Origin of the sequence: Mycobacterium sp. E2699, from assembly GCF_001666745.1 — a bacterium.
GTDB lineage: Bacteria > Actinomycetota > Actinomycetes > Mycobacteriales > Mycobacteriaceae > Mycobacterium.
This window is the reverse complement of record NZ_LZJH01000033.1, coordinates 111022-165855: the sequence shown is the minus strand read 5'-3', so window position 1 is coordinate 165855 and position 54834 is coordinate 111022. Positions and strand designations below refer to the sequence as shown.

General features: G+C 69.7%; 55 protein-coding genes (2 of these 55 cut by a window edge). 26 read left to right on the top strand and 29 right to left on the bottom strand.

Annotated elements, in window-relative coordinates; genetic code table 11:
* Positions 1 to 1446, bottom strand: the 5' portion of a protein-coding gene (locus A5696_RS04015) for a sensor histidine kinase (RefSeq protein ID WP_369803283.1). 1362 nt of this gene lie to the left of the window's left edge; only the first 1446 of its 2808 coding nucleotides appear in the window; its start codon is at positions 1444 to 1446; its stop codon lies beyond the left edge, outside the window.
* A 255-nt stretch (positions 1447 to 1701) separates the two neighbouring features.
* Between A5696_RS04015 and A5696_RS04010 the strand changes: the two genes are divergently transcribed.
* Together A5696_RS04010 and A5696_RS04005 are read left to right on the top strand one after the other, a co-directional pair.
* Positions 1702 to 2166, top strand: coding sequence for a tRNA (cytidine(34)-2'-O)-methyltransferase (locus A5696_RS04010; RefSeq protein WP_067873736.1), 465 nt, complete (start codon positions 1702 to 1704; stop codon positions 2164 to 2166).
* Between the two features lie 39 nt (positions 2167 to 2205).
* A complete protein-coding gene (locus tag A5696_RS04005) occupies positions 2206 to 2532 on the top strand; it encodes a YciI family protein (protein WP_067873733.1) in 327 nt (108 codons plus the stop codon).
* Position 2533: 1 nt separating this feature from the next.
* Here A5696_RS04005 and A5696_RS04000 read toward each other — a convergent pair whose 3' ends face one another.
* Positions 2534 to 3178 (bottom strand): nitroreductase family protein, encoded by a 645-nt coding sequence (locus A5696_RS04000; protein WP_067873730.1) that lies wholly within the window; start codon positions 3176 to 3178, stop codon positions 2534 to 2536.
* A gap of 23 nt (positions 3179 to 3201) precedes the next feature.
* Here A5696_RS04000 and A5696_RS03995 point away from each other — a divergent pair, with 23 nt between their 5' ends.
* On the top strand, positions 3202 to 3624 hold the full coding sequence (locus A5696_RS03995) for a TIGR03667 family PPOX class F420-dependent oxidoreductase (RefSeq protein ID WP_067873727.1): 423 nt from the start codon (positions 3202 to 3204) through the stop codon (positions 3622 to 3624).
* A 22-nt stretch (positions 3625 to 3646) separates the two neighbouring features.
* Here A5696_RS03995 and A5696_RS03990 read toward each other — a convergent pair whose 3' ends face one another.
* The gene (locus A5696_RS03990) at positions 3647 to 6937 is read right to left on the bottom strand and encodes an error-prone DNA polymerase (protein ID WP_067873723.1); all 3291 of its coding nucleotides are present in this window, start codon (positions 6935 to 6937) and stop codon (positions 3647 to 3649) included.
* A 142-nt stretch (positions 6938 to 7079) separates the two neighbouring features.
* Here A5696_RS03990 and A5696_RS03985 point away from each other — a divergent pair, with 142 nt between their 5' ends.
* Together A5696_RS03985 and otsB are read left to right on the top strand one after the other, a co-directional pair.
* A complete protein-coding gene (locus A5696_RS03985) occupies positions 7080 to 8405 on the top strand; it encodes a wax ester/triacylglycerol synthase domain-containing protein (RefSeq protein WP_082956434.1) in 1326 nt (441 codons plus the stop codon).
* 42 nt (positions 8406 to 8447) lie between these two features.
* Positions 8448 to 9548, top strand: coding sequence for a trehalose-phosphatase (gene otsB, locus A5696_RS03980; RefSeq protein WP_067873720.1), 1101 nt, complete (start codon positions 8448 to 8450; stop codon positions 9546 to 9548).
* 115 nt (positions 9549 to 9663) lie between these two features.
* Here otsB and A5696_RS03975 read toward each other — a convergent pair whose 3' ends face one another.
* The 3 genes from A5696_RS03975 to A5696_RS03965 all read right to left on the bottom strand — a co-directional run bounded on the left by A5696_RS03975 (position 9664) and on the right by A5696_RS03965 (position 11269).
* Positions 9664 to 10056, bottom strand: coding sequence for a type II toxin-antitoxin system VapC family toxin (locus A5696_RS03975; RefSeq protein WP_067873717.1), 393 nt, complete (start codon positions 10054 to 10056; stop codon positions 9664 to 9666).
* On the bottom strand, positions 10056 to 10331 hold the full coding sequence (locus tag A5696_RS03970) for a type II toxin-antitoxin system Phd/YefM family antitoxin (protein ID WP_067873713.1): 276 nt from the start codon (positions 10329 to 10331) through the stop codon (positions 10056 to 10058). Before A5696_RS03970 ends, A5696_RS03975 begins: the two co-directional genes overlap by 1 nt.
* Positions 10332 to 10399: 68 nt before the next feature.
* Positions 10400 to 11269, bottom strand: coding sequence for a MaoC family dehydratase (locus A5696_RS03965; protein ID WP_067873710.1), 870 nt, complete (start codon positions 11267 to 11269; stop codon positions 10400 to 10402).
* 91 nt (positions 11270 to 11360) lie between these two features.
* Here A5696_RS03965 and A5696_RS03960 point away from each other — a divergent pair, with 91 nt between their 5' ends.
* The 5 genes from A5696_RS03960 to A5696_RS03940 all read left to right on the top strand — a co-directional run bounded on the left by A5696_RS03960 (position 11361) and on the right by A5696_RS03940 (position 16340).
* On the top strand, positions 11361 to 12065 hold the full coding sequence (locus tag A5696_RS03960) for a histidine phosphatase family protein (protein ID WP_067873707.1): 705 nt from the start codon (positions 11361 to 11363) through the stop codon (positions 12063 to 12065).
* A gap of 16 nt (positions 12066 to 12081) precedes the next feature.
* Positions 12082 to 14082, top strand: coding sequence for an SDR family oxidoreductase (locus tag A5696_RS03955; RefSeq protein WP_067873704.1), 2001 nt, complete (start codon positions 12082 to 12084; stop codon positions 14080 to 14082).
* Between the two features lie 73 nt (positions 14083 to 14155).
* Positions 14156 to 14587 (top strand): VOC family protein, encoded by a 432-nt coding sequence (locus A5696_RS03950; RefSeq protein WP_067873701.1) that lies wholly within the window; start codon positions 14156 to 14158, stop codon positions 14585 to 14587.
* Between the two features lie 49 nt (positions 14588 to 14636).
* The gene (locus A5696_RS03945) at positions 14637 to 15374 is read left to right on the top strand and encodes a 2OG-Fe dioxygenase family protein (protein WP_067873828.1); all 738 of its coding nucleotides are present in this window, start codon (positions 14637 to 14639) and stop codon (positions 15372 to 15374) included.
* Positions 15375 to 15392: 18 nt separating this feature from the next.
* The gene (locus A5696_RS03940; RefSeq protein WP_067873698.1) at positions 15393 to 16340 is read left to right on the top strand and encodes a nucleoside hydrolase; all 948 of its coding nucleotides are present in this window, start codon (positions 15393 to 15395) and stop codon (positions 16338 to 16340) included.
* Between the two features lie 14 nt (positions 16341 to 16354).
* Here A5696_RS03940 and A5696_RS03935 read toward each other — a convergent pair whose 3' ends face one another.
* The 3 genes from A5696_RS03935 to A5696_RS03925 all read right to left on the bottom strand — a co-directional run bounded on the left by A5696_RS03935 (position 16355) and on the right by A5696_RS03925 (position 19016).
* A complete protein-coding gene (locus A5696_RS03935) occupies positions 16355 to 16663 on the bottom strand; it encodes a hypothetical protein (protein ID WP_067873694.1) in 309 nt (102 codons plus the stop codon).
* A 100-nt stretch (positions 16664 to 16763) separates the two neighbouring features.
* Positions 16764 to 18338 carry a DNA polymerase Y family protein gene (locus A5696_RS03930; RefSeq protein ID WP_197516879.1) on the bottom strand — a complete coding sequence of 525 codons (1575 nt, stop codon included), beginning with the start codon at positions 18336 to 18338 and terminating at the stop codon, positions 16764 to 16766.
* Between the two features lie 6 nt (positions 18339 to 18344).
* Complete coding sequence (locus A5696_RS03925) at positions 18345 to 19016, bottom strand: hypothetical protein (RefSeq protein WP_067873691.1); 672 nt, start codon at positions 19014 to 19016, stop codon at positions 18345 to 18347.
* Positions 19017 to 19105: 89 nt separating this feature from the next.
* On the opposite strand from A5696_RS03925, the gene A5696_RS03920 reads away from it, so the two are divergent.
* A complete protein-coding gene (locus A5696_RS03920; protein WP_156738235.1) occupies positions 19106 to 19693 on the top strand; it encodes a hypothetical protein in 588 nt (195 codons plus the stop codon).
* A 76-nt stretch (positions 19694 to 19769) separates the two neighbouring features.
* Here A5696_RS03920 and guaA read toward each other — a convergent pair whose 3' ends face one another.
* Both guaA and A5696_RS03910 read right to left on the bottom strand, forming a co-directional pair.
* A complete protein-coding gene (guaA, locus tag A5696_RS03915; protein ID WP_067873688.1) occupies positions 19770 to 21347 on the bottom strand; it encodes a glutamine-hydrolyzing GMP synthase in 1578 nt (525 codons plus the stop codon).
* 32 nt (positions 21348 to 21379) lie between these two features.
* On the bottom strand, positions 21380 to 21955 hold the full coding sequence (locus A5696_RS03910; protein ID WP_067873685.1) for a TetR/AcrR family transcriptional regulator: 576 nt from the start codon (positions 21953 to 21955) through the stop codon (positions 21380 to 21382).
* Between the two features lie 71 nt (positions 21956 to 22026).
* Here A5696_RS03910 and A5696_RS03905 point away from each other — a divergent pair, with 71 nt between their 5' ends.
* Positions 22027 to 23130, top strand: a complete 1104-nt coding sequence (locus A5696_RS03905) for a cytochrome P450 (RefSeq protein ID WP_067873682.1) — start codon at positions 22027 to 22029, stop codon at positions 23128 to 23130.
* Between the two features lie 13 nt (positions 23131 to 23143).
* Here the strand turns inward: A5696_RS03905 and A5696_RS03900 are convergent, their stop codons facing one another.
* The 3 genes from A5696_RS03900 to A5696_RS03890 are packed head-to-tail and all read right to left on the bottom strand — an operon-like array spanning position 23144 to position 26765.
* Entirely contained in the window at positions 23144 to 23512 is a 369-nt protein-coding gene (locus A5696_RS03900; RefSeq protein ID WP_067873679.1) for an SRPBCC family protein, read from the bottom strand.
* A complete protein-coding gene (locus A5696_RS03895; protein WP_067873675.1) occupies positions 23509 to 26340 on the bottom strand; it encodes an RND family transporter in 2832 nt (943 codons plus the stop codon). The genes A5696_RS03900 and A5696_RS03895 overlap by 4 nt, the downstream gene beginning before the upstream one ends.
* A complete protein-coding gene (locus A5696_RS03890; protein ID WP_231964220.1) occupies positions 26337 to 26765 on the bottom strand; it encodes an MmpS family transport accessory protein in 429 nt (142 codons plus the stop codon). Before A5696_RS03890 ends, A5696_RS03895 begins: the two co-directional genes overlap by 4 nt.
* A 217-nt stretch (positions 26766 to 26982) precedes the next feature.
* Between A5696_RS03890 and A5696_RS03885 the strand changes: the two genes are divergently transcribed.
* The 3 genes from A5696_RS03885 to A5696_RS03875 are packed head-to-tail and all read left to right on the top strand — an operon-like array spanning position 26983 to position 29205.
* Complete coding sequence (locus A5696_RS03885; RefSeq protein WP_067873669.1) at positions 26983 to 27786, top strand: SDR family oxidoreductase; 804 nt, start codon at positions 26983 to 26985, stop codon at positions 27784 to 27786.
* Positions 27787 to 27789: 3 nt separating this feature from the next.
* Positions 27790 to 28626 (top strand): SDR family oxidoreductase, encoded by an 837-nt coding sequence (locus A5696_RS03880; RefSeq protein WP_067873666.1) that lies wholly within the window; start codon positions 27790 to 27792, stop codon positions 28624 to 28626.
* Positions 28627 to 28638: 12 nt separating this feature from the next.
* Positions 28639 to 29205 carry a TetR/AcrR family transcriptional regulator gene (locus tag A5696_RS03875; protein ID WP_067873663.1) on the top strand — a complete coding sequence of 189 codons (567 nt, stop codon included), beginning with the start codon at positions 28639 to 28641 and terminating at the stop codon, positions 29203 to 29205.
* 4 nt (positions 29206 to 29209) lie between these two features.
* Here the strand turns inward: A5696_RS03875 and A5696_RS03870 are convergent, their stop codons facing one another.
* Positions 29210 to 29854, bottom strand: coding sequence for a helix-turn-helix domain-containing protein (locus A5696_RS03870; protein ID WP_067873660.1), 645 nt, complete (start codon positions 29852 to 29854; stop codon positions 29210 to 29212).
* A 77-nt stretch (positions 29855 to 29931) separates the two neighbouring features.
* Here A5696_RS03870 and A5696_RS03865 point away from each other — a divergent pair, with 77 nt between their 5' ends.
* The 4 genes from A5696_RS03865 to A5696_RS03850 are packed head-to-tail and all read left to right on the top strand — an operon-like array spanning position 29932 to position 34017.
* Positions 29932 to 31467 carry an MFS transporter gene (locus A5696_RS03865; protein WP_067873657.1) on the top strand — a complete coding sequence of 512 codons (1536 nt, stop codon included), beginning with the start codon at positions 29932 to 29934 and terminating at the stop codon, positions 31465 to 31467.
* A 30-nt stretch (positions 31468 to 31497) separates the two neighbouring features.
* A complete protein-coding gene (locus A5696_RS03860; protein WP_067873654.1) occupies positions 31498 to 32322 on the top strand; it encodes a class I SAM-dependent methyltransferase in 825 nt (274 codons plus the stop codon).
* Positions 32319 to 33119, top strand: coding sequence for a class I SAM-dependent methyltransferase (locus A5696_RS03855; protein ID WP_067873651.1), 801 nt, complete (start codon positions 32319 to 32321; stop codon positions 33117 to 33119). The genes A5696_RS03860 and A5696_RS03855 overlap by 4 nt, the downstream gene beginning before the upstream one ends.
* 4 nt (positions 33120 to 33123) lie before the next feature.
* Complete coding sequence (locus A5696_RS03850) at positions 33124 to 34017, top strand: alpha/beta fold hydrolase (RefSeq protein WP_067873648.1); 894 nt, start codon at positions 33124 to 33126, stop codon at positions 34015 to 34017.
* Between the two features lie 89 nt (positions 34018 to 34106).
* Here the strand turns inward: A5696_RS03850 and A5696_RS03845 are convergent, their stop codons facing one another.
* Positions 34107 to 35228, bottom strand: a complete 1122-nt coding sequence (locus A5696_RS03845) for an NmrA family NAD(P)-binding protein (protein ID WP_067873645.1) — start codon at positions 35226 to 35228, stop codon at positions 34107 to 34109.
* A 107-nt stretch (positions 35229 to 35335) separates the two neighbouring features.
* Between A5696_RS03845 and A5696_RS03840 the strand changes: the two genes are divergently transcribed.
* The 3 genes from A5696_RS03840 (at position 35336) to A5696_RS03830 (ending at position 39169) form a co-directional block, all read left to right on the top strand.
* Positions 35336 to 35953, top strand: coding sequence for a TetR/AcrR family transcriptional regulator (locus tag A5696_RS03840; RefSeq protein WP_067873643.1), 618 nt, complete (start codon positions 35336 to 35338; stop codon positions 35951 to 35953).
* 85 nt (positions 35954 to 36038) lie between these two features.
* Entirely contained in the window at positions 36039 to 36806 is a 768-nt protein-coding gene (locus A5696_RS03835; protein ID WP_156738234.1) for a beta-phosphoglucomutase family hydrolase, read from the top strand.
* Positions 36803 to 39169, top strand: coding sequence for a glycoside hydrolase family 65 protein (locus tag A5696_RS03830; RefSeq protein ID WP_067873637.1), 2367 nt, complete (start codon positions 36803 to 36805; stop codon positions 39167 to 39169). The genes A5696_RS03835 and A5696_RS03830 overlap by 4 nt, the downstream gene beginning before the upstream one ends.
* On the opposite strand, the gene A5696_RS03825 is transcribed toward A5696_RS03830, so the two are convergent.
* A complete protein-coding gene (locus A5696_RS03825) occupies positions 39163 to 39777 on the bottom strand; it encodes a TetR/AcrR family transcriptional regulator (protein WP_082968899.1) in 615 nt (204 codons plus the stop codon). The genes A5696_RS03830 and A5696_RS03825 overlap by 7 nt on opposite strands.
* A 61-nt stretch (positions 39778 to 39838) precedes the next feature.
* On the opposite strand from A5696_RS03825, the gene A5696_RS03820 reads away from it, so the two are divergent.
* Positions 39839 to 40732, top strand: a complete 894-nt coding sequence (locus tag A5696_RS03820; RefSeq protein ID WP_067873630.1) for a TauD/TfdA family dioxygenase — start codon at positions 39839 to 39841, stop codon at positions 40730 to 40732.
* Positions 40733 to 40818: 86 nt separating this feature from the next.
* Here A5696_RS03820 and A5696_RS03815 read toward each other — a convergent pair whose 3' ends face one another.
* The 3 genes from A5696_RS03815 to guaB all read right to left on the bottom strand — a co-directional run bounded on the left by A5696_RS03815 (position 40819) and on the right by guaB (position 45435).
* A complete protein-coding gene (locus A5696_RS03815) occupies positions 40819 to 42564 on the bottom strand; it encodes a GMC oxidoreductase (RefSeq protein ID WP_067873627.1) in 1746 nt (581 codons plus the stop codon).
* Between the two features lie 130 nt (positions 42565 to 42694).
* Positions 42695 to 43822, bottom strand: a complete 1128-nt coding sequence (locus tag A5696_RS03810) for a GuaB3 family IMP dehydrogenase-related protein (RefSeq protein WP_067873819.1) — start codon at positions 43820 to 43822, stop codon at positions 42695 to 42697.
* A gap of 14 nt (positions 43823 to 43836) precedes the next feature.
* Positions 43837 to 45435, bottom strand: a complete 1599-nt coding sequence (gene guaB / locus A5696_RS03805; protein ID WP_067873816.1) for an IMP dehydrogenase — start codon at positions 45433 to 45435, stop codon at positions 43837 to 43839.
* Positions 45436 to 45585: 150 nt separating this feature from the next.
* Here guaB and A5696_RS03800 point away from each other — a divergent pair, with 150 nt between their 5' ends.
* Positions 45586 to 45996 (top strand): DUF5319 domain-containing protein, encoded by a 411-nt coding sequence (locus A5696_RS03800; RefSeq protein WP_066933952.1) that lies wholly within the window; start codon positions 45586 to 45588, stop codon positions 45994 to 45996.
* Position 45997: 1 nt separating this feature from the next.
* On the opposite strand, the gene A5696_RS03795 is transcribed toward A5696_RS03800, so the two are convergent.
* From A5696_RS03795 to A5696_RS03785, 3 genes are all read right to left on the bottom strand, one after another.
* A complete protein-coding gene (locus tag A5696_RS03795; RefSeq protein ID WP_082968898.1) occupies positions 45998 to 46768 on the bottom strand; it encodes an anti-sigma-D factor RsdA in 771 nt (256 codons plus the stop codon).
* On the bottom strand, positions 46761 to 47336 hold the full coding sequence (locus tag A5696_RS03790; protein ID WP_067873813.1) for a sigma-70 family RNA polymerase sigma factor: 576 nt from the start codon (positions 47334 to 47336) through the stop codon (positions 46761 to 46763). The genes A5696_RS03795 and A5696_RS03790 overlap by 8 nt, the downstream gene beginning before the upstream one ends.
* A gap of 81 nt (positions 47337 to 47417) precedes the next feature.
* Positions 47418 to 48230, bottom strand: a complete 813-nt coding sequence (locus A5696_RS03785) for a hypothetical protein (protein ID WP_067873621.1) — start codon at positions 48228 to 48230, stop codon at positions 47418 to 47420.
* Between the two features lie 367 nt (positions 48231 to 48597).
* On the opposite strand from A5696_RS03785, the gene A5696_RS03780 reads away from it, so the two are divergent.
* Positions 48598 to 48906: a WhiB family transcriptional regulator gene (locus A5696_RS03780; RefSeq protein WP_067873618.1), complete on the top strand. Its 309-nt coding sequence runs from the start codon at positions 48598 to 48600 to the stop codon at positions 48904 to 48906.
* 28 nt (positions 48907 to 48934) lie between these two features.
* Here the strand turns inward: A5696_RS03780 and A5696_RS03775 are convergent, their stop codons facing one another.
* Positions 48935 to 49354 carry a nuclear transport factor 2 family protein gene (locus tag A5696_RS03775; protein WP_067873615.1) on the bottom strand — a complete coding sequence of 140 codons (420 nt, stop codon included), beginning with the start codon at positions 49352 to 49354 and terminating at the stop codon, positions 48935 to 48937.
* A gap of 110 nt (positions 49355 to 49464) precedes the next feature.
* On the opposite strand from A5696_RS03775, the gene A5696_RS03770 reads away from it, so the two are divergent.
* Positions 49465 to 50187: a superoxide dismutase family protein gene (locus A5696_RS03770; protein ID WP_067873612.1), complete on the top strand. Its 723-nt coding sequence runs from the start codon at positions 49465 to 49467 to the stop codon at positions 50185 to 50187.
* A gap of 34 nt (positions 50188 to 50221) precedes the next feature.
* On the opposite strand, the gene A5696_RS03765 is transcribed toward A5696_RS03770, so the two are convergent.
* The 5 genes from A5696_RS03765 to tsaD form a co-directional block, all read right to left on the bottom strand.
* Positions 50222 to 51322: a ferritin-like domain-containing protein gene (locus tag A5696_RS03765; RefSeq protein WP_067873609.1), complete on the bottom strand. Its 1101-nt coding sequence runs from the start codon at positions 51320 to 51322 to the stop codon at positions 50222 to 50224.
* Between the two features lie 167 nt (positions 51323 to 51489).
* A complete protein-coding gene (locus tag A5696_RS03760; protein ID WP_067873606.1) occupies positions 51490 to 51963 on the bottom strand; it encodes a hypothetical protein in 474 nt (157 codons plus the stop codon).
* A 198-nt stretch (positions 51964 to 52161) separates the two neighbouring features.
* Positions 52162 to 53787 carry a chaperonin GroEL gene (gene groL, locus A5696_RS03755; protein ID WP_067873603.1) on the bottom strand — a complete coding sequence of 542 codons (1626 nt, stop codon included), beginning with the start codon at positions 53785 to 53787 and terminating at the stop codon, positions 52162 to 52164.
* Positions 53788 to 53985: 198 nt separating this feature from the next.
* Complete coding sequence (groES, locus tag A5696_RS03750; protein ID WP_007167930.1) at positions 53986 to 54288, bottom strand: co-chaperone GroES; 303 nt, start codon at positions 54286 to 54288, stop codon at positions 53986 to 53988.
* A gap of 328 nt (positions 54289 to 54616) precedes the next feature.
* Positions 54617 to 54834: the 3' portion of a tRNA (adenosine(37)-N6)-threonylcarbamoyltransferase complex transferase subunit TsaD gene (gene tsaD / locus A5696_RS03745; protein ID WP_067873600.1), read on the bottom strand. 820 nt of this gene lie beyond the right edge of the window; the window shows 218 of its 1038 coding nt (coding positions 821-1038); its start codon lies off the right edge, out of view — the gene reads right to left on this strand; its stop codon occupies positions 54617 to 54619.

Here is a 54834-nt window from a genome sequence, read left to right as displayed (position 1 = left end):
GTCGCGGGCGAGCTGCGCGCCCGCCAGCACCAGCAGGTTGGCGCTGTTGCGGCGCAGGCGCGCCGCCAGGTGGTCCAGCCGGAACAGGCTGTCCAGGCGTTCGGGATCCTCCTCGTTGCGCTCCAGCCGGTCGATCAGCGTGAGCTGCTGGTCGACCAGCGAACGGTTGCGCCGCGACATGGTCTCGAACATGTCGTTGACCAGCAGGCGCAGTCGCGCCTCGTCGCCCGCCAGCAGTAGGGCCTGTGTGTGCAGCTCGTCGACGGCGTGGGCGACCTGGCCGATCTCCTCGGTGGTGTACACCGGCAGCGGCTGCGGGATGGGTTCGGCGCCGCCGGCCCTGACCCGGGCCACCTCGTCCTCGAGGTCCTGGTGGGCGACCTTGAGCGCGCCGTCGCGCAGCACGCGCAGCGGCCGCACCAGCGCGCGCGCCACCAGCAGCACCACCAGCAGTGCGATCACGATGGCGGCCAGCACCAGCACGGTGTCGCGGATCGCGGAGTTGCGCCGATCGGCGGCCTCGGCCTGCACCGACTTGGTGACCGACGCGGTGGCGTCGGTGACGACCTGTTCGGCGATCCCGTCGGTGGTCTGGATCGAGCGCAGCAGATCGGGGTTGTCGACGAGCGCGCTGGCCGGATCCGACATGATCGCCATCCGGGTCACCATCTGCTGCTGCAGCGTCTTCGCCTCCGGCGACCCGGCGCCCAGCACCTCGCTCATGCCGAACAGCGTCGACGGTTCGGTGCCGGCCAGGGTCATCATCGAGGTGCGCAGCTGGGGCTCGGGCAGGTCGGAGCCCCGGGTCACCAGGATCTCCTGCATCGTCATCTGCCCGCGGGCGCCGACGGCCCGGCTCAGGCCCTGCGCCTCGGCGCGGATCCGCTCGTTGCCGACGCGCACCGACGCGTTGACGACGTCCTCCGCCGTCAGCAGGATCGGGGCGTAGGTGGTCACCCGGTCCCGCAAACCGATGCTGTTGTCGGCCACCTTGTCCAGCAGCCCCTGCCCGCCGTTCAGCAGGGTGCTCACCCCGGAGCGGACGTCGGGGGTGACGTCGGTGTCCGCCAGTCGCTGCTGCAGCTCGTGCCTGCGCGCGTCGTAGTTCTTCTTGGCGCCGTCGACGTCGCGCCCGGTCGAGTTGGCCAGCAGCGCGGTGTCCAATGCCGACATGTACTTGGTGATCGCCGGCAGCACGTCGGCGCGGGCGGCGGCCAGCTTGAGGCCGCCCGCGCCGGCCATCGCGTCCTTGATGCGCATCCCGCCGAAAGCCGTCGCCAATATCAGCGGTACCAGCACGATTGCCAGCACCTTGTAGCCGACGGGCCAGTTGGAGAGCGACCAGGCCGGCGGGCGTTTGGCCGGCGGCGCGGCGGCGACGGGACCTTCATCGAATCCTGGTGTGGCCGCCTCGGCCGCGTGGGCCGGGCGGGCGAACATGGTCACGTGCTTGCGGCCGCACGCCCGGCCGCTGCGCCGATCGTCAGCGCTCGGTGAAACGAGAGACTCATGAGACTTCCTGCTTTAATCCGCCTACCCCACGCAGTCGGCGCCAGCGATAAACGCCTGGCAATCCGACGAGTATGCCAGCCCGCGGCCCAGGTCTCCACAGTTCCTACTGAGTACGCAGAGCCCTCCAAGGTAGGCCGGTGCGCCGGGACGCAAGTCTGGCAAACAAATTGGCTTTGTCATGATCGGCAGATGTTCCGGCTGCTGTTCCACACTCCGCGCATCGCGCCCAACACCGGCAACGCCATTCGGACGGCGGCCGCCACCGGCGCCGAACTGCATCTGGTCGAGCCGCTGGGCTTCGACCTGTCCGAACCGAAGCTGCGGCGGGCTGGCCTGGACTATCACGACCTCGCGTCGGTCACCGTGCACCCGTCGCTGCCGGCCGCCTGGGCGGCGCTGACGCCCGCGCGCGTGCTCGCGTTCACCGCGCACGCGTCGACGTCGTTCGCCGACGTCGACTACCAGGCCGGTGACGTGCTGATGTTCGGGCCCGAACCCGACGGGCTGGACGAGGCGACCCTGGCCGACGCGCACATCACCGCGCAGGTGCGCATCCCGATGCTGGCGGGCCGGCGCTCGCTGAACCTGTCGAACGCGGCCGCGATCGCCGTTTACGAGGCGTGGCGCCAGCACGGCTACGCCGGGGCGGTTTAGCCGCGGTTACTTTCCGGCGCCGCGCCGGTCAGCATCGATATGGCTACCTTCATCACGATCGGATACGGGGACGCGGCCGGGTACGACCGGGTCAGCGACGAGTGCAAGAAGGCCGCGCACGGGCGCGACGACGAATTGCGCGCGGCCGGGGCGCTGATCGGCATCGCCGGCGATCCGGTCGCGGTGCGCAATCCGGACAGCTCCGGCGTGCGGACCGAACCCGGGCCGTATCTGCGATCGGCCCTGCCGGTCGCCGGGTTCGCCGTGTTCGAGGCCGACGATCTCGGTGCGGCGATCGAGCGCGTCAGCCGAACCCCCTGCGCCGTCGCGCACGGGGTCGTCGAGGTGTGGCCTCTGACGACCTGACCTACCAGCTGTTCCAGTGCGTGAGCTGCTCGGCGGGCAGCCGCTTGGCCGGGCGGAAGTCGGTGCCCTTGGTGTAGGCGATCGGGAACAGCCCGCCCTGGCTGTATTGCTCGTAGGGGATGCCGAGCACGTCGGCCGCCTGCTTCTCGCCGTCGCGCAGCAGGTGCAGCGTCGTCCAGCAGGAGCCCAGGCCCCGCGAGCGCAGCGCCAGGCAGAAGCTCCAGACCGCCGGGAACAGCGACGCCCAGAACGACACGCCGCCCAGCGGCGTCTTGTCCTCGCGGCCCTCGATGCACGGGATCATCAGCACCGGCGCCTCGTGCATGTGCTCGGCGAGATACGTCGCGGAGTCCCGGACCTTGCCCATGCGCTCGCCGCGGGTGTCGCCCTCGGCGTATCGGGCGCCGGGCGCGCTGAGGTAGCCGCGGGCGTTGGCCAGGTAGATGTCGCCGAGCGCCTTCTTCTTGTCGGCGTCCTCGACGAACACCCATTGCCAGCCCTGCGAGTTGGAACCGGTGGGCGCCTGCAGCGCCAGGTCGAGGCATTCCATCAGCACGTCGCGGCCCACCGGCTTGTCGAAGTCGAGGCGCTTGCGAACCGAGCGGGTGGTGGTCAGGACTTCGTCGACGGACAAGTTGAGGGTCATGCGTGGAGACTACCGTTGGCGGCATGACAGTCGAACTGACGCAAGAGGTTTCCAGCAGGCTCAAGTCGGACAACTTCGGGTGGCTGACCACCGTCGCCAAATCGGGACAACCGGTTCCCCGGCTGGTCTGGTTCTACTACTCAGGCGTCCCTGGCGCCAGGCTGACGGTGTACTCGATGCCGCAGGCCGCCAAGGTCGCCCACATCAAGGCGCACCCGCAGGTGAGCCTGAACCTGGATTCGGACGGTAACGGCGGCGGCATCATCGTCGTCGGTGGGACCGCGACCGTCGACGCGACCGGGGTGAATTGCGCGGATGACGAACCCTACTGGGCGAAGTACGGCGAGCTCGCCAAGGAGCTGGAGTCGGCCGAGGGGATCTCGATGGACGCCTTCAGCACCCGGTTGGCGATCACCCCGACCAAGGTGTGGACCACGCCGGCCTAGCGATCTTGCTCGGCGAAGGGCGTCAGCGGAAGTCGCGCGACTTCGAGCCGACCGCCAGGCTGATGCGGCCCAGCCGCTCGGCCACGACGGTGACCGCGCCGCTGGCGTTTTGCACCTGGCCGCGCACCAGTAGCGCCGGCGCGGTATTGGCCAGCTTGCGGTGCCGCGCCCACACCCCGGGCGTGCAGAGGACGTTGACCATCCCGGTCTCGTCCTCCAGGTTGAGAAACGTCACCCCCTGGGCCGTCCCGGGCCGCTGCCGGTGTGTCACTGCACCGGCGATCAGCACCCGGTCGCCGTCGGGCACGTCCAGCAGCGCCTCGGCGGGCACCACGCCCAGCGCGTCCAGGTCGTCCCGCAGGAACTGCGTCGGGTAGCTGTCCGGGGAGATGCCGGTGGCCCACACGTCGGCGGCGGCCAGCTCCAGCTCGCTCATCCCCGGCAGCGCCGGGATGTGCGACCCATCAGCACCGTGGGCCCCCACCCCGGGCAGCCGGTCCGGGCGCTGGGTGGCGGCCGCCCCGGCCGCCCACAGCCCCTCGCGCCGGGACATGGAAAAGCAGCCCAGCGCCCCGGCCGTGGCCAGCGCCTCGGTCTGCGGCACGGACAGCTGCAGCCGGGTGGTCAGGTCCAGCAGGGAAGCGAAGGGGCCGTTGGCCTTTCGCTCCTCGACCAGCCGCTCGGCCAGGTCGTCGCCGATGTGGCGGACGGCGCCCAGACCGAGCCGCACCTCGGTGCCCGCGTTCTCGAGTGTGGCGTGCGCCAGGCTGGCGTTGAGGTCCGGGCCGTGCACCGTCACGCCGTGCCGGCGCGCGTCGGCCACCAGCGACTGCGGCGAATAGAAGCCCATCGGCTGAGCGCGCAGCAGCGCCGCGCAGAACGCCGCCGGGTGGTGCAGCTTGAACCACGACGAATAGAACACCAGCGACGCAAAGCTCAGCGCGTGGCTTTCCGGGAAGCCGAAATTGGCGAAGGCTTCCAGCTTTTCGTAGGTCCGGTCGATCACCTCGTCGGGGGCGCCGTGCAGCGCGCGCATGCCGTCGTAGAACCGGCCGCGCAGCCGTCGCATCCGTTCGGTCGAGCGCTTGGAGCCCATGGCGCGGCGCAACTGGTCGGCCTCGGCGGCCGAAAAGCCCGCGCAGTCGACCGCGAGCTGCATCAGCTGCTCCTGAAACAGCGGCACCCCCAGCGTCTTTCGCAGCGCGGATTCCATGGACGGGTGGTCGTAGGTTACCGGGTCGACGCCGTTGCGCCGCCGGATGTAGGGGTGCACCGACCCGCCCTGAATGGGACCGGGGCGGATCAGCGCGACCTCCACCACCAGGTCGTAGAAGATCCGCGGCCGCAGCCGCGGCAGGGTGGCCATCTGTGCGCGCGACTCGACCTGGAACACGCCGACGGAATCGGCGCGGGCCAGCATCTCGTACACCGCCGGTTCGGAGAGGTCGAGGCGGGCCAGATCCACCTCGATGCCCTTGTGTTCGGCCACCAGGTCGATGGCGTAGTGCAGCGCGCTGAGCATGCCCAGCCCGAGCAGGTCGAATTTCACCAAACCGATTGCCGCGCAGTCGTCCTTGTCCCATTGCAGCACGCTGCGGTTCTCCATGCGCGCCCACTCCACCGGGCAGACGTCGGCGATCGGGCGGTCGCAGATCACCATGCCGCCGGAGTGAATGCCCATGTGCCGCGGCAGGTTCCGGATCTGGTTGGCCAGCTCGATCACCTGCGGCGGGATGTCGTCGATATCCGGTGAGTCCGCGAGCCCGTTCCAGTGGCTGATCTGCTTGCTCCACGCGTCCTGCTGCCCCTGCGAGAAGCCCAGGGCGCGGGCCATGTCGCGCACCGCGATCTTTCCCCGATAGGTGATGACGTTGGCGACCTGGGCGGCGTAGTCGCGGCCGTACTTTTCGTAGACGTACTGGATGACCTTTTCGCGCTGGTCGGATTCGATGTCCATGTCGATGTCGGGCGGCCCGTCGCGGGCCGGCGACAGGAAGCGCTCGAACAGCAGCTCGTTGGCCACCGGGTCCACGGCGGTGACGCCCAGGGCGTAGCAGACCGCGGAATTGGCCGCCGATCCCCTGCCCTGGCACAGGATGTTGTTTTCCCGGCAGAACCGGGCGATGTCGTGCACCACCAGGAAGTAGCCCGGAAATGTCAGGTGCGCAATGACTTTCAGCTCGTGTTCGATCTGGGCGTAGGCGCGGGGCGCTGATTCGGGGAGCCCGTAGCGGTCGCGCGCCCCGGCCATCGTCAACTGCCGCAGCCAGCTGTCCTCGGTGTGCCCGGCGGGCACGTCGAACGGCGGCAGCCGCGGCGCGATGAGCGCCAGCCCGAACGCGCACTGCTCGCCGAGCTCGGCGGCCGCGCGCACCGCGTCGGGCCGCTCACCGAACAGCCGGGCCATCTCCTCGCCGGAGCGCAGGTGCTCACCGCCCAGCGGGGCCAGCCACCCCGCGGCGGAGTCCAGGGACTGCCGGGCCCGGATCGCGCCCATCGCCATGGCCAGCCGGCCGCGCGACGGGTGGGCGAAATGCGCCCCGGTGGTGGCGACCACCCCGACGCCGAAGCGCGGCGCGAGGCCGGCCAGCGCCGCGTTGCGTTCGTCGTCGAGCGGGTGGCCGTGCCGGGTCAGCTCGACGCTGACCCGGTGCGCCCCGAACCGGTCCACCAGGTCGGCCAGCGCCCGCTCCGCGGCGTCCGGGCCTTGCGACAGCGCCTGGCGCACATGGCCTTTGCGGCACCCGGTCAGGATGTGCCAGTGCCCGCCGGCGGCCTCGGTCAGCGCGTCGAGGTCGTAGCGCGGCTTGCCCTTCTCCCCGCCGGCCAGGTGCGCCGCGGCCAGTTGTCGCGACAGCCGCCGGTAGCCTTCCGGGCCGCGGGCCAGCACCAGCAGGTGCGGGCCGGGGGGATCCGGCGTCTCGGTGCGCGCGCCCGGCCCCAGCGACAGCTCGGCGCCGAACACGGTGCTCAGGTCGAGTTCGGCGGCGGCTTCGGCGAACCGCACCGCCCCGTACAGGCCGTCGTGGTCGGTGAGCGCCAGGGCGCGCAGGCCCAGCCGGGACGCCTCCTCGACCATCTCCTCGGGAGTGCTGGCGCCGTCGAGGAAGCTGAACGCCGAATGCGCGTGCAACTCGGTATACGGGACCGACGAGCGGACCGCCCCGGTGTCGCCCGGCGGCCGGTAGGTCCCGCGTTTGCGCGACAGCGGGGCGTCCTCGGTGGGTTCCGCCGGCGCGCCGGCGTGGCGCGGCTTGCCGTCGAGCACCCGCTCCATCTCCGCCCAGCTCGGCGGCCCGTTGAACCAGCCCACGGTCCCGAGCCTACTCGAATATATGTTCGAATGCGAACATCTGTTAAACCGCTCTAAACACGTTCTTAACGCTGCCGGCCTACCGCCCCGAACCCGCCGCACAGATACTGGTACCAGGGCAAAACGACGGCGGGGACTGGGCATGGCGCAAGCGAAGACACTGGACACGGCTTACCTCAAGGCTCAGGATCCCGAACAGCACGCCAGCCTGGCGATCGGCGCGGTCGCCGTCGTCGACGGCCCCGTCCCCGATTGCACGCTACTGAAAGACCTTCTGGCGGAACGCCTTCGCTCGATACCGCGTTGCACACAGTTGCTGCGGGCGCAGAATTTCGAGTGGATCGACTGTCCGGAATTCGACGTCGCCCGTCATCTGCGCCGGGTGGCGATTCCGCGCCCGGGCGACGACACCCAGCTGTCCCAGGCCATCGCCTTCGCCCTGGAGCGTCCCCTCGACCTGAACCGCCCGCCGTGGGAATGCTGGGTCATCGAGGGCCTGACGGGCAACCGGTGGGCGATCCTGATGAAGACCCACCACGACGTCGCCGACGGCAACTCGGCCGCCCACCTGCTCGCCAGGCTCTGCGACGACGCCGGCGGTGACGCCTTCACCAACAATGTCGGAGCCCAACAAGTTTCGTCGGGTCCGCAACGAGGCTGGGCCGACGTCCTGGGCCGGGCGGCCACCGTCGCCGGCACGCTGGTCGGGGCGATGTGGCCGACGGAACGCCTGCCCGTCCACCCGGTCATGCGGCGCTACGGCACGGTGCGAGTCCCCGCCGCCGACGTCGACAAGGTGTGCCGCAAATTCGGTGTGACCGTCAACGACGTTGCGCTGGCGGCCATCACCGAGGGCTTCCGGCGGGTCTTGCTGCGGCGCGGCGAGGAGCCGCGCGCGGACTCGTTGCGCACCCTGGTGCCACTGTTCGGGCGGACGGTCCGCTCGCCCATGCTGCCGTATCTGCCCGTCGAACACGAGGATCCCGTCCAGCAGTTGCGCACGGTGCACAAGAGGTGGAAGGCACAGCAGCCCCAGCCCGGCATCGTGGAGTCCGCGCTCAACTGCCTGCCGGGGTTGTTGCGCAGCAACGTATTACAGGTGCTGGCCCGGCTGCCACACGCCGGCCTCGTGACGCTGGGCACCCACACGCCCGGGCCACGCCACCAGCTCCGGTTGATGGGCCAGACGATGGAGCGGCTGCTGCCGATCCCCCCGACCGCCACGCGGCTGAGCACGGGGGTCGCGGTGCTCAGCTACGGCGACGACGTGGTGTTCGGGATCACCGCCGAATACGACGCCGCGGCCGACGTCAAGGAATTGGCCGCCGGCATCGAACTGGGCATGGCGCGGATGGTGGCGCTCAGCGGAGACTCCGTGTTGCTGTTCGGCAGGGAGCACCGGCGCAGGCGCGCGGCCACGAGGCACCCGAGCCAGGCGCCACGAGCGCACCCGTCGGCGCGTTACTGACCCGGCCCCGGCGGGGCGCGGCGCCGTGAGAAGGTTGGGGGCATGCCGGTCACCATCGACCCGCGCCGCCTCGACGCGGTGCTGTTCGACGCCGCGCTGAGCGATGCCCCGGGCCTGGCCGGGCGACTGCGCGACGCCGGCGTCGGCGTCAACTCGTGGGGCGCCGACGCGGGGGCGGTCCGGCCGGGCAGATGCGCCGTCGTGACCGGCGACCCGGACGTCGTTCGGGCCGCGCGCGATGCGGGGTACGCCCTGGTCATCGGTGTCGGGGACCCGGACGCACTGCGGGGCGCCGGCGCCGACGCGGTGGTCACCGACCCGGGTGAGATCACTGTGCGCACCGGGGATCGGCGGATGTCCCGGCTGCCCGACGCGCGAGAAGCCTTGGACGCACTGGCCGACCGCAGCCCTGCGGTCTTCTACGACTTCGACGGCACACTGTCGGACATCGTCAACGATCCCGACGCCGCCCGGCCCGTCGCCGGGGCCGTCGAGTCGCTGCAGAAGCTGGCCGCGCAATGTCCGGTAGCGGTGCTGTCCGGCCGCGATCTCGCCGACGTGACGAAGCGCCTCGGCGTGCCGGGCATCTGGTACGCCGGCAGCCACGGCTTCGAGCTGACCGCGCCGGACGGCACGCACCACCAGAACGAGGACGCGGCCGCGGCCATCCCCGTGCTGGAACAGGCGGCCGCCGAACTGCGTGACCGGCTGGGCTCGATTCCCGGAATTGTGATCGAGCACAAGCGTTTTGGCGTGGCGGTACACTACCGCAACGCCGCCAGGGACCGCGTCGGCGAGGTGGCCGCGGCGGTGCGCGCGGCGGGCCGGCGCGACGCGCTTCGGGTCACCACCGGCCGCGAGGTCATCGAGCTGCGCCCCGACATGGACTGGGACAAGGGCAAGACCCTGCGGTGGGTGATCGGGCACCTGCCCGATTCCGGCTCGCTGGTGCCGGTCTATCTCGGCGACGACATCACCGATGAGGACGCGTTCGACGCGATCAGCGACGACGGCGTCCCGATCCTGGTGCGGCACACCGAGGACGGTGACCGCGCCACCGCCGCGCGGTACGCGCTGGACAGCCCCGCGCAGGCCGCCGAGTTCACCGACCGGCTGGCGCGGCGGCTCGTCGACGCCGACTGAATTCGGCTATGACCATTGGTCATTGAACCGCCGTTGTTCCCTGCGACCGCACTGTGAATATGCCCAACGTCGGCGTCGCGTCAACGTCACTACCCCCCGGCGCCTCGCTACCCGACTAAGACGGGGCGATCACGGCCATGCCGAGCGCCTCGGCGGCGTCGCGCATGCGCGCGTCGTATGTGCACACCTTGCCAAGGTCGGCGCCGAGCCGCTGCGCGGTCGCCAGGTGAATGGCGTCGAGCGTGCGCAGCTCGAATGGTTGCAGCCCGCCGGCGAGATCGAGTACCCGGTTGTCGATGCGAAGCAGATCCAGCTTGGCGAGGGTCCGGCGTCCGGCTGTCCGCGCGGGCTCGCCCTTGTGCAGCAAGGCCCGCATGACCTCCGTCCGCGCCAGGGCACTCGACACCCGGGGACGGCGGGAGCGGAGGTAGCGACGCAACGCCTCTGATTCCGGCTCACGGACCGCGAGCTTGACGATTGCGGACGAGTCCAAGTAGATGGCCGCCATCAACGCTCGTGCTCACGCAGGCGCGCAAGTGTCACTGACGGCAGCTCGACGCCGGCTGCGAGTTCGAGCGGTTCGGGCAGATCATCGAAGTCGATTGTGGCGCGGTCGATCTCGCCGCTGGCCAGCATCTGGTCGTAGGGGCCGCCCTCGGGCATCGGCGAGAGCAGGGCGACGGGCCGACCGCGGTCGGTGATCTCGATCGTCTCGCCGGCCTCGACGCGGCGGAGGAGTTCGCTGGCACGCTGGCGCAGTTCCCGCACACCCACCGAAGCCATGTGCTAACTGTAGCACATTGGAGTAAGAGGCGGTTTGGCGTGCCCCCGGCACCGACCGGACCTCGGCGCTAAGCCGCGTACTCGGCCGCGCCGTCGTCGAGCACCACGCGGGCGTCCGAACCCTCGGCCCCGGACGCCTCGGTGCGGAACACCGCCTTGCCGGGTTCGGTGCGCCAGATCAGCGTCGTCAGCGTCTCGCCCGGGAACACCGGCGAGCTGAACCGCGCGTCGATCGAGGTGACGTTGGCGGCCACGCCCTTACCCAGCTCGGCGACCAGCGCCCGGCCCGCGACCCCGTAGCTGCACAGCCCGTGCAGGATCGGCTTGGGGAAGCCGGCCAGCTCCCGGGCGAACCAGGGGTCGCTGTGCAGCGGGTTGCGGTCGCCGGACAGCCGATAGATCAGCGCCTGATCCTCCCGGGTGGGCAGCGGAATCCGGGCGTCCGGCTCGCGGTCCGGGATCTCCGGCGCGACGGGCCGCTGTCCCGGCTGTCCGCCGAACCCGCCCGCGCCCCGGACGACGAAGGTCGTCGACGTTTCGGCGATCAGCTTGCCCGAGTCCGGGTCGGTGCCGCGGCCGCGCAGCATCACGACCGCGTTCTTGCCCTCGCCCTTGTCCTGAATGTCGGTGACCTCGGAGACCACCGAGAGCTTCCCCGCCGGCGGCAGCGGCGCGTGCAACCGGACGCCCTGCGATCCGTGTAAGAGCATGGCCCAGTTGAACGTTCCGATCTTGCCGGCCGCCCCGAAGGCCGGAGAACAGATCACCGCGTAGGTGGGCAGCACCTGCTGGGCGATGTCGTGGCTGTTCTCGGTCGTGAACGACAGGTCGTCGATGCCGCACCCGACGCCGAGCGCGTAGAGCATCGTGTCCTTGTCGGTCCATTCGAACAGCATCGGATCGCTCACCGCGCCGACGGCACTCGGGTCAATGGCCATACGAGTCTCCTCACTGATGGAATCGCGCCTTTTCGTACCTAACCATCGCAAACCCTTCCCCCCGGCACCCCCGGCAGGGCAGGCTATCGACATGCGCAAGGGGAGCGTGCTCGCAAAGGTTCTCGCCGTGCTCGCCGCGGCGGTCATCGTCGGCGCGTGCGGCGGCTCGCCGCAGCCGCGCAGCATCACCCTGACGTTCATCCGGCACGCGCAGTCGGAGGCCAACGCCAACGGGATCATCGACACCTCGATCCCGGGTCCGGGCCTCAGCCCGGAGGGAAAGGCGCAGGCCGAACAGCTCGCGCACCAGGTCGCGCACAACAGGTACGACGCCGTCTACGCCTCGACGATGGCGCGCGCGCAGCAGACGGCCGAGCCGTTGGCCGCCGAGCTGCACGAGCAGGTGCAGGTGCTGCAGGGCGTCCAGGAGATCGATGCCGGCTGGTTCGAGGGCAAGCCGACGTCGATGGATCCCACGACGTACCTGCTGGCGCCGGCGGACTGGCTCAGGGGTGACGTGCAAAACAGCATCCCCGGCTCGATCAGCGGCAAGGAGTTCAACGACAGGTTCACCGCGGCCGTCCAGAAGGTCTACGACAGCGGCCACAACAACCCGGTCGTGTTCTCGCACCTGTACTCCATCGAATACTGGGTGCTGATGAACGTGAAGAACGCCAAGGACAGCCTTCGGACTACCCATCCGCTGCCCAACATCGGTCGCGTGGTGATCTCGGGCAACCCGATGACGGGCTGGACGCTGCAGGAATGGGACGGGATCCGCGACTTCAGCGGCTGACGGCTAGCATGTCCGCATGCGGTATGTCGTTACCGGCGGTACCGGGTTTATCGGTCGCCGCGTCGTGTCCCGTCTCCTCGGAACCCGGCCGGACGCGCGGGTGTGGGTGTTGGTGCGCCGCGGGTCGCTGGGCCGCTTCGAACGCCTCGCGGCCGAGTGGGGCGAGCGGGCGACGCCGCTGGTCGGGGAGCTGCCGGAGCTGGAGCTGACCGACGAGACCGTCGCCGAGCTGGGCCGGGTCGACCACGTCGTGCACTGCGCGGCGATCTACGACATCACCGCGGGCGAGGCCGAGCAGCGGGCCGTCAATGTCGAGGGCACGCGGGCGGTGATCGAGCTGGCGCGGCGGCTGGGCGCGACGCTGCACCACGTCTCGTCGATCGCGGTGGCGGGCGACTTTCCCGGCGAGTACACCGAGGACGACTTCGACGTCGGCCAGCGGCTGCCGACCGCCTATCACCGGACCAAGTTCGAGGCGGAGTCGCTGGTGCGCTCGACACGGGGGCTGCGCTACCGCATCTATCGCCCCGCGGTCGTGGTGGGCGATTCGGTCACCGGGGAGATGGACAAGGTCGACGGGCCGTACTACTTCTTCGGCGTGCTCGCCAAGCTGGCCGTGCTGCCGTGGCTGACCCCGATGCTGCTGCCCGACACCGGCCGCACCAACATCGTCCCGGTCGACTACGTCGTCGACGCGCTCGTCGCGCTGATGCACGCCGAGGGGCACGACGGACGAACCTTCCACCTCACCTCGACCAAAACCATCGGGCTGCGCGGCATCTACCGCGGCGTGGCCGGTGCGGCCGGGCTGCCGCCGCTGCGCGGATCGCTGCCCCGCTCGGTGGCCGCGCCGGTGCTCGGGGCGCGCGGGCGCGCCAAGGTGCTGCGCAACATGGCGGCCACCCAGCTGGGCATCCCCGCCGAGATTTTCGACGTCGTCGACTCCAAGCCCACGTTCCTCAGCGACGAGACCCGTAAGGCGTTGCGGGGAACCGGAATCGAGGTGCCCGACTTCGCGAGCTACGCGCCCGAGCTGTGGTGGTACTGGGCCGAGCACCTGGACCCCGATCGGGCGCGGCGCGACGACCCGAAGGCGCCGCTGCGGGGCCGCCACGTCATCATCACCGGCGCGTCCAGCGGCATCGGGCGGGCGTCGGCGATCGCCGTCGCCGAACGGGGCGCAACGGTGTTCGCGCTGGCCCGCAACGCCGACGCGCTGGATGAGCTGGTGGCCGAAATCCGGGACAAAGGCGGGCAGGCGCACGCCTTCACCTGCGACGTCACCGACTCAACGTCGGTGGAGCACACCGTCAAGGACATCCTGGGTCGCTTCGATCATGTCGACTACCTGGTGAACAACGCGGGCCGGTCGATCCGCCGCTCGGTGGTCAACTCCACCGACCGGTTGCACGACTACGAACGGGTGATGGCGGTCAACTACTTCGGCGCGGTGCGCATGGTGCTGGCGCTGCTGCCGCACTGGCGCGAGCGCCGGTTCGGTCACGTGGTCAACGTCTCCAGCGCGGGCGTGCAGGCCCGCAACCCCAAATACAGCTCGTATCTCCCGACCAAGGCGGCGCTCGACGCGTTCGCCGACGTGGTCGGGTCGGAGACCCTCTCCGACCACATCACGTTCACCAACATCCACATGCCGCTCGTCCGCACGCCCATGATCGCGCCGTCGCACCGGCTCAACCCGGTGCCCGCGATCAGCCCCGAGCGCGCGGCGGCGATGGTGGTGCGCGGGCTGGTCGAGAAGCCGGCGCGCATCGACACCCCGCTGGGCACGCTCGCCGAGCTCGGCAACTACTTCGCGCCGAAGACGTCGCGGCGCATCCTGCACCAGCTCTACCTCGGCTACCCCGATTCCGCCGCGGCGCGGGGCCTTTCCGCCGGGGCTGAAGCGCCGCCGCCGAATCGGAGGCCCAAGCGCCCGGCCCGCGCCGTCACCGGGGGCATCCGGACACCACGCCCGGTCAAGCGACTGGTGCGGCTGGTGCCGGGAGTGCACTGGTAGCCATCAATCGCTGTGTCTGGCGAGCCATCTCATCCGATCTGGCCCGGGAAGCGCGTGAGGAAGGAAAGCCGGCATGGTTGACATGCGCCTCGAGGTCCACGTCGTCCCAGTGTCTGACGTCGACCGCGCAAGGCAGTTCTACGAAAATTTGGGCTGGCGGTTTGACGGCGACACCGCGCCGGGAGAGGGCGTGCGCGTCGTCCAGTTCACGCCTCCGGGCTCGGCCTGCTCGGTCACATTCGGCGAGGGCGTCACGCCGTCGGCGCCCGGGTCGGCGCAGGCGGTGCTGACCGTCCGCGACATCGAAGCGGCCCACGAGGACCTACTCGGCCGCGGCATCCGCGCAAGCGACATGTGGCATGGCGTGCCGTTCCCGCCGGAAGCACGGCTGCCCGGGCCCGACCCCGAGCACGCCAGTTACCAGTCGTACTTCTCGTTCACCGATCCGGACGGCAATACGTGGCTGGTCCAGGAGGTCACGGCGCGGCTCCCCGACCGAGACTGACACTCCAGCAAAACGTTTCAGGGCGGCCGGATTGCGGTATCCCGGCGCGGTGGTTCTTTGCGAGAAGTGGACGGACGCCGACGCGGTGGCCGCCGCGGCCCGGCTGGTCGCGACGACGGGCGTCGCCGTGCTGCCCTCGCTCGACGTGACCCGGAGCCTGGAGGTGGGCCGCGAGGAATGGACCCGCTTTGCCCGGCACTGGCGCCAGCTGGCGCCCGACCCCTACGCGGCGGAGCTGGGCGTGCGGCGGCTGCGCCGGTACGGTCAGTACTCGCTGCGCGACGGCGTGCTGCGCCCCATGCCGAGGCTGGCGTTCGCGCAGCCGGAGGACTCCAATCCGCTCTACGTCGGCAAGGACCGCGACTTCGAGCCGTTGACCGACGCGTTCGCCGCGGATCCGTTGCTACACAAGGTGATCAAGCTGCTGGCCCGGGTGGCAGCGGCCCTGGACGACGTCGCCGACTGGAACGTGAAGGTGCACCCGTTCCGCGTCCGATGCTGCGCGGACGAGGACGGCACCCCCACGCCCGAGGGCCTGCACCGCGACGGCGTCACCCTGGTCACGTCGCTGCTGGTCGGGCGCCGCAACGCCATCGGCGGCGAGAGCACGGTGTGCGACCTGGATGGCCGGCAGTTGCTGGCGACGACGCTGGCCGAGCCGGGGACGCTGATGCTGGGCGACGACCGCCGCACCCTGCACGGCGTCTCGCCGATCCGGCCGATCGACGGCTCCGGGCCGGCGCAGCGCGACGTCCTGGTGATCACCTTCGCGTCGGCCTGGCCGTAGGCCGGTATCGTCGCGGCGGTGAACGCCATCTTCGTCGACGTCGACACCGGCATCGACGACGCGATGGCGTTGATCTATCTGCTGGCCAGCGCGGACGCCGAGGTGGTGGGCATCGCGTCGACCGGCGGAAACATTCACGTGGACCAGGTCTGCGCCAACAACCTGGGTTTGCTCGAATTATGCCGTGCCCCAACGATTCCCGTGTCCAAGGGCGCCGACGAACCGCTGTGCGGCCGGTGGCCCCATCACTCGAAGTTCCACGGTCCGACCGGATTGGGTTATGCCGAACTCCCCCGCACCGACCGCGGGCTCGCCGGTCACGACGCCACCGCGGCGTGGGTGGGCGCGGCGCACGCCCATCCCGGCGAGCTGGTCGGCCTGGTCACCGGCCCGCTGACCAACCTGGCGCTCGCGCTGCGCGCCGAACCCGCGCTGCCGAGGATGCTGCGACGGCTGGTGATCATGGGCGGCGCGTTCGGCGGGGACACCGATCCGCTGGCCGAATGGAACATCCGGGTGGATCCGGAGGCGGCCGCCGAGGTGTTCGCCGGCTGGGCCGGGCAGCAACAACTCCCGATCGTCTGCGGCCTGGACCTCACGCGGCGCGTCGCGATGACGCCGGACATCCTGGCCCGGTTGGCTGCCGAGGCGGCCCCGTCGCCGTTGATCCCGGTGATCGAGGACGCGATGCGGTTCTACTTCGAGTCCCACGAGGCCCGCGGGCACGGCTACGTCGCGTTCATGCACGACCCGTTGGCCGCCGCGGCGGCGCTGGACCCGCGGCTGATCACGACCCGGGCGGCGACCGTGGACGTCGAGCTGGCGGACACCCCGACCCGGGGCGTGACGACACCCGATTGGTCGGGCGACCGAAAAGCCAACGCCCTGATCGGCGTTGACGTGGACCCGGCGGCGTTCTTCGCGGAGTTCATCGAGCGGGTCGGGCCGTTCGCGCGGCGAATCTGACCGAGCCAGGTGGTCTACTGCCGGCGATGAACCACTTCGCCGGTGCGGATGTCGATCAGGTTGTTGGGATGGCCCGGGTCCGGCAAGTCTGCGGGCACATCGTCGTTGCCGCGGGCCGGGGGCCGGTTGCCGGCGACATGCCGGTAGCTCCAGACCAAGTCACCGGCCTCGCTGCCGACTTTGGATACGGCCCTGGACGCGGCCTCTGACACCGCGCCGACCATCCGGCTCAGGTGGAGCGCCGTCGCATGCGCAGCTTCCAGGACGGCGCCCGTTCCTCGTGCGAGGACGACGTCGACCTGCCGGCCGATTTCAGCCGCCATCTGTACTCCTTCGCTGAACATCCTTCGACTACCACGGTACCGAAGGCTTGGGTTGCCGGCCAGACGCCTCGCAAGGCGTCGAACACGTTGAGTCGCAGCGTTACTCATAGCTTCCCTCGAGATACCAGCGTCGCCGGCGATAGCACAGCAGGAACGCCCGCTCGTCCTCCAGCAGGACCTGGGCGCGGGCCGTGCGACTCCCCCCTTGACCGGCCTCCGGGCGGTTGTCCCACCACCGCTCGTCGACCGGCCACGGCCCGGCCCACCAGCGCAGCCCCTCGTCCCGGCCGCGCAAGGTCAGATGGGCAGGATCGGCCGAGAACATCCCCCGGCCGGTCACCCGTATCGAATTCCATCGGGCATCAAGCAGATCCACCGGGTCATCGAGCAGCACGGCCGGCGACGGCCCCGGCAGCTGGCCGGGCCACGGCAGGCCCGGGTCGGCCCGGGGCACCGGCTCGTCACCCAGCGGGATCAACGTGATCCGCTCGGCGGGCCCGCGGCCGCCGGACAGCACCGGCACCCGCACCGCCTCCGGCCCGAGCAGGCCCTGCACCCGCACCAGCGCCCGGCGGGCCCGCAGCCTGTCCTCCTCCCCGAGGCCGCCCCAGAGCGGCAACTGCAGCGCCTCGGCCGACACCACCTCCACCGCCTGCAGCCGCAACAGCGTCACCGGCCCGGTGGGACGCCTGTCGGCGGTCCGATTGCTCAGCCACCCGTCGAGCTGCCAGCGCACCCGGTCGGCGGTGGCGTCCTCGGTCAACGGCTCGGCGCACCGCCAGACCCGTTGCCGCTCCTCGCCGTTGGCGGTGACGGCGTGGATGGCCAGCCGGGTGCACCCCACCCCCGCGGACATCAGCGTCTGGTGCAGCGTGCCGGCCAGGAAGCGCCCGGCGAAGGCCGCGGCGTCGACCCGGTCGATCGGCGGGTCGCAGTCCAGCACGGCCTCGAGTTCCGGCGGCGGCTCGCGCCCGGACGGTCCCCGCTCGGGTTCGCCGCGGGCGAACCGGTGCGCGGCCATCCCGTCGGCGCCGAACCGGGAGGCCACGTCGGTGCGCGACAGCGCGGCGAACTGCCCGATGGTGCGAATTCCCATCCGCCACAACAGGTCCGTCAGCTCCTCGCGCCCCGGACCGGACAGGCTCGGCTCGGTGGCCAGCTGCCGGATCGACAGCGTCGACAGGAACCTCGCGTCGCCCCCGGGCTCGACGATCCGGCCCGCGCGCGCGGCGAAGACCGCGGTGGACAGCTGGTCGGCGATCCCGACCTGACACTCGGCACCGGCGGCGGCCACCGCGTCGATCAGCCGCTCGGCGGCCCGCTCCTCGGACCCGAAATAGCGGGCCGCCCCGCGTACCGGCAACACCAGAAGGCCGGGCCGCAGCACCTCGGCCCGGGGCACCAGGTCGTCCACCGCGGCGATCACCCCTTCGAAGAAGCGCGCGTCGCGGTCGGCGTCGGCGGTCGCGACGTGAAGTTGCGGGCACCGGGCCGCCGCCTCCCGTCGCCGCAGCCCGCGCCGCACTCCCGCCGCGCGGGCGGCCGACGAGCAGGCGATCACCCGGTTGGCCAACGTGATCGCGATCGGGGCCGTCGCGGGCAGGTCCGCCGCGGCCGCGGCCGCGACCGCGGGCCAGTCCATGCACCAGATCGCCAGCGCGCGTGAGGAAGCCATCCGAACTCACCCGGCTCGCGACCGGCCGATCACCCGCCTGCCCGCGCACAGCCCGCTGACCCGCAGCCGCACCCCGCCGATGCGGCCGAAGCCCGCACCCGCCGTGAGCTCGTAACCGCAGACCCGCGCCTCCAACCGCGTCGGCGCACCCTGCCAGTCGCCGTCGGTGACCAGCAGGGTGCACCCCTTGTTGCGGGCCCGCGCCACCACCGCCCGCGCCCGGGTGTGCGGCACCTGGCGCCCGCCCAGGCCGAGCACCACCAGGTCCATGCCGTCGACGAGCACCGCGGCCACCTCGACCGGATCGGTCCCGGCGTCCGGTATCACCGCAAGCCGGCTCAGGTCCGCCCCCATCTCCGCGGCGGCCAGCAGCCCGATGTCCGGCTGGCCGACGATGGCGGCGTTGCCACCGGCCGCCGTCACCGCGGCCACCACGCTCAACACCAGCGACCGGGCCCCCGACAGGACGGCCACCGTTCCCCGCGGCAACGGCACCGGCAGCGACTCCGCGAGCCAGCGCGGGAGCGCCAGCCCGGATTCCGAATCCGGCAGCAGGTCGTCGGCGGGGACGCCGCGCCCGGAGACCTTGCCGGAGATCTTCCCGGAGATCTCAGCCATCCGGCGGCGCAGCGATTCCAGCTGCTCAGCGCGGTGATCGGAGGCCATAGCCGCAGTCATGACCAGCCTCCATTCGAAAGTTTGTTCGATACATTGGCGAGTAAACACCCACCCTCCGACAACCGTCAAGAAACGTGAGAGGCTGCTTTATGCGGTCGGTGCTGGTGTGGCTGATGGTGCTTTTTTGCTGCACTTTGCCGACGCCCGCCCGGGCCGCGCCCTGCCAACCGGCGGAGCTGTTCGCCACCGAGACCGCCGACCCCCTGTTCGAGGCGCAGGCCACCGTGACGATCGCGCTCAGCGGCGCGGCGGTGACGGGATCGACCCCGCTCGACGGCGTGTACTGGTCCAGCGCGCAGCGACGGAGCATCCCCGAGCGCTCGCGCGAATTCCACCTGTGCAGCGGCTCGTCGCACGCCGCCGCCGACGCGCTGCGCCGCCAGTTCGACCAGGAAGCGGTGCTGACCTTCGACTACCTGCCGCAGCGCGCGCCCGACGAGGACGCGATCCTCATCGCCGTGCCGGACGTCGACATCGCGCGCTTCGGCGCCGCGCTGGCGGCCGATCCGGTCGCCCGCCAGCGCATCCGGGGCGGGTCCGTCACCACCACCGACCACACCCTGATCGTGGTCGCCGGGGACGACGACCTCGACGTCGCCCGCCGGCTCGTCGGCGATGCCGGCGGGAACTGGGAGGCGGCCCAGATTGCCTACGGCAGACTCGAATTCGTCGCGTAACCGCGCGAGTGTGCGGCTGGCCGCACCTTCGGCCTCGAGCGTGCGGCTGGCCGCACACTCGCCGCAGAGAGCCGAGCTACTCCCACTCGATGGTGCCGGGCGGCTTGCTGGTGACGTCCAGCACCACGCGGTTGACCTCGGGCACCTCGTTGGTGATCCGGGTCGAGATGCGCTCCAGCACCTCGTAGGGCACCCGGGTCCAGTCGGCGGTCATGGCGTCCTCGCTGGACACCGGCCGCAGCACGATCGGGTGCCCGTAGGTGCGATTGTCGCCCTGCACGCCGACGGACCGAACGTCGGCCAGCAGCACCACCGGGCACTGCCAGATCTGGTTGTCCAGGCCGGCGGCGGTGAGCTCCTCGCGGGCGATCGAGTCGGCGCGCCGCAACGTGTCCAGCCGCTGCGCGGTGACCTCGCCGACGATCCGGATCCCCAGCCCCGGGCCCGGAAATGGCTGGCGCCCAACGATTTCCTCCGGCAGGCCCAGCTCACGCCCGACGGCGCGCACCTCGTCTTTGAACAGCAGCCGCAGCGGCTCGACGAGCTTGAACTTCAGGTCACCCGGCAGGCCGCCGACGTTGTGGTGGCTCTTGATGTTCGCCGTGCCGCTGCCCCCGCCGGACTCCACCACGTCCGGATACAACGTGCCCTGCACCAGGAAGTCGACCTGAGAATCGGTGTCGCCCACAATGTCTCGCACCGCGCCCTCGAACGCCCGGATGAACTGCCGCCCGATGATCTTGCGCTTGCCCTCGGGGTTGTGCACCCCCGACAGCGCCTGCAGGAAGGTCTCCTCGGCGTCGACGGTGACCAGGTTGGCGCCGGTGGCGGCCACGAAGTCGCGCTGCACCTGATCGCGTTCGCCGGCGCGCAACAAGCCATGGTCGACGAACACACACGTCAGTCTCTCGCCGATGGCGCGCTGCACCAGCGCGGCGGCCACCGCCGAATCGACCCCGCCGGACAGACCGCAGATCGCGTGGCCGTCCCCGATCTGCGCGCGGACCTGCTCGACGAGCGCGTCGGCGATGTTGGCGGGCGTCCACTCCGCACCGAGCCCGGCGAAGTCGTGCAGGAACCGGCTGAGCACCTGCTGCCCGTGCGGGGTGTGCATCACTTCCGGGTGGTACTGCACCCCGGCCAGGCGTCGCCCCCGGTTCTCGAAGGCGGCCACCGCCGCGCCCGCGCTGGAAGCGACCACGTCGAATCCGTCCGGCGCCGCAGTGACGGCGTCGCCGTGGCTCATCCACACCGGCTGGACGTCGGGCAGGCCCGAATGCAGCTCGCCGCCAAGGACTTTCAGCTCCGTGCGGCCGTACTCGCTGGTGCCGGTGTGGGCGACCGTGCCGCCCAGGGCCTGGGCCATGGCCTGAAACCCGTAGCAGATGCCGAACACCGGCACCTCGAGGTCGAACAGCGCAGGGTCCAGTTGCGGGGCACCCTCGGTGTAGACGCTGGCCGGTCCGCCGGAGAGCACGACCGCCACCGGGTTGCGGGCCTTGATCTCGTCGACCGTGGCGGTGTGCGGGATCACCTCGGAAAACACCCGAGCCTCGCGGACGCGTCGGGCGATCAACTGCGCATACTGTGCCCCGAAGTCCACCACCAGCACGGGGCGGGGCGATACCACGTCGGGGTCGGCAGGTTCGGCCACGCCGCAAGTTTAGTGGCTGGCGACGACCGCGCTCACTGCGCGGACGCGGCGGCGATCACCGCGTCGACGATGCTCCGGATTCGGGTGGCGGCTTCGTCGGGGTCGGGCTGGCCGGCGTCGAGCCAGGCGATGACGGCGTCGATCGTGATGGTGGGCAGCAGTCGCGCCGCCCAGCCCCGCCATCGCTGGTCGGCGATGTCCGCGAGGTACCGCCCGGTGATCTCGGCCGAACCCTCGATGAGGGTGTCGATCACGTCGCGGAACTCCGCTTCGCGTGCGGCATGACGGTAGAGCAGCCGGAAGGCGTCCGGATCCGCCGCAGCCGCACGAATGAACGCGGGGATGCTGGCATCGTCGAACTCCTGCCCGCCGGTGGCCTCGCGCAGCCGAGTGTGACCGCTCTCGATCACCTCCCGGTAGAGGTCGGCCTTCGACGCGAAGTGCCGGTACAGGATCACCGGGGTGACACCGGCCTCCGCGGCGATGGCATCGAGCCCCGTCTTGGCGAAGCCCCCGCGGGCGAAGGCGCGCGTGGCGGCCTCGAGGATCTGTTCCCGCCGCTGGGCGCGGGGCAGCCGCCGGGTCGGCTCGGATTGGACGGTCGTCACGCCAACCTCCTCTTGTCTAGAAGACAGTATACAAGTAGCCTTGTATATGCTGCTCTATACAAGAGGCTCCGATGGCATCCATTCAATCGGTACTCACCTCCGTCGGCGACGAGGCCTGGCTGGTCACCGACTACGCCCAGGTGCGACGGCTGCTGGATGACGATCGCCTCGGTCGCTCTCACCGCGAACCCGAAACGGCCGCGCGCACGGGGGAATCCGCGTTGTTCGGCGGCCCCCTGGGCGACTTCGACACCGAGGCGGCCGACCACGCGCGGATGCGGGCGCTGCTGCAGCCCCATTTCTCGCCCAGGCACCTGCGGTCGCTGGAGCCGCGAGTGGAAACGCTCACCACCGGGCTGCTGAACGAACTGGCGGACCAGGGCCCGCCGGCCGACCTGCACGCGCGGCTGGCGCTGCCGCTGCCCATCCTGGTGATCTGCGAGCTGCTCGGGGTGCCCTATTCCGACCGTGACCAGTTCCGCGCGTGGGCGGAGGACGCCGGCAACGTGCGCGATCACGCCCGCTCCGAGCGCGGGCTGGCCGAGCTGTTCGATTACGGTCGCGGGTTGGTCGAGCGCAAGCGCGCGCACCCGGACGACGACGTGATCTCGCGGCTGTGCGCGACCGACGGCGTCTCCGACGAGGAGGCCGCCACCATGTCGATGTTCCTGCTGTTCGCCGGGCACGAGACCACGGTGGTCCAAATCGGGCTCGGAGCAACGCTATTGCTGTCGAACCGCGATCAGTGGCAGGCGCTCGTCGATCACCCTGCGCTGATCCCCAACGCCGTCGAGGAACTGCTGCGAGCGACGGCGTCCGGCGGTGGGGTGGGCGGCATTCCCCGCTACGCGCGAACGGACTTCGACATCGACGGTGTCGCCATCCGCGCCGGCGACCTGGTGCTGCTGGACATCGGAGCGGCCAACCGCGACCCCACGACGTTCGCCGAACCGCAACGCGTCGACGTCGCCCGCAAGCACGCCGCGCACCTCACGTTCGGGCACGGCGCACACTATTGCCTCGGGGCTCCGTTGGCGCGCATCGAGTTGAAAACCGTCTTTGGGCAACTGATCCCGCGATTCCCGTCGATGCGCCTGACGGTCGATCCCGCGGCGTTGCCCACGCGAAGCGACGTGCTCGCCGGCGGGCTCACCGCGCTTCCGGTGTCCTGGTGACGATGGCGAGGCGTTACCCGAGGCCCGGTTCGATCCAGCTCCTGGTGTGGCTCAGGAGGGTGCCGGCGGCCCCGTCGGCCCCGGCGACCAGCCGGAACTCGACCGACATGATGGGCCGGTGCGGGGCGGACTGCACCCAGCACAATCGCCGGCGCGGTTGCAGCGACGTCACGCGGCACAGCGCGCTGTCATCGCGTCCGCCGCGGTGCCGGATCAGGCGGAACGACGTGCCCAATTGCAGTCGTTGGTCGCCGGTGGCGTGTTCGACGGCGTCCCAGGTGTCGTACCACTCCGCGATGGTGGCGACGGTGGTGATCAGGTCCCACACCCGGTCGGGCGGGGCGGCGATGCGTATCGAGTCGGACAGTGTCTGCGGGTTCATGTGGGCACGCCCTCCCGGGCGGTACGAGTCGAGACAGCGTCGGGCCGGCGCGCCCGACGGCCGACGCCCACCCGCCGGGGCCACCAGAACCAGCGTCCGAGGAGGGCGGCGATCGACGGCGTCATCAGCGACCGCACCACCAGCGTGTCGAAGAGCAGTCCGATGCCGACGGTCGTGCCGAACTGACCGATGATCCGTAGGTCGCTGAACACGAAGGACGACATGGTGAACGCGAACACCAGGCCCGCCGAGGTCACCACCGCACCGGTTCCACCCATGGCGCGGATGATGCCGGTCTTGATGCCGGCCCCGATCTCCTCCTTGAACCGGGAGACCAGCAACAGGTTGTAGTCCGACCCCACGGCCAGCAGGATGATCACGGCCATCGCTATCACCAGCCAGTGCAACGGAATACCGAGGATGTCCTGCCACACCAGCACCGACAGCCCGAACGAGGCGCCCAACGACAGCACCACCGTGCCGATGATGACCAGGGCCGCGACGACGCTTCCTGTGATGACCAGCATGATGACGAAGATCAGGCAGGCCGCGGCGATTCCCGCGATCAGCAGGTCGTATTTCGCCGCGCCACTCATGTCCTTGTACGTCGGCGCCGTGCCACCGAGGTAGATCTTGGCTTCCGCCAGGGGAGTTCCCTTGACGGCGTGGCGCGCCGCCCTTTCGATCGCGTCGACGTGCGAAACCCCCTCGGGGGTCGCGGGATCCCGGTCGTGGGTGATGATGAGGCGGGCGGACTTGCCGTCGGGCGAAAGGAACATCGCCAGGCCGCGTTTGAAGTCCGGGTTGTCGAAGACCTCCGGCGGCAGGTAGAAGGAATCGTCGTTCTTGGCCGCGTCGAAGGCCTGCCCCATCGCGGCGACACCCTGCTGCGCGGCGTCCATCTGATCCAGCAGGCCCGCGAACGTGCTGTACATCGTCATCGTCATGGCGCGCATGGTCGTCGTGGCGTCGATGATCGGCGGCAGCAGCGAGATCAGTTGCGGCATCAGGTCATCCAGCCGGTCGGTGTCGTTCACGAGACCGCCGAGGTCGTCGGTGACCTTGTCGACGCCGTCGAGCGCGTCGAACGCCGACCGCAGCGCCCAGCAGACTCCGATGTCGAAGCAGTGCCGCTCCCAGTAAAGGTAGCCGCGCAGCGGCCGGAAGAAGTCGTCGAAATCGGCGATGCGATCGCGTACCTCGTTCGTGTCGGCGACGACCTGCCTCGTCCGGCCCGCGACGTCGTGGGTGGTGCCGGCGAGCCGGTGCATCAGTACGAGCATGCGTTGCATGGTGTCGATGACGCCGGTCATCTGATCGGCGATCGCGCGCATGTCGGCCATGCGGTCGTGCAGGTACTTCATGTTCTCGGTCAGCGTGGTGCCCTGCATGCTGATCTGAAAGGGAATGGAGGTGTGCGCGATCGGGGCGCCCAGCGGCCTGGTGATGGACTGGACGCGAGCGACGCCGTCGGCTTGAAAGACGCCCTTGGCCACCCGGTCCAGGACGAGCATGTCGGCGGGGTTGCGCATGTCGTGGTCGGTCTGCAGCAACATCAGGTCGGGGTTCAACCGCGCGGGTGAGAAGTGCCGGTCGGCGGCGGCGTAGCCGATGTTGGACGGCGTGGTCGGGGGCAGGTAACGGCGGTCGTTGTAGCTAGTCGTGAACGACGGCAGCGCCAGCAGCCCCACGAGCGCGGTCGCGCCGGAGGCGGCGAGAATCGGTGCGGGCCAGCGGACCACGGCGGTGCCCACGCGCCGCCACCCCTGCGTCTTGATCGTCCGTTTGGGGTCGAAGAGGCCGAATCGGCTGCCCACCGTGATGACGGCCGGACCCAGCGTGAGCGCGGCCGCCACCAACGTGAACATCCCGATCGCGCAGGGAGCGCCCAGGGTCTGGAAATAGGGCAGCCTGGTGAAGCTGAGGCACAGCATCGCGCCGGCGATGGTCAGGCCCGACCCGAGGACCACGTGGACGCTGCCGCGAAACATGGTGTAGTAGGCGGCTTCGCGGTCCTCGCCGGCCTGACGGGCCTCCTGATATCGGCCCACGAGGAAGATCGCGTAATCGGTCCCCGCGGCGATGGCGAGAATCGGAAGGATCTGCACGGCGAAGGTCGAGAGCCCGAGGATCCGGTGGTCTCCGAGGACCGCGATCACCCCTTGCACGGCGGGCAATTCGATGAAGACCATCAGCAGTGTCAGCAGCACGGTGACCAGCGAGCGGTACACGATCAGCAGCATCAGCACGATGACCCCGACGGTCACGCCCATCACCTTGCGGGCGCTCTTGTTGCCGAATTCGAGCTCATCGGTGGTCACGGCAGCGGGTCCGGCGACGTAGGCCCTGATCCCGTTGGGCGGCAGGGTGTTTGACACGATCCGCCGGACGGCGTCGACGGACTCGTTGGCCAGCGTCTCGCCCTGGCGGCCGGCGAGGAAGACCTGGACGTAGGCGGCCTTGCCGTCGGGGCTCTGCGAGCCGGCGGCGGTGAGCGGATCGCTCCAGAAGTCCTGGACGTGCTCGACGTGCTTGCGGTCCTGGGCGAGCTTGCCGACCAGGTCGCCGTAGAAGCGGTGCGCCGCGTCGCCCAGCGGCGTCTGGCCCTCGAGAACCACCATCACCGCGCTGTCGGAGTCGAACTCGTTGAACACCCGGCCGATGCGCTTCATGGCCCGCACCGCCGGGGCGTCGTCGGGGCTCATCGACACCGCGTGCGCCTCGCCGACCGCTTCCAGTTGCGGGACAACGATGTTGGTGACCGCGGCCAGCCCCAGCCAGAAGAGCAGGATGGGCACCGAGAGCCGGCGTACCGTGCGCGCGATCACGCGGACTTCACCAGGCAGAAGGTTTGCGGATGAATTCCCGCGACCGTTCGCTGGGCCTTGACGCCGCCGTTCACCGTGATGCGGCAGCCGATGACCGCGTCGTCGCCCTGCGCGACGACGTTGACGCTGACCGCCGGGTCAGTCGTGGCCGCGCTGTACGTCCACGGCAGGGGCACGGCGTCGGCGCGCCGCGGTGCGGCGTCGACGTCGAGATAGTTGATGTCGGCGACGCTTCCGGCCGGCCCGAAGACCTCCATGGTCACGCGCTTGGGATCGAAGGGCTTGATCTCATCGGGTCGCGCGGCGGTCGCCGACGCGGCACCCCGGGCGCCGAAGACCCCGTGCAGCCGGTAGACGGCGAAACCCGCGAGAGCGACCACGAGCACGACCACCAGCGGAATCCACGCGCGTTTGACGACACTCATTCTCGGCCTCGATGTCATCGTGCGGATTAAGTCAGCTGACCAACACAGTAGCTACCCCAACCGTCCCAACGCAATGGCCATTAGCAGCGAATTATTTGGGTATTCAGGTGGTCATCAATCAGCCCTTGCCAGAGAACCTATCGGAATAGTAAGTTGTGCAACTAAGCCACAATCCCGCTCTGGCCCTGCGGAGCGTCTGAGGAGAGGTCCAAACACCATGAGTATCAACGCAGATCGGTTCGGGCCCTGGGCGGTCGTGACGGGGGCGTCGTCGGGCATCGGGCGCGAGTTCGCACACCAGCTCGCCGAAGCGGGCATCAACGTGGTGCTGGTCGGGCGGCGTCAGGCCGCCCTGCAGGACCTCGGCGCGGCGCTGGCCCGGGGGTACGGCGTCGACTGTCGCGCCGTCTGCGTCGACCTGTCCGACCCGGGCATGCTGACGCCAATCACCCAGGCTACCAACGACATCGACGTCGGGTTGCTGGTGTCGAACGCCGGCGAGGCACTGCCCGGGCCCTTTGTGGGCTCCGATCTGCAGGCGCAGCGGGCAATCCTGCGGCTCAACACGGCCGCGCACCTGGGCCTCACGCACCACTTCGGCGAGCGGCTCGCGCGGCGCGGCCGCGGCGGCATCGTGCTGGTCTCCGCGCTGGGAGCAAAACACGGCGTCCCGTACCTGGCCAACACCGCGGCGAGCAAGGCCTATGTGGCCAGCCTCGGCGCCGGCCTGCACGGCGAGCTGGCCAAGCACGGTGTGCATGTCACGGTGCTGCACCCCGGGCCCACCCGCACCCCGGCGATCGCCCAATTGGGCCTGCACCCCGACAAATTGCCGATGCCGCCCATGGCCCCGGACGCTTGCGCGCGTGAGGCGCTGCGCGCACTGGAGCGCAATCGAACCCACTGCATCCCGGGCCGGCTCAACCGGGTGACGACCGCGCTCGTCCCGGCCGCCGTCACCCGCTCGATGATGTCGCGCATGTTGGCACGGCCCACCCGCGCCACGACGACCACCGCGTAGTCCATGGACAACCCGATCTGCCTCATCACCGGCGCCACCGACGGCATCGGCAAGGTCACCGCGACCGCGCTGGCCCGCAAGGGCCACACCGTCGTGCTGGCCGCGCGCAACGAGGCCAAGGCCGCGACCGTCACATCGGAAATCGTGGCGTCCACCGGCAACCGCGACGTCGGCTACCTCACCGCCGACCTGCGGTCGCTCGCGCAGGTGCACCGGCTGGCCCAGGAGTTCGCGGCGCGCTACCCGCGGCTGGACGTGCTGGTCAACAACGCCGGCGTCGTCATGCCGCAGCGCGCGCTGACCGAGGACGGCTACGAGACGACGTTCCAGGTCAACTACCTCGCGCAGTTCTACCTCACCCAATTGCTGCTCGACGCACTGGAAAAGAGCCCACAGGGCAGGGTCGTCAACCTCAGCTCGAGCGTCTACCGCGCCGGTAAATTCGAACCCGAGAACCTGCAAAGCGAGCGCCGGTTCTCCACCATCGGCGCCTACGCCGCGTCCAAACTGTGCGTGCTGCTCTTCACCGTCGAGCTGGCGCAGCGGCTGGCGCCGACGCGCGTCACCGCGAACGCCGTACACCCCGGGATCGTCAGGACGCCGATGATGCGCGGGGCTGAAGGTGTCTTCCGGGCGATCTCCTATGCGGCGCTGCCCTTTTCGCGGTCCCCGGACAGAGGCGCCGCGACGTCGGTGTTCCTCGCCGACTCACCCGAAGCGGCCCAGCTCTCCGGGCAGTACTTCGCGAACCGCAGGGCGAAGAAGGTCAGGACCGCGCACAACACGCCGGAGAACCGGGACCTGCTGTGGAACCTGAGCATGGAAGCGTGCCGTCTATAGTCCGTGAGTGATATGGCTGACTCAACCGGTAAGCGAGAGCGACTGATCGCGGCCGCGTGCGACCTGTTCTACCGCCAGGGCATCGCGGGCACCACACTCGCGCACATCGCGGAGGCCGCCGAGGTGCCGCTGGGCAACGTGTACTACTACTTCAAGACCAAAGACGACATCGTGGCCGCCGTCGTCGAGGCGCGCACCGAGGAGATCCGCTCCGCCACCGCCGCGCTGCAGCGCCGGCACGGCAGCCCCAAGGCCCGGCTCAGGGCACTCGTGGGGATGCTGGCGGAGTCGCGCGACACCATCGCCGACCACGGCTGCCCGTTGGGAACGCTGTGCACCGAGCTGGCGAACCAGCCGGGCCAGTCGCCCGCGCTCACCGCGCCGATCATGCAAACCCTGCTGGACTGGACCGAGCAGCAATTCCAAGCCATGGGCCGCCGCGACGCCCGTGACCTGGCGCTCGAACTCGTCATCGCCTACGAGGGCAGCGCGGTGCTGACCAACGCCCTGGCGCGGCCCGAGGTCATGGCGCATCAGGCACGCCGGCTCGAAAAGTGGATCAGCGCAATGCAGGCGTGAGGCACTACAGCGCGAAGGCCCGGCGCACCGCGTCGACGGCCGCGGGGTCGCCGTCGAAGGTGATGTGCCGCAGCCCCGCCTTGCGCTTGGCCTCGGTTGCCCCGAGGCGGGCGGCGACCAGATCGGCCGCGCTGGCGGTCACGGTCACCGCAGGCTCGCCACGCGCGCCGGCGAGCCTGCCCTGTGTGACCGCGAATTCGAAACGGCGGCCGTCTATCTCGATGCGGATCGTGGCCTCCAGGCCAGCCGCGCCGGCCGAATCGAAGCCGAGCAGGAATCCGGCCAGGAAACCGTTCAAGGGCGTTCCCGGGCCGTCCTCGATCGGGTCCATCCGGTCCAGCCCGAACCACGCGACGCTCCGCAACACCGGCAGCACCCGCTGCCAGCCCAGGTCGCTGAGCGTGTACACGGTACGCCCGATCGGGGCGGGCAGGTCGATCCGGTCGACGATCCCCGCCTCTTGTAATTCCTTTAGCCGCTCGGCCAGCAGATTGGTCGCGATGCCGGGCAGCGCGTCGCGCAGGTCGCCGTAGCGGCGGGCGCCCCCGACCAGCTCGCGCAGGATCAGCAGCGTCCACCGCTCGCCGAGGACGTCGAGGCCACGCGCGATCGGGCAGTTCTGGTTGTAGTTCCTGCGGGACGCCACCATGCCAGTCTACCTGCGCATAGACGTCTTTTTCAACTCTTTACTTGATTTATTTGTCTATCAGCTTTAGCGTCTTGTCCATGCCCACCGAACCGATATTCCGGAATCGCCCGATCGCCGCGCTCGGCGTCATCTGCCTCGGCGTCTTCGTCATCAGCGTCGACGCCACCATCGTCAACGTCGCGCTGCCCACCCTGTCGCGCGAACTCGACGCCGACACCGCCCAGCTGCAATGGATCGTCGACGCCTACACCCTGGTGATGTCGGGGCTGCTGCTGTCGGCCGGCAGCCTGTCCGACCGCTTCGGCAGGCGCGGTTCGCTGAGCCTGGGCCTGGCCCTGTTCGCCCTGACCTCCGGCGTTGCGGCGCAGGTTAATTCGGCCGACGCGCTGATCGCGGCCCGCGCCGCCATGGGCGTGGGCGCGGCGGTGATCTTCCCAACCACGCTGGGGCTGATCACCAACATCTTCACCGACCCGGCGCCGCGCGCGAAGGCGATCGGGCTGTGGGCGGCGATGGTGGGCGTCGGAGTGGCCGTGGGACCGATCAGCGGCGGCTGGCTGCTCGAACACTTCTGGTGGGGCTCGATTTTCATGGTGAACATCCCCATCGCGGTGCTGGCCATCGCCGGCGGTGTCCTGTTCGTCCCGACCTCGCGCGACCCGGCGGCGCCGCGCGTCGACATTCCCGGCCTGATCCTGTCCGCGGCCGGGATCACGACGCTGGTCTACACGGTCATCGAGGCACCCACCTGGGGATGGACCAACGGGCGGACGGCGGCCGGATTCGCCCTCGCGGCAATCGTTCTCGCCGCGTTCGCGGCATGGGAGCGGCGCAGCACCCACCCGATGCTGGACGTCTCGGTGTTCTTCAACCGCCGATTCTCCGGCGGCAGCCTGGCGGTGACCGCCGGCTTCCTCACGCTGTTCGGCTTCATCTTCGTCATCACCCAGTACTTCCAATTCATCAAGGACTACACGGCCTTTCAGGCCGGCGTGCGGTTGCTGCCGGTCGCCGGCTCGATCGCGGTGGCCAGCATCGTGGGGCCCCGACTGGTGGAACGGGTCGGCACCACCGCCGTCGTCGCCACCGGCCTGACCGTGTTCGCCGCCGGCCTGGCGTGGGCATCCACGGCGAACGCCGCCACGCCCTACAGCCAGATCGCCGTACAGATGCTGCTGCTCGGCGGCGGCCTCGGCCTGACCGTCTCGCCGGCCACCGAGGCGATCATGGGATCGCTGTCCACCGACAAGGCCGGCATCGGCTCGGCCGTCAACGACACGACGCGCGAACTGGGCGGCACCCTCGGCGTGGCCATCGCCGGCAGCATCTTCGCGTCGGTGTACTCGGGACATCTCGGGTCGAACGCGTTGACCGGCCTGCCCGCCGAGGCCATGCGGCACTCGATGGCCGCGGCGCACACCGTGATCCGACGCCTGCCCGCCTCGCAGGCCGGCCACGTCCGCGCCGTCGTCGACCGCGCCTTCCTCGACGGCCTGCAGGTGAGCTCGCTGGTGTGCGCGGGCATCGCGCTGGGCGCCGCGATCGTCGTGGCGTGGCTGTTGCCGGCGCGCGAGCGGGAAGCGGCGCCGTCCCCCGCACTGGCCGAGGCCTAGCCCCCCACCACAGAGAAAGGCAGGAAACTGATGAGTACAACCGATAGCACGTATGTCCTCGGCCACGCCGACGTGGAGGTGCAGCGGCTCCTCCTGCAAGGACGGGTGTACGACGACTACACCGAGCACGCGCTGCGGCTCGCCGGCCTGCTTCCGGGCATGCGGGTGCTCGATATCGGCAGCGGTCCCGGCGATGTGTCATTCGTCGCCGCGCGGCTGGTCGGCGCAGGCGGAAGCGTGCTCGGCGTCGACGCCGCGCCCGCGATGGTCGAGCTGGCCCGCGCCCGCGCTGCCGAAAAGGGCCTGGCGGCAGTGCGTTTCACCCACGGCACAATCGACGCGATCACCCTGGACGAACCCGTGGACGCCGTCATCGGCCGGCTGATCCTGATGCACCTGCCCGACCCGGCCGCCACGCTGCGGCACCTCAGCTCGTTTGTGCGCCCCGGCGGCATCATCGCGTTCTCGGAGATCGACGTCACCGCCGCGCGCTGCGTCCCGGACCTGCCGCTGTTCGACCGGGTGATAGCGGGTATCGCCCGCGCCTTCGGGGCCATGGGGCTCAGCGCGCGGTTCGGCGCCGCGCTGCACACCATCTTCGCCGACGCCGGCCTGGGCGTGCCGCGGTTGACGCAGGGCACGCCGACCGGCACCGCCGCCGACGCCGACTTACTGGCCTACGCCGCGGAGGTCTGGCGGCTGGTCTCCCCCATCGCGGAACAAGGGGGCTTCGCCATCGACGAGGTCGCCGACATCGACGATTTCGTGCCACGCTTCCGGGAAGAGGCGCTGGCCGCCGACGCCCTCATCACGATGCCCCCGATCATCACCGCATGGACGAAAGTGCAGAAATGAACGACACCATCGAAGCCCAGTACTCGACCGGCCTGTCGCGCAACAACATCGAGCGGGCGCTGCGTTCCGCCGGCAAGGACCTCGAGAGCCTCGCGCCCGCCGATCTGGGCCTGCTCGAGGACTTCCACACGATGGGCCGCTTCGCCACCGCCGAGTTGGTGGGTCTGGCGCGCATCACCGCCGACAGCGAAGTGCTCGACGCCGGTAGCGGAGTCGGCGGCACGGCCCGCTACGTCGCCGACCACTACGGGTCCCGAGTCACCGCGGTGGACCTCACCGACGAATACTGCGCCACCAACCGCTGGCTCAACGGGCTGGTCGGGCTCGCCGAGCGGATAACGGTTCGCCAGGCCGACGTCACCCAACTCCCCTTCGCCGCCGCCACCTTCGACGTCGTCCTCAGCCAGCACGTGCAGATGAACGTGCCCGACAAGGCGCGGCTGTACTCCGAGGCGCACCGGGTGCTCAAGGACGGCGGGCGGCTTGCCCTGTGGGACATCACGATCGGCGACGGCGAACTCGCGTATCCCCTCCCCTGGGCCGACCACCCCGCGCGCAGCCACCTGGTCACCCCCGGCGAGTTGCGCGCCGTCGTCGAATCCGCCGGGTTCACCGTCGTGGCGTGGAACGATCTCACCGACCAGGCCGCCGCGCTCATGCAGGCCCTGCTGGCCCAGCCCGCCAATCCGCTGGGCCTGCACGCCTTCGTCACCGACTTTGCGCGCAAGGCCGAAAACCTCACCCAGGCCCTGGCCGACGGGCGCGTCCACGCCATCCAGGCCGTCAGCGAAGCGTGATGCCATGCGACGCAACGAGATTGCGGACCAGGACTACACGCTGACCTGGAGCCGCGGTCGCGGCGAGGTCAAGTTCATGCCGCGGTCCGACGGCTCCCGGTTGCGCTACTTCACGGCGGGAACCGGCCCGCCGCTGGTCCTGCTGCACACCGTCCGCACCCAGCTGGACTACTTCCAGCGCGTCGTGCCCGCGCTGTGGGACGACTTCACCGTGTACGCCGTGGACCTGCCCGGCATGGGGTGGTCCGACGTCGTGCCGGGCGCCCGCTACGGCGAGGCCGAACTGCGCCGCGCCGTCGTCGAATTCGTCAGGGCGCTGGATCTCCGCGACGTCACTTTGGCCGGCGAATCGATGGGCGGCGCGCTGGCGTTGCTCGCCTCGATCGAGCTGACGGACCGGGTGAGCAACGTGATCGCGTTCAATCCCTACGACTACCCGGGCGGCCTGGAACGCGGCAACTGGCTGGCCCGCGTGATCGGCACCGGCGTCCGGCTACCCGGATCGGGACCAATCTTCGCCCGACTGGAGAACCGCCTCATCCTCGAAGGCGTGCTGGCCGGCGGCTTCGCCGACCACCACGCGCTGCCCATGGACTTCCTCACCGAGCTGCGGCGAAGCGGCCGGCGGCCCGGCTACCCCAGGGTGAATCGGGCCATCATGCGCAGCCTGTCCGATCTCATCGAGGCGAAAGGCCGCTACGCGCAGGTGAATACGCTGGCCACGCTGATCTACAGCGAGCGGGATTGGTCGCGTCCGGCGGATCGGGACCAGGTCGCCCGCCTCCTCGGTGTCCGGGCCGTCACGGTGCCCGGCATCGGGCACTTTTCGGCCCTCGAGCGGCCCACCGAAATGGTCCGCATCATCCGGCAGAGCACCGGAAGACCCGCCATTTCATAAGGTGTGCGGGTGGAGCGAGCTGACCGCCGCGCACCGAGCGGACGCTCCACTGGGTCGTCAACTCGGTGCGCGACGTGCGCCACCAACTGCTATGCATCCAGCGCCAGGTTCTCGATCAGGCCGAACCGGTAGCGGGCCGGGTCACCGGACGGGGCGTGCTCGCCGAGCCAGACGGCCGACTCGCCGGAATAGTGGGGCCGGGCGGGCCGGGGATGCTGCTGGCGGCGGTCGAAGCGGTCGAGCCGGGGCGTGGGCACCAGCCCGGTCAGCATGAGATTGCCGACCTCCCGCAGCATCCTGCCCGCGGTGCGCCGGGTGTCGGCCGCGTTGACGTAGCGGCGGGCGATGGTGAGAAAGTCTTCCGGCTCGACCCCCGCGACGTCACGCACATCGGTTGTGGGGCCGCCCACCTCCCAGGTGCCCAGGCCGGTCTCCGGCAGGTAATGGCGCAAACCGGACTCGAAGAACATGTCCACGCCGAGCCGCTTGGCGCTCACGCGCACCGCTCGCAGGAACATCCACGGCGGGATCTCCATGAGCCGGACGCGCCGGCCGAGCGCCTCGCCGACCGCGTCGGCGATGTCACTGCCGGACAAGAGCTTTGGCCCGGTCGGTCGGTAGGCTCGTCCGTCATGACGGTGCGGGTCGAGCAATGCGCCCACCGCGACCCGGGCGATGTCCTCGTTGGACGGGGGCGCGTTGAGTCGGCCCCCCGTCGCCGGCATCGGCAGCACCCCGAGTTGGGCCGCAACCGGCAGGACCTGGAAATAGTTGTCCGCGAAGAAGCCGGGATCGACCGCGATGTGAGCGGTGTCCGGCAGTAGCGCAAACAGCTTGTCGGACAACCATTGTTGGCGTGTCATCAGCGACGGATGCTCGGGACTGGCCAGCCACTGACCCAGCGCGACCACCGCCTCGACGCCGGCGCTGCGCGCGGCCACGGCAAAGCTGACCGCACTGTCGAGCGCATGCGGGTGGTACGGGGGGTTGAAGAACAGTCGATCCACGCCGTCGACCGCGGCCCGAACCTGTTGAATGTCAAGCATATCCGCCACGACGACCTCGGCGCCCAGGGCGCGCAACCGGACGCTGCGGCCGTCGTCGCGATGCACCAAAGCCCTGGTGGCCACGCCCCGTTCCAGCAATTGGGTCACCACCGCGCCGCCAACCTTTCCCGTGGCGCCGGTGACCAGCACGCGTGCGTTCGTCATTGGAGTTCCCCTTTCGATCTTCGATATGTGACCAGTGGTTACATTAGTAGTATGCGACGGAGATGTGACCGTTGTCAACATTCCGGCGAGCGTGAGATCCTGAGGGCATGGGTTCCGACGACGCCGCGCCCCCCGGCAAGCAGGGCTACCACCACGGGGCGTTGCGGTCGGCCCTGGTCGAGGCGAGCATCGCCCTGGCCCGCGAGGGCGGCCCCGATCGGGTGGTCCTGCGCGAGGCGGCCCGAGCTGCCGGGGTGTCGCATTCGGCCGCCTACCGCCACTTCGCCGACCGCGAGGCGCTGCTGGCCGAGGTGTCGCGCTTCGCGCGCAACGAACTCGCCGAGCAGATGCGCCGCAGGGTCAACCGCAGCACCGACCCGCGCAAGAGGCTGCGCGCGGTCGGCACCGCCTACATCGACTTCGCGATCGCGGAGCCGGGGCTGTTTCGCACCGCGTTCACCTCGCATCCCGCGACGTCCGCCGAGCCGACCGACGCCACCGCCGACCCCTTCGGGGTCCTCGGCCAGGTGCTCGATGAAGCCCAGACCGCCGGCCTGCTGGACGCCCGCCGCAGGCAGGGGGCCGAGGTCGCCGCCTGGTCCGCCGTGCACGGCCTGGCCGGCCTGCTCCTTGACGGACCGCTGCCCGCGAGCCCTGCCGCCATCAGATCGTCGCGGGCCCGGGTGCTGGACCTCATCGAGCGCGGTCTGCTGAACGACACCTGAGTCTGCAGCGCAACGGGCGGCGATCCCTGGCGGCAGGCATCTTGGCGTGGTGGAGTGGGTATCGCACCAAGTAATCGCCCGCTAGCTGAGAGTGAGGTCCGCAGTGAGCCCAACGCTGGGTCTGCCGGAGAAGGTGCGTGCCTGCCTGTTCGACCTCGACGGTGTGCTCACCGACACCGCGAGCGTGCACACCAAGGCGTGGAAGGCCATGTTCGACGCCTACCTGTCCGAACGGGCCGAGCGGACCGGGGAGAAGTTCGTCCCGTTCGACCCGGCCGCCGACTACCGCGAATACGTCGACGGCAAGAAGCGCGAAGACGGGGTCCGGTCGTTTCTGGACAGCCGCGGAATCGAGCTGCCCGACGGCGACCCGGACGACGCCGGCGACAAGGAAACGATCTACGGCCTGGGCAACCGCAAGAACGAGATGTTCCAGAAGGTGCTGCACGACGACGGCGTCGAGGTCTTCGACGGGTCGCGGCGCTACCTGGAGGCGGTCTCGGCCGCGGGCCTGGGCATCGCCGTGGTGTCCTCGAGCGCCAACACCCGCGACGTCCTCGAGATCACCGGCCTGGACCGGTTCGTCCAGCAGCGGGTGGACGGCGTCACGCTGCGCGAGGAACACATCGCCGGCAAGCCGGCACCCGACTCCTACCTGCGCGGGGCGGAGCTGCTCGGCGTCAGCGCCGACGCCGCGGCCGTCTTCGAGGACGCACTGTCGGGCGTGCAGGCCGGCCGCGCCGGTAACTTCGGCTACGTGGTGGGCGTCGACCGGGTGGGCCAGGCCGAGGACCTGCGCCGCAACGGCGCCGACGTCGTCGTCACCGATCTGGCCGAGCTGCTGAACCCATGATCACCGAGGAAGAATTTCCCGTCGAACCGTGGCAGGTCCGCGAGACGCGGCTCGACCTGAACCTGCTGGCCCAATCGGAATCGCTGTTCGCCTTGTCCAACGGGCACATCGGGCTGCGCGGCAACCTGGACGAGGGTGAACCGCACGGCCTGCCGGGCACCTACCTGAACTCCTTCTACGAGATCCGGCCGCTGCCGTACGCCGAGGCCGGTTACGGCTACCCCGAGGCCGGCCAGACGATCGTCGACGTCACCAACGGCAAGATCATCCGGCTGCTCGTCGAGGACGAGCCGTTCGACGTCCGCTACGGCGAGTTGCTCTCCCACGAGCGGGTGCTCGACCTGCGCGCCGGGACACTGACCCGTCGCGCGGACTGGCGCTCGCCCAACGGCAAGCAGGTCAGGGTCGTGTCCACCCGCCTGGTCTCCCTGGCCCAGCGCGGCGTCGCGGCCATCGAGTACGTCGTCGAGGCGGTCGAGGAATTCGTGCGCGTGACCGTGCAATCCGAACTGGTCACCAACGAGGACCAGCCGGAGACCTCCGACGACCCGCGGGTGTCGGCGATCCTCGAGCGCCCGCTCGAGGCCGTCGACCACGAAAACACCGAGACCGGAGCGCTTCTCATGCACCGGACCCGGGCCAGTGCCCTGATGATGTCCGCGGCGATGGATCACGAGATCGACGTGCCCGGGCGCGTCGAGTTCAGCACCGACGCCCGCCCGGACCTGGCCCGCACCACCGTGATCTGCGGGCTTCGGGCCGGCCAGAAGCTGCGCATCGTCAAGTACCTGGCGTACGGCTGGTCGAGCATGCGCTCCCGACCTGCCCTGCGCGACCAGGCCGCCGCGGCCATCCACAGCGCCCGCTACACCGGCTGGCAGGGATTGCTGGAAGCGCAGCGGTCCTACCTCGACGACTTCTGGGAGAACGCGGACGTCGAGGTCGAAGGCGACCCCGAATCCCAGCAGGCCGTCCGGTTCGGGATGTTCCACCTGCTGCAGGCCAGCGCCCGCGCCGAACGCCGCGCCATCGCCGCCAAGGGGCTCACCGGAACCGGCTACGACGGCCACGCCTTCTGGGACACCGAGGCCTACGTGCTGCCGGTGCTCACCTACACCGCGCCGCACGCCGCCGCCGACGCGCTGCGCTGGCGGGCGTCGACGCTGGAACTGGCCAAGGAGCGGGCGGCCGAACTCGGCCTGGACGGGGCCAGCTTCCCGTGGCGAACGATCCGCGGGCAGGAGTGCTCGGCGTACTGGCCGGCCGGCACGGCGGCCTGGCACATCAACGCCGACGTCGCGATGGCCTTCGAGCGCTACCGCGTCGTCACCGGAGACCACGATCTGGAGCGGGACTGCGGCCTGAAGGTACTGGTCGAGACCGCCCGGCTGTGGATCTCGCTGGGACACCACGACCGGCACGGCGTCTGGCACCTCGACGGGGTCACCGGACCCGACGAGTACACGGCGATCGTCCGCGACAACGTCTTCACGAACCTGATGGCGGCGCACAACCTGGTGACCGCGGCCGACGCGTGCAACCGCCACCCCGAGCAGGCGGCGGCGCTGGACGTCACCACCGAGGAGGCGGCCTCCTGGCGCGACGCGGCCGACGCGGTCAACATCCCCTACGACGCCGAACTGGGGGTCCACCAGCAGTGCGAGGGGTTCACCACCTTCGCCGAATGGGATTTCCAGAAGAACACCACCTATCCCCTGTTGCTGCACGAGGCCTACGTGCGGCTCTATCCGGCCCAGGTGATCAAACAGGCCGACCTCGTGCTGGCGATGCAGTGGCAGAGCCACGCCTTCACGCCGGAACAGAAGGCCCGCAACGTCGACTACTACGAACGGCGCACGGTGCGCGACTCGTCGCTGTCGGCCTGCACGCAGGCCGTGATGTGCGCCGAGGTCGGGCATTTGGAGCTGGCCCACGACTACGCCTACGAGGCGGCGCTGATCGACCTGCGCGACCTGCACCACAACACCCGCGACGGATTGCACATGGCCTCGCTGGCCGGGGCCTGGATGACACTGGTGGCGGGGTTCGGCGGCCTGCGCGATGACGAGGGCATTCTGTCACTGGATCCTCAACTGCCCGAAGGCATTTCGCGCCTCCGGTTCCGCCTGCGCTGGCGCGAGTTCCGGCTGACCGTCGACGTCAACCACTCCGAGGTCACCTACGCGGTGGACGACGGGCCCGATCACGAGCTCACCCTCCGGCACTCCGGCGAACAACTGACGCTGAAGACCGATTCGCCGACGACCGTCGCCGTGCGCGTCCGCAAGCCGCTGCTGCCGGTGCCGCAGCAACCGCCGGGTCGCGAGCCGATGCACCGGCGCGCCCTGGCCCGCACTCAATGAGGTTCGACGATCCGGCCCATCTCGGCGACGACCGCCTGCCGTAGGTCGGCCTCCGTCAGGTCCTCGATGCCGACCGCCGAACGCAGGAACGGCGCGAATAGCCGCCAACCGAACTGCAGCGCAAAGGCATTCGCGACCGCCAGGCGCGCGCTGAGGTCGCCCTCGGGGCCGGGGCCGTGGTGGGGACGAATGTCGTCGTACAGCTGCGAGGCGCCCGGAAACCGGGACTGCAACTTGCCCGCGGGGTAGCCGTCGAGCAGCGTGCGTGCCATCACCCGCAGGTGCCGGTCCAACGCTCGCTCCGCCTCCTCGGGGGTCGGGTCGCTCTGCAGCAACGCCGTCGTGGTCGCGCCGAGATGATCGAGCACCGCGCCGACGAGCTTGTCCTTGGTGCCGAAGTGGCGAAACACCAACCCGTGGTTGACCTTTGACCGGGCGCCGATGTCGCGGATCGACGTCGCGGCCGGGCCCCGCTCGGCGAACAGGTCGGTGGCGGCCTCCAAAATGGCGGCGCCCACCTGTTCCCGGCCGGTCGGCGCTCCCTGCCCGGTGGGGGTTCCCTGCCCGGCGGAATTTGTCCCAACGGCCCTTGCCGAACGCGTAGTCATATGACTACACTAACTCATGTAGTCAGTTGACTACAGCGAACTTCACCGAAGGACGGAAGAAATGACCGACTCCATCACCGTCACCAAGCTGGGCAGCCGGATCGGTGCCCGACTCGACGGCGTGCGCCTCGGCGGCGACCTCGACCAGGGCACCGTCGACGAGATCCACCGGGCACTGGTGACCCACAAGGTGATCTTCTTCCGCGGACAGGACCATCTCGACGACGAGCAACAGCTCGCCTTCGCCCGGCTGCTGGGCACCCCGATCGGCCACCCGGCCGCGGCCTTCCTCGCCGGCAAGGACGCACCGGTCATCACGCCGATCAACTCCGAATACGGCAAGGCCAACCGCTGGCACACCGATGTCACGTTCGCGGCCAACTACCCGGCGGCGTCGATCCTGCGCGCGGTCACCCTGCCCAGCTATGGCGGCTCGACCCTGTGGGCGTCGACGGCGGCCGCCTACGAGCAGCTGCCCGAGCCGCTGAAGTGCCTCGTCGAAAACCTCTGGGCGCTGCACACCAACCGGTATGACTACGTGAACGCCGAACAGCTCACCGACGCGCAGCGGGCGTTCCGGCAGGCCTTCGAGAAGAAGGAGTTCCAGACCGAGCACCCCGTGGTGCGCGTGCACCCGGAAACCGGCGAGCGGACGCTGGTGCTGGGAGATTTCGTGCGCGGTTTCACCGGGCTGGACAGCTACGAATCGAGCGTGCTGTTCGAACTGCTACAGCGCCGAATCACCGTGCCCGAGAACACCATTCGCTGGAGCTGGGCGTACGGCGACGTCGCGATCTGGGACAATCGGGCGACCCAGCACCGGGCGATCGACGACTACGACGGCCAGCGCCGGCTGATGCACCGGGTCACGCTGATGGGCGACGTGCCGGTCAACGTGCACGGGCAACGCAGCCGCGTCGTCAGCGGTGCCCCACTCGACGCGCTCGCGAGCTGACCTGCAGGGGTGGTGACGACCCGCAGCGCCCGGTCCCCCGCAAGCGGGAGGTGCCCCCAACGCGCGCCTCGCGATCGTCACGGCCGTCAGCCCGCACTGCTCACCGGGTCGATCGGTAGCCAGCGCAACGCGCCGGGCGCGTGCGCCGGGACCACCGGGTGCTCGGGCGGGATCGGGTTCAGCCGGCGGTAGGTGTCGCCCTGCAGCGGCCGGACGTCGTTCTGGCCCCTGTTCGGCCAGAGCGACGCGGCCCGCTCGGCCTGCGCGGTGATGGACAGCGACGGGTTGACGCCCAGGTTCGCCGAGATCGCCGCGCCGTCCACCACGAACAGCGTGGGGTAGCCGTAGACCCGGTGGTACGGGTCGATGACGCCGTGTTCGGGGCTGTCGCCGATCACCGCGCCGCCGAGGAAGTGGGCGGTCAGCGGGATGTTGAACAACTCGCCCCAGGTGCCGCCGGCCACGCCGTCGATCTTGGCGGCGATGCGCCGGGTGACCTCGTTGCCGACCGGGATCCACGACGGGTTCGGCTGGCCGTGCCCCTGCTTGCTGGAGTACCAGCGGATGCCGAGCTTGCCGCGCTTGGTGAACGTCGTGATCGAGTTGTCCAGGTGCTGCATCACCAGTGCGATCACCGTGCGCTCGCTCCACTGGCGCACGTTGATCATCCGCAGGATGCCGCGCGGGTCCTCCCGGCCCTGCTGTAGCAACTGCTTCCAGCGCGGCACGTAGTTTTCATCGGGCCCCTCGGCCCCGGGGCCGTCGGTCATCAGCGTCTGCAGCAGCCCCATCGCGTTGGAGCCCTTGCCGTAGCGGACGGGCTCGATGTGGGTGTCCGACGTCGGGTGGATCGACGACGTGATCGCCACCCCGTGCGTCAGGTCCAGCTCGGGCAGCACCTCGAGCGTCGCGGCCCCGACGATCGACTCGGAGTTGGTCCGGGTCAGCACGCCGAGGCGCTTCGACAGGCGGGGCAGCTTGCCCTTGTCGCGCATGTTGAACAGCAGGTGCTGCGTGCCCCAGGTGCCCGCGGCCAGGATCAGGTTTTCCGCGGTGAAGGTGCGCCGGTCGCGCCGCAGCCAACTCCCGGTGCGAACGGTGTGGACCTCCCACAGGCCGTCGGGACGCTGCTCGAAGCTCTTCACCGTGGTCATCGGAATGACTTGCGCACCATGGGATTCGGCGAGGCCGAGGTAGTTCTTCACGAGGGTGTTCTTGGCCCCGTAGCGGCAGCCGGTCATGCAGCAGCCGCATTCCAGGCAGCCGGTGCGGTCGGGCCCGGCCCCGCCGAAATACGGGTCGGGCACGGTCTTGCCCGGCGCCTTGGTGCCGTCCGGCCCGAAGAACACCCCCACCGGCGTCGGCACCCAGGTGTCGCCGCAGCCCATCTCGTCGGCGACTTCCTTGACCAGGCGGTCGGCATCGGTGAACGTCGGGTTCTCGACGACGCCCAGCATCCGCTGCGCCTGTTCGTAGTGCGGCGCCAGCTCGTCGCGCCAGTCGGTGATGTGGGCCCACTGCGGGTCTTTGAAGAACGGCTCCGGCGGCACGTACAAGGTGTTGGCGTAGTTGAGCGAACCGCCGCCCACGCCGGCGCCGGCCAGGATCATCACGTTGCGCAGCGGGTGGATCCGCTGGATGCCGTAGCAACCCAACTTGGGCGCCCACAAAAACTTGCGCAGGTCCCAGGAGGTCTCGGCGAATTCCTGGTCGGAGAAGCGGCGGCCGGCCTCCAGCACCCCCACGCGGTAGCCCTTTTCCGTCAGCCGCAGCGCGCTGACGCTGCCACCGAACCCCGAACCGATGATCAGGACGTCGTAATCCGGCTTCATGGCACCAGTATGGCCGTACCCGCCGGTAACTAACCAGGGGCCTCGAGCACCGAGCCGTTGGCACGAGCGTGAAGCTGGCCGCACATTGGGAGCCGAGCGTGAAGCTGGCCGCACGTTCGGCCGCCGAAACTCAGCTACCGACCGTCAGGCCGACCTTCTGGAACTCCTTGAGGTCGCAATAGCCGGCCTTGGCCATCGACCGGCGCAGGCCGCCGACCAGATTCAGGCTGCCGAACGGATCGTCGGACGGGCCGCCCAGGACCTGCCGCAGCGGCGGGCGCTCGCCCACGGCGATCTGCAGCAGCGCCCCGCGCGGCAGCGACGGGTGCGCCGCCGCGGCCGGCCAGAACCACCCGCCGCCGAGCGCCTCGGCGGCCTCGGCCAGCGGCGTGCCCAGCATCACCGCGTCGGCGCCGCACGCGATGGCCTTGGCCAGCTCGCCGGAGGTGTGGATGTCGCCGTCGGCCAGCACGTGCACGTACCGGCCGCCGGTCTCGTCGAGATATTCGCGGCGCGCGGCGGCCGCGTCGGCGATCGCGGTGGCCATCGGCACGCTGATGCCCAGCACCTCGTCGCTGGTGGTCACGCCGCGGGTGGAGCCGTAGCCGACGATGACCCCGGCGGCGCCGGTGCGCATCAGGTGCAGCGCCGTCCGGTGATCCAGCACCCCACCGGCGACCACGGGGATGTCGAGCTCGGAGATGAAGGTCTTCAGGTTCAGCGGCTCACCGTCGCTGGCGACCCGTTCGGCCGAGACGATGGTGCCCTGGATGACCAGGAGGTCGATCCCGGCCTGCAGCAGCGCCGGGGTCAGCGCCTGCGCGTTTTGCGGGCTGACCCGCACGGCGGTGGTCACGCCGGCCTCGCGGATGCGGGCGACCGCCGAGCCCAGCAGGTCCGGGTCCAGCGGCGCGGCGTGCAGCTCCTGCAGCAACCGGATCGCCGCCGACGGTTCCGGCTCCTTCTCGGCGGCCTCGAGCAGTTGGGCGATCTTCGCCTCGACGTCGGCGTGCCGGCCGATCAGCCCCTCGCCGTTGAGCACGCCCAACCCGCCGAGCCGGCCCAGCTCGATGGCGAATTCCGGCGACACCAGCGCGTCGGTCGGATGCGCGATGACCGGGATCTCGAACCGGTAGGCGTCCAGCTGCCAGGCCGTCGACACGTCCTGCGACGAGCGGGTGCGCCGCGACGGCACGATGCTGATCTCGGACAGTTCATACGTGCGACGGGCGTTGCGGCCCATCCCGATCTCGACCATGGCCAGTTCGCTGTTCACCGCGCGAAGTAGTTGGGGGCTTCGACGGTCATGGCGACGTCGTGCGGGTGGCTCTCGCGCAGGCCCGCCGCGGTGATCCGGACGAACTGCGCCTGCTGGAGCGCCTCGATGGTGGGCGAGCCGGTGTAGCCCATCGCCGCCCGCAGGCCGCCCGTCAGCTGGTGGATCACCGACGACAGCGGCCCACGGAACGGCACCCTGCCCTCGATGCCCTCGGGCACCAGCTTGTCCTCGGAGAGGGCGTCGTCGGCGAAATAGCGGTCCTTGGAATAGGACTTGCCGCCGCCGCGACCCTGCATGGCGCCCAGCGAGCCCATGCCGCGGTAGCTCTTGAACTGCTTGCCGTTGACGAAGATCAGCTCGCCGGGCGCCTCCGCGGTCCCGGCCAGCAGCGAGCCCAGCATGGCCGTCGACGCGCCGGCGGCCAGCGCCTTGGCGATGTCGCCGGAATACTGCAGCCCGCCGTCGGCGATCACCGGCACACCCCTCGGCCGGCAGACCGCGACGGCCTCCAGGATCGCCGTGATCTGTGGCGCGCCGACGCCCGCCACGACGCGCGTCGTGCAGATCGATCCCGGTCCCACACCGACCTTGACGGCGTCGGCGCCGGCGTCGATGAGCGCCGCGGCCGCCGCCCGGGTGGCGACGTTGCCGCCGATCACCTCGACGCGGTCGCCGACCTCGGCCTTGAGCTTGCCGACCATGTCGAGCACCAGCCGGTTGTGCGCGTGCGCGGTGTCGACGATCAGCACGTCGACCCCGGCATCCACCAGCATCATCGCCCGCACCCAGGCGTCACCGCCGACGCCGACGGCGGCGCCGACCAGCAGCCGCCCGTCGCTGTCCTTGGTGGCCAGCGGGTGCTGTTCGGTCTTGACGAAGTCCTTGACGGTGATCAGTCCGGTCAGCCGGCCGTGGCCGTCGACGACGGGCAGTTTCTCGATCTTGTTGCGCCGCAACAGCCCCAGCGCCGCGTCGGCGGACACGCCCTCCTGGGCTGTGATCAGCGGGGACTTGGTCATGACCTCGGCGACCTGCTTGGTCTGGTCCACCTCGAACCGCATGTCGCGGTTGGTGATGATGCCGACGAGAGCGCCGGACTCGTCGACCACCGGCAGCCCGGAGATCCGGAAGCGGGCGCACAGCGCGTCGACCTGCGCCAGCGTGTTGTCCGGCCGGCAGGTGACGGGATCGGTGACCATGCCGGCCTCCGAGCGCTTCACCATCTCGACCTGGCCGGCCTGTTCGGCGACCGGCAGGTTGCGGTGCAGCACGCCCATGCCGCCGGCCCGGGCCATCGCGATGGCCATCCGTGACTCGGTGACGGTGTCCATCGCCGAGCTGACCAGCGGCACCTTGAGCCTGATCTTCTTGGTGAGCTGGCTGGAGGTGTCCGCCGTCGCGGGGACCACGTCGGAGGCCGCGGGCAGCAGCAGGACGTCGTCGAACGTCAGGCCGAGCATCGCGATCTTGTCCGGGTTGTCGCCGCCCGTCGGCACCGGCTCGTCGGACAGTCCCGCGAGACGGGGGTCGCGCACGTACGGGCCGACAACGAGGTCGGAGCTTTCTTCCAAGTGGGACATGCCACGGGTCATCGGGAGGCCCTCCATACGCGCGCGGAGTGAGAAGCCCATCCTATCGGCTCCCGCGGCACCCGGACCCGCTTGTCCGGGCGTGCCGCGCAGGGCGGGCGGCGGGCATGTCCCTGCTGGCGCTATGACGGCCCCCCTGCGTAGGCTAGGGGCGTGCGTGACCACCTCCCACCGGGTTTGCCACCCGACCCGTTCGCCGACGACCCCTGCGATCCGTCGGCGGCGCTCGAAGCCGTCGAGCCCGGGCAACCGCTGGATCAGCAGGAGCGGATGGCGGTCGAGGCCGACCTGGCCGATCTGGCCGTGTACGAGGCCCTGTTGGCGCACAAGGGGATTCGCGGGCTGGTGGTCTGTTGCGACGAGTGCCAGCAAGACCACTACCACGACTGGGACATGTTGCGGGCCAACCTGCTGCAGCTGCTCATCGACGGCACGGTCCGCCCGCACGAGCCCGCCTATGACCCCGAACCGGACTCCTACGTCACGTGGGATTACTGCCGGGGCTACGCCGACGCCTCACTCAACGAGGCGACGTCGGACGCCGACGGATTCCACCGCCGCTGAGTCAGGGCGTCTCGTCCGGCGCCGCCGATGACGGCGTCGACGAATGCGCGTGATGCCGATGCCGCCCCGAGGACGGGCTCGTCGTTGTCGGGCTCGTCGTCGAACTTGCTGATGGGCTCGGTGGGGTCGTACTCGGCGGGGCCGACGACGTCGACGAGGCGGCCGGCGCCTTGGGTTTCGGCGCGGCGGGCGGCACCGTCGCGTTCGGGTTGCGGGATTCCACGCGGGTGTTCAAGAGATTGACCTCGTCCAGCAGGTCGTTCCGGCTTGCCCCGTCGTTCATGGACTGCACGGTGCTGCTCACCTGGGCCAGCTGGTTCTGGGCCTGCGCCCACTGACCCTGGTCGATCATTTGCTGGACCTTGGCCAGCTCGGCCTTGGCGGACAGCTCGATCTGGCTGTCGTTGACCCTCGGCTGGTCGAAGAACATCGCGTGCAGGCCGTAGAGCGTGTCCCCGGGACGGGCCTCGACCACCATGGCGCCGAACCCACTCAGCGCCAGCAGCGTGGCGGCGACCGATCCGATGGTCGCCAGGCCCCGGCGGGCGCGCCGCCGCTCGGCGAGCCCGGTGTGCAGCGCTTCGATGGCCTCCTCGGGCGACACCAGCGCGCTGGCCGGCGGCCACCGCAGGTCGTCGCGCCAGTCCTCCAGCAGCACGGCCAGCGCTTCGAAATTGGGGTCGTCGGGATCGTCCAGATCGACCGGTCGCCGCTCGGCGAGCGCGTCGAGGAGCAAATCGGTGTGGGCGAACTCGTCCAGGGATTCAGGCATAGTCACCCGCCGCGACGATTTCGGACTTGAGCCGGGACAGCGCCCGGTGCTGGGCCACGCGGACCGCTCCGGTGGTGCTCCCGACGGCGGCGGCGGTCTCCTCGGCGGACAGGCCGACGACCACGCGCAGGATCAAAATCTCCCGCTGCTTGGCGGGCAGGATCTCGAGCAACTCGTTCATCCGGCTGACCGAGTCGGCCTCGAGGGCCCGCTGCTCCGGGCCCGCCTCGGGCGACCAGCGCTCCGGAACGGTTTCGGCGGGGTAGGCGCGATCACGGCCGGCCGCTCGGTGCGCGTCGGCGATCTTGTGGGCCGCGATGCCGTACAGGAAAGCAAGGAACGGGCGCCCGCGCTCCCGGTACCGCGGCAGCGCCGTGATGGTGGCCAAGCACACCTCCTGAGCTACGTCGTCTGCTGACAGACCGCCCCGTTCGACCGTGCCGACTCGCGCCCGGCAATATCGCACGACAATCGGACGGATGGTCTCCAGCACCTCCCGTAGTGCGTTGCGGTCTCCCGCCACGGCCTCCGCAACCACAGCGTCGAGACGTTCGCCTTGAATTGTCATCGACGGCGGTATCTCCAACGTTACGAATGGGACACATCGCGGGCTAACAGTCGAAATGACAATAGCGGGCGGAAGGCCGTTTTAAGCGCAACGCCACGCGCCCCCGGCGCGCCGCACCTGGCCTGCGCAAATATCGCGAATTTCAACCAGTTTTTGTGCTGAAAACGTGACGCTTTCGATGTCGATCAGCAAGCAAGCCAACGCCCAGCGAAGCGGTATCAGGCCCAGCCGACCGGTGGCGTCCAGCGCCGCCTCCGCGACCGCGCGGGCGCGCTCTGCGTCGCCGGCGCTGCACAGCGCGGCGGCCAGCACCACGTCGCTTTTCACCCGGTGCCGCGCCGAGGGTTGGCCCATCGCGTCGGCGAGTTCCACCGCCTCCTCGGCGTGCCGCACGGCCGATTCGCCGTCGCCGGTGGCCATCGCCAGCTCGGCGGCCACCCACCGCCGGCGCACCGGCAGCCGGTCGGGGACCGCGTCGTGTCCGAGGTCCACGCGACCCAACAACGTTGCCGCGGCGGCGAAGCGGCCGACGCCCAGCGCGTCGGCCGCCAGCCCGATCAGCGCGTCGGCGCGGGCCTCGGGATCCGTGCCCGCCAGCGCCAGGGCGCGCCCGTCCCAGCCCCGCGCCACCGCATGCCAGCCGAGCTGGCGCAAGAACGACCCCTGGGTGCTGTGCGCCAGCGAGATCAGCCGGCCGTCCGCGGCGTCGCGCCGCAGCGCCGCCAGGTCGCAATAGGCGCTGCCGTAGCGGCCCTGCCCGCCCGCCGCGACGGCGCGCAACCACAGTTGCTCCGGAGTGGTCGCGGCGGGCAGCGGCCAGTTATCCGGTCGCCCGCCGAAGGCGGCGCCGGCCAGCGTGTGCTGAATCACGGAAGTGTGACGAGTTTCAATCACGGTGATAGTAGTAAACACTTCGTGCTGATCGTGTTACCGAACTGTTAATCACAATGGGTCGCGTACTAATTGCTCCACCTCCCGCCGCGGCCGCTGAGCTGGGAAATCTCGGTTCGGTCAAGTGCCTGCTAGCACGGTTTTCGGTCGCCGAATGGGTGGCAGATGAACGGCGAGTAAATTTTGCTACAACGCTTACATATTTTGCCGACCTAAGTGGCTATTGACGGAAATTCGCCGCCGCACCTAAGTTCTAGGTTTGTCGGGTAGTCATCGGTGACTCCACTCCAAATCAGTTTGCACGGTCGCTTCTCGGGCGCTTCGCGAAACCCGTCCTTCTGGGCGTGCCGTGCAGAGAGGGAACGATCCTATGCCACAGCCGGAGCAGCTACCTGGGCCCAACGCCGACATCTGGAACTGGCAACTGCAAGGCCTGTGCCGTGGCGTTGACTCGTCGATGTTCTTCCACCCCGACGGCGAGCGGGGTCGCGCCCGCATGCAGCGCGAGCAGCGCGCCAAGGAGATGTGCCGGCAGTGCCCTGTCATCCAGGAGTGCCGTTCCCACGCCCTGGAGGTCGGCGAGCCCTACGGCGTCTGGGGTGGCCTGTCGGAGTCCGAGCGCGACCTGCTCCTGAAGGGCGACATCGGCCGCAGCCGCGGCATCCGCCGCTCGGCCTGATCGGCCCGCTCCCCCCGGCCGGCCTGATTCACCGCGCCTCGCCCGTCTCCGCCGTCCACTGTGCGTACTCGTTGCCGGCCGAGAGGTCCCAGAAGGTCGATGTGTGCAACGAGCCGTCGTCGCCGAATTTGTAGATCTCGATGCTCTGAATGACCGCCGGTTGCCCGTTCACGGTGCCCGAGTTGCGGATGACGGCCGCGCCGGTGGCACCGCATACGTAGAGCAGGTCGATGCCCAGCTTCCAGTCGGCGTTCGGCGAGGCGTCCCACACCTCGCTCATGACGTCCCATCCCCGCTTGACCGGCGTGCCGACAGGATCCTCCATCGTGACCTCGCCCGGCACGACGCGCTTCCAGTGCGCGAGCCACGCCTCCTTGTCACCGGCATTCCACAATTCCACGTGCCGCCCGACCGCCGCGCGGATCTCATCGGCTGTGGGTGCTGACATCTCTTTCCTCCTGGCGTAGTCCCCGCCTGCGATGAGCATTGCGCCCGTGGACGGGTTTGCATAGGGGTTCAGCTCGTTTCGACATGCGCTAACGGGGGTAAGACCGGTCAATGAATAAGGGTTTGGCCTTCGCCGCCGCGGCGCTTACCGCGACCATCGCACCGTTAGCTGCATGCGCAAACCAGGGCGGTAACCAGTCCGCCGCGTCCTCCAGCGCGCCACCCGGTACCGAGCGGATGACCACGCAGGTGAAGAGCTCCGACGGGACCCAGATCGCCACCGCCACCTTCGATTTCGCGAACGGCTATGCGACGGTGACGGTGGACGCCGGACCCAACCAGGTGCTGAGCCCGGGCTTCCACGGGCTGCAAATCCACTCGGTCGGCAAGTGCGACATCGCCGACTTCAGCTCCGCCGGAAGCGTTTACCAGGCGCCGAATCACACCGGTTATCCCGCCAGCGGCGACCTGACCGCATTGCAGGTGCGCTCCGACGGCTCGGCGAAACTCGTCACGACGAGCAACTTGTTCACCGCCGCGGACCTGAGAAACAGCTCGGGTACCGCGCTGGTCATCCACCAGACGGCGGACAACCTCGGCGGCGCCCCGGCCGCTGAATCGAGCAAGCGCATCGCCTGCGGTGTGATCACCGCGGCGTCCGCGACCACGACATCGTCGACCACGGAGACCACCAGCGTCACCACGGTCACCACGTCGGTGCCACCGCCGTCGACCAGCACGAGCACCAGCACCGTGACGGTCACCAGCGCCCCGACCGCCACGTCGACGCCGTCCTACACGACGACGCCTCCGAGCCTGCCGCCCAGCCGGTGACGCGCCGTCGCCGCCGATCAGCCGCGGCCAGGCCTCAGCTCGCGCCCGCCGCGATCACCTGGTCCACTTCGACGGCCCGCTCGGCCATCTCGGCGTGCGCCTTGTCCAGCGCATCGGCCTGATCCTCGTCGGCCTTCATCAGCGCCTCGATGTCCAAGCCGCTCATGTCGAGGACGCCCATGTCCCGGAAGGCCTTCTGCACCCTGCTGCCCCACAGCCCGATGTCCTTGACGATCGGCACGATGCGGCTGAACAGGTGCGAGCGGAACTGGATCATCAGCGGCGAATTGTCGACCCACTCGGCGCACGCTTGGACGTCGAGGCCGAGGGTCTCGAAGACCTCCTCGCCGCGGAACCGGTCGCGCATCAGGTAGCAGGCGTCCACGACGAACTGCTCGCGCTCGTCCCGTTCGGCTTCGGTCAGCTCGGAGTAATAGTCCTTGAGCGAGATCCGGCCGAAGGCGACGTGCCGCGCCTCGTCCTGCATCACATAGGCCAACAGCTGTTTGGCCAGCGAGTGCTGCGGCACCATGTCGCGCAGCACCCCGAAGGCGGCGAGTGCGAGCCCTTCGATGAGGACCTGCATGCCGAGGTAGGGCATGTCCCAGCGCGAGTCGCGCAGGGTGTCGTCGAGCAGCGCGGTCAGGTGCGTGTTGATCGGGTAGACGAGGCCGACCTTCTCCTGCAGGAAGCGCGAGAACGCCTCGACGTGCCGGGCCTCGTCCATGGTCTGGGTGGCCGCATAGAACTTCGCGTCCAGGTCCGGGACGACCTCGACGATCTTGGCGGAGCAGATCATCGCCCCCTGCTCTCCGTGCAGGAACTGCGAGAACTGCCACGCCTGGGAGTGCAGGCGCATCTCGGCGCGCCGGGATGCGTCGGCGGCCTCCCACACCGGGCTACCGAACAGCGGATGAAACTCGTCGGGCAGCCCGACCGGGTTGGTCGGGTCGACGTCCTGCGCCCAGTCGATGCGCGACTGGGCATCCCACTGTTTGTCCTTGCCCTTTTGGTACAGGGATAGCAGCCGGGCCCGGCTCTCGTCGTACTCCCACGTGAAGCGCGCGTCGCCGACACTGGGGACCTCCCACGAGTAGGGCGTCGGCACGTCCGTGTACTTGTCCCTCGTGGTCATGAGCTGCGCCTTTCTGCCCGGAGTGACCAGTGGTCATATGACCAGTATCACATTGCACCCGAGTCCAGCGGTGCGTCAAGCCTGGGGCGCTCAATTACCGCGAGCAGACGCAAAAGCCCCCGCACGCTCGGCGTGTCGGGGGCTTTTGCGTCTGCTCGCCAGGGCCGTCACATCGGGCCTGATCGACTGCGGGACGCGCCCGCCGCGGACGGGTCCGCCCTCCTCCTCTGCTGGCCCGTTCGAACCAAAAATACGCCGAAAGTCACCACACAAATAGCGAGGTAAGCCATCATGAAGTACTTCCCTTCGAATGCCGCCTGCATATGCACACCCGAGACGGCAATGCCAATCATCCCGAGCAGATAAGCCAACGGGATGATCAGCAATACATACGGTGAGAGTTTCTTCGCCCGCCGACTGACCAGGAAGTACAAGAAGCCGGTCAGGAAGTTGGAGACCCCGAATGCACCCAAGAGAAAGTACTGGTCAGGTGGCGTGGTGAGCGGATTGAAGCCGGCAATGTGCACCGCCGACCAGCGCAGCAAGAAAGTATGCATGAATCCGCGGACCACATCCAGGATGCCAAGGAAGAAAAGCACCGCGGCCGGAAGCTGGAATATATCCTTTGTCTTTTCTGCCATGAGTTTGCTGGCCTCCTGGATATTGTGTCCGCCCGTTTCGGGCCGGCGTCTTCATTTCGAACGAATAGTCCGCGTGGCGGTCGGCGTCTTGGCTGATCTTTCCCGACGAGTTGTATGTAGCTCAGGTCGGACGTTCAGTGCGAGCTCTCGACGAAAACACCCCCGGCCGTCGTGACCGGGGGCGCTTCGTCTCAACCTCTAGTGATGGTGGTGATGACCGTGGCCGTGGCCGTGGTCGTCTTCCGCCTCGGCGGGCTTGTCCACCACCGCCGTCTCGGTGGTGAGCACCATCCGGGCCACCGACGCCGCGTTGACGACGGCCGACCGGGTCACCTTGACCGGGTCGATGACGCCGGCACCGAGCAGGTCGCCGTAGGCGAGCGTTTCGGCGTTCAGCCCCTGCCCGACGGGCAGCTCACTGACCTTGTTGACCGCGACCGCGCCGTCCAGCCCCGCGTTGCTGGCGATCCAGTACAGCGGCGCCGCCAACGCCTCGGAGAACACGTCGACGCCGAGCGCCTCGTCGCCGCTGAGCGTCCCGCGCAGCTCCTTCAGCGCCTTGCGGGCGTGGATGAGCGCCGTTCCGCCGCCGGCGACGATGCCCTCCTCGACCGCGGCCTTGGCCGCCGCCACGGCGTCCTCGACGCTTTCCTTGCGCTCCTTGAGGGCGGTCTCGGTGGCGGCGCCGACCTTGATGACGGCCACACCGCCGGCCAGCTTGGCCAGCCGCTCCTGCAGCTTCTCGCGGTCCCAGTCCGAGTCAGTGCTCTCGATCTCGGCGCGCAGCTGCTTGATGCGGGCCTCGACCGCCTCCTTGGAGCCGCCGCCGTCGACGATGATCGTGTCGTCCTTGCCGACCACCACGCGCCGCGCCGAGCCCAGCACTTCGGTGTCGACCTCGCGCAGCAGCAGTCCGGCGTCGGGGTTGATCACCTGGCCGCCCGTGACCACCGCGAGGTCCTCGAGGAACGCCTTGCGGCGGTCGCCGAAGAACGGCGCCTTGACCGCGACGGCCTTCAGCGTCTTGCGAATCGAGTTGACGACCAGCGTCGCCAGGGCCTCGCCCTCGACGTCTTCGGCGACGATCAGCAGCGGCTTGCCGCTCTCGGCGATCTTCTCGAGCATCGGCAGCAGATCGGGCAGCGAGCTGATCTTCTCCTGGTGCAGCAGGATCACCGGGTCGTCGAGCACCGCTTCCTGGGAGTCGAAGTCGGTGACGAAATATGCCGACAAGAAGCCCTTGTCGAAGCCGACGCCCTCGGTGAACTCCAGCTCGGTGCTCAGGGTGGAGGATTCCTCGACGCTGACCACGCCGTCGGCACCGACCTTGGTCATCGCCTCGCCGACCAGCTCGCCGATCTGCTGGTCGCGTGACGACACCGTCGCCACCTGCGCAATGCCTTCCTTGCCGGCCACCGGGGTGGCCTCGGCGAGCAACGCCTCGGACACCGCGTCACCGGCCTTGCCGATCCCCACGCCCAGGGCGATGGGGTTGGCGCCGGCGGCGACCATGCGCAGCCCGTCCTTGACCAAGGCCTGCGCGAGCACGGTCGCCGTGGTGGTGCCGTCACCGGCGACGTCGTTGGTCTTGGTGGCCACCGACTTCACCAGCTGCGCGCCCAGGTTCTCGAACGGGTCCTCCAGGTCGATCTCACGCGCGACGGTGACGCCGTCGTTGGTCACCGCCGGGCCGCCGAATGCCTTGGCCAGCACCACGTGGCGGCCGCGCGGGCCCAGCGTCACCCGTACCGCGTCGGCGAGCTTGTTCACGCCGGCCTCCATGGCGCGGCGCGCGGTTTCGTCGTACTCAATGATCTTGCTCATCAGGCTCCTTCCGCCCGGCGTCGTTGCGGTCCGTGTGAACGGACCGCTGAGGAGCCGGGCAACTCGAACTCCGCCCGGCGACGATGCGGTCCGTGTGAACGGACCGCTGAAGAGCCGGGCAATTCAAACTCCGCGAACGCATGCCGCCCCGGAAATCACCCGCGCAATGACGGGGATCGCCGGGGCGGAACACGGTCCTTACTTGGATACGACAGCCAGCACGTCGCGGGCGGACAGGATCAGGTACTCCTCGCCGTTGTACTTGATCTCGGTGCCGCCGTACTTGCTGTAGATGACGGTGTCACCCTCCGAGACGTCCAGCGGGATCCGCTTCTCGCCGTCCTCGTCCCAGCGGCCGGGGCCGACGGCGACGACGGTGCCTTCCTGCGGCTTCTCCTTGGCGGTGTCAGGAATGACCAGACCGGACGCGGTCGTGGTCTCGGCCTCGTTGGCCTGCACGAGAATCTTGTCCTCGAGTGGCTTGATGTTCACCTTCGCCACGATTGGAGCCCTCCACTAGTTCGATCGGGCCGGGGCCTGCGGCCCCGACGGGGTTAATTACGCGTCCGGGGCGTTCACCCCGGACATTTGTAGGTCTCGGGTCCGGGGCGGGGTGCCCCGGACCGGAGTTGGCGGTCGGTCCGGGGCCAGCCCCGAACCGTCCGAATCATCAGTTGATCCAGCATCCATCCGTTGCCCGAGCGCCGTCGTCGCGGGTGCCGGCACAGGGCTTGGCCGATTGCCACCTAGCACTCTATACATGCGAGTGCTAGCACTCAAGGCCGCCCTGGTGCTTCTGTCGTGTCAGCCTGTCCGCGCTGAGCGAACATCAGCCCACCTGCGCCTTTACCACCGGCAGACCGGGGTCGCTGGGCACGTCCAGGGGCGACGGCGGCGCCCCCGCTGCCACCAGATGCGCGGCGAAGGACGCGATCATCGCGCCGTTGTCGGTGCACAACCGCGGCCGGGGGATGCGCAGCGTCAGGCCCGCCGCCGCGCAACGCTGCGTGGCCAGCTCCCGCAACCGCGAGTTCGCGGCCACACCCC

Excerpts from the sequence above, each read along its gene's own strand:
- A5696_RS04010 (WP_067873736.1), top strand. The coding sequence starts at position 1,702 with ATGTTCCGGCTGCTGTTCCACACTCCGCGCATCGCGCCCAACACCGGC.
- A5696_RS04005 (WP_067873733.1), top strand. The coding sequence starts at position 2,206 with ATGGCTACCTTCATCACGATCGGATACGGGGACGCGGCCGGGTACGAC.
- A5696_RS04000 (WP_067873730.1), bottom strand. The coding sequence starts at position 3,178 with ATGACCCTCAACTTGTCCGTCGACGAAGTCCTGACCACCACCCGCTCG.
- A5696_RS03995 (WP_067873727.1), top strand. The coding sequence starts at position 3,202 with ATGACAGTCGAACTGACGCAAGAGGTTTCCAGCAGGCTCAAGTCGGAC.
- A5696_RS03985 (WP_082956434.1), top strand. The coding sequence starts at position 7,080 with ATGGCGCAAGCGAAGACACTGGACACGGCTTACCTCAAGGCTCAGGAT.
- otsB (WP_067873720.1), top strand. The coding sequence starts at position 8,448 with ATGCCGGTCACCATCGACCCGCGCCGCCTCGACGCGGTGCTGTTCGAC.
- A5696_RS03975 (WP_067873717.1), bottom strand. The coding sequence starts at position 10,056 with ATGGCGGCCATCTACTTGGACTCGTCCGCAATCGTCAAGCTCGCGGTC.
- A5696_RS03970 (WP_067873713.1), bottom strand. The coding sequence starts at position 10,331 with ATGGCTTCGGTGGGTGTGCGGGAACTGCGCCAGCGTGCCAGCGAACTC.
- A5696_RS03965 (WP_067873710.1), bottom strand. The coding sequence starts at position 11,269 with ATGGCCATTGACCCGAGTGCCGTCGGCGCGGTGAGCGATCCGATGCTG.
- A5696_RS03960 (WP_067873707.1), top strand. The coding sequence starts at position 11,361 with ATGCGCAAGGGGAGCGTGCTCGCAAAGGTTCTCGCCGTGCTCGCCGCG.
- A5696_RS03955 (WP_067873704.1), top strand. The coding sequence starts at position 12,082 with ATGCGGTATGTCGTTACCGGCGGTACCGGGTTTATCGGTCGCCGCGTC.
- A5696_RS03950 (WP_067873701.1), top strand. The coding sequence starts at position 14,156 with ATGGTTGACATGCGCCTCGAGGTCCACGTCGTCCCAGTGTCTGACGTC.
- A5696_RS03935 (WP_067873694.1), bottom strand. The coding sequence starts at position 16,663 with ATGGCGGCTGAAATCGGCCGGCAGGTCGACGTCGTCCTCGCACGAGGA.
- A5696_RS03930 (WP_197516879.1), bottom strand. The coding sequence starts at position 18,338 with ATGGCTTCCTCACGCGCGCTGGCGATCTGGTGCATGGACTGGCCCGCG.
- A5696_RS03925 (WP_067873691.1), bottom strand. The coding sequence starts at position 19,016 with ATGACTGCGGCTATGGCCTCCGATCACCGCGCTGAGCAGCTGGAATCG.
- A5696_RS03920 (WP_156738235.1), top strand. The coding sequence starts at position 19,106 with ATGCGGTCGGTGCTGGTGTGGCTGATGGTGCTTTTTTGCTGCACTTTG.
- A5696_RS03905 (WP_067873682.1), top strand. The coding sequence starts at position 22,027 with ATGGCATCCATTCAATCGGTACTCACCTCCGTCGGCGACGAGGCCTGG.
- A5696_RS03900 (WP_067873679.1), bottom strand. The coding sequence starts at position 23,512 with ATGAACCCGCAGACACTGTCCGACTCGATACGCATCGCCGCCCCGCCC.
- A5696_RS03890 (WP_231964220.1), bottom strand. The coding sequence starts at position 26,765 with ATGAGTGTCGTCAAACGCGCGTGGATTCCGCTGGTGGTCGTGCTCGTG.
- A5696_RS03885 (WP_067873669.1), top strand. The coding sequence starts at position 26,983 with ATGAGTATCAACGCAGATCGGTTCGGGCCCTGGGCGGTCGTGACGGGG.
- A5696_RS03880 (WP_067873666.1), top strand. The coding sequence starts at position 27,790 with ATGGACAACCCGATCTGCCTCATCACCGGCGCCACCGACGGCATCGGC.
- A5696_RS03875 (WP_067873663.1), top strand. The coding sequence starts at position 28,639 with ATGGCTGACTCAACCGGTAAGCGAGAGCGACTGATCGCGGCCGCGTGC.
- A5696_RS03870 (WP_067873660.1), bottom strand. The coding sequence starts at position 29,854 with ATGGTGGCGTCCCGCAGGAACTACAACCAGAACTGCCCGATCGCGCGT.
- A5696_RS03865 (WP_067873657.1), top strand. The coding sequence starts at position 29,932 with ATGCCCACCGAACCGATATTCCGGAATCGCCCGATCGCCGCGCTCGGC.
- A5696_RS03860 (WP_067873654.1), top strand. The coding sequence starts at position 31,498 with ATGAGTACAACCGATAGCACGTATGTCCTCGGCCACGCCGACGTGGAG.
- A5696_RS03855 (WP_067873651.1), top strand. The coding sequence starts at position 32,319 with ATGAACGACACCATCGAAGCCCAGTACTCGACCGGCCTGTCGCGCAAC.
- A5696_RS03850 (WP_067873648.1), top strand. The coding sequence starts at position 33,124 with ATGCGACGCAACGAGATTGCGGACCAGGACTACACGCTGACCTGGAGC.
- A5696_RS03845 (WP_067873645.1), bottom strand. The coding sequence starts at position 35,228 with ATGACGAACGCACGCGTGCTGGTCACCGGCGCCACGGGAAAGGTTGGC.
- A5696_RS03840 (WP_067873643.1), top strand. The coding sequence starts at position 35,336 with ATGGGTTCCGACGACGCCGCGCCCCCCGGCAAGCAGGGCTACCACCAC.
- A5696_RS03830 (WP_067873637.1), top strand. The coding sequence starts at position 36,803 with ATGATCACCGAGGAAGAATTTCCCGTCGAACCGTGGCAGGTCCGCGAG.
- A5696_RS03825 (WP_082968899.1), bottom strand. The coding sequence starts at position 39,777 with ATGACTACGCGTTCGGCAAGGGCCGTTGGGACAAATTCCGCCGGGCAG.
- A5696_RS03820 (WP_067873630.1), top strand. The coding sequence starts at position 39,839 with ATGACCGACTCCATCACCGTCACCAAGCTGGGCAGCCGGATCGGTGCC.
- A5696_RS03815 (WP_067873627.1), bottom strand. The coding sequence starts at position 42,564 with ATGAAGCCGGATTACGACGTCCTGATCATCGGTTCGGGGTTCGGTGGC.
- A5696_RS03810 (WP_067873819.1), bottom strand. The coding sequence starts at position 43,822 with ATGGTCGAGATCGGGATGGGCCGCAACGCCCGTCGCACGTATGAACTG.
- guaB (WP_067873816.1), bottom strand. The coding sequence starts at position 45,435 with ATGACCCGTGGCATGTCCCACTTGGAAGAAAGCTCCGACCTCGTTGTC.
- A5696_RS03795 (WP_082968898.1), bottom strand. The coding sequence starts at position 46,768 with ATGCCTGAATCCCTGGACGAGTTCGCCCACACCGATTTGCTCCTCGAC.
- A5696_RS03790 (WP_067873813.1), bottom strand. The coding sequence starts at position 47,336 with ATGACAATTCAAGGCGAACGTCTCGACGCTGTGGTTGCGGAGGCCGTG.
- A5696_RS03780 (WP_067873618.1), top strand. The coding sequence starts at position 48,598 with ATGCCACAGCCGGAGCAGCTACCTGGGCCCAACGCCGACATCTGGAAC.
- A5696_RS03775 (WP_067873615.1), bottom strand. The coding sequence starts at position 49,354 with ATGTCAGCACCCACAGCCGATGAGATCCGCGCGGCGGTCGGGCGGCAC.
- A5696_RS03770 (WP_067873612.1), top strand. The coding sequence starts at position 49,465 with ATGAATAAGGGTTTGGCCTTCGCCGCCGCGGCGCTTACCGCGACCATC.
- A5696_RS03765 (WP_067873609.1), bottom strand. The coding sequence starts at position 51,322 with ATGACCACGAGGGACAAGTACACGGACGTGCCGACGCCCTACTCGTGG.
- A5696_RS03760 (WP_067873606.1), bottom strand. The coding sequence starts at position 51,963 with ATGGCAGAAAAGACAAAGGATATATTCCAGCTTCCGGCCGCGGTGCTT.
- groL (WP_067873603.1), bottom strand. The coding sequence starts at position 53,787 with ATGAGCAAGATCATTGAGTACGACGAAACCGCGCGCCGCGCCATGGAG.